This is a genomic window from Candidatus Limnocylindrales bacterium (assembly GCA_035626395.1).
GTDB lineage: Bacteria > Desulfobacterota > Binatia > UBA1149 > CAITLU01 > DASPNH01.
Map to the genome: position 1 here is coordinate 285,571 of DASPNR010000030.1, position 57,671 is coordinate 343,241.

Sequence of the window (57,671 nt, forward strand, 5' to 3'; positions counted from 1 at the left end):
CCGTGACGCCCGCCGCGTCTTGAGCAGCGTCACCAGCGCGACGAAAGCTGCGATCAGCGCGAACCCTGCAACGTTCAGCGCCAGGCTCGGCGGAAAGATCAGGACGTAGCTGGCGTCCTTGACCAGGGCCGAGAAGCTGGAGACGCAGAAGGGCATCAGGAACAGCCGCAGGATCTGCCAACGGTCCAGCTTCATGGTGCCCGTGCTCGAAGTGCGTGTGCTGATGACGAGAGCGGCGCCGATGATCGCGCTCAGGCCGAGCGAGGTCAGCCACAGGCGCGGCCTGGCATCGAAATGATACGCGACGTTGACGACGTACCAGATGACGTAGCACCACAGGATGGTGCGGCCCGTCGTCAGCGAAGCCAGGTAGGCCGACATGTCGTCGCCAACTGGCAGCAAAACCTCCGGCGTGGCAAGTCGCGCCGGTGCCGGAACCCACAGTCGATCTAAGACAGCTGACCAGGTCGGGCGCACGTAGCGCTGGAAGAAAAAGGGCGGCCGATCGCTCGGCCGCCCTTCTTCCAGCAAGGCAGGTTGGACGCGCGCGTCAGTTGCGCTCGGGACAGTTCAGGTCGACCGGAAGACCGATGGCCTGACGCAGCACTCGCAGTGCATCGTTCGCCAGCACCGTTCCGCTGTCGTCGGTGTCGCACAGCCACAACGGACAGTCGGCGCCCGATCCGAGGGCGGCCTCCAGGACTCGCAGCGAGTCCGTTGCGGTGACCGAGCCGCTGCGGTTGGCGTCGCCGCACTGGAGCTGCACGCCCGTTCCCGCACAGTTGATCTCGCTGGCGAAGAGCTCCGGCTTCGGCTTGGCCGGAACTTCCTGCGCATCCGTCGCATTGGTGACGATGGCGTCGAAGTCACCCAGCTCGGGGTCGTCGCCCAACGGCAGGAACCGGCAGCGTACGATGTCGGCCGGCGTGCTGATGCCGACGCCGTGGATCATTGCACCGCGCAGCTTGGTGACGTCCTCGTCGTCGTTGTAGCTGGCCAGCGCGCCCGCCGGCAGCAGGTTGTCGCACTCGACGGTGTTGCCGGAGCCGGCGAAATCGCCGCCGGCGCCAGCGTAGCCGATCTGATAATCGAGCGAGGCGATCGAGCCGCCTTCGCCGAGGCGGAACGTCACTTCGCACACTCGTTGTTCGAGCGTCGTGGTGGTCGTGGATGTTTCGATGTCGCACTCGACGGCCGAGCTCACCGACGGGAGCGTCTCGAGCTGGACGCCGTCGACGTCGGTCGCCTCGACGACGACCACGTTGAAGTCGTCCTCGGAGACGGCGCCCGCCGGATCCTCGAGCGTGCACAGCGCGAGCTGATGCGGGCCTTCGAAGCCGGCCACGCTCGCGAAGCTGGCGTCCAGCCGCGAAGCCCCCGCATCTGCGCCGAAGGCTGCGATCGTGTTGTCGAGCGAATTTGCGCACGGCGGATCCTGGAACGTGCCGGCCAGATGGCCGACGGCGAGCTGGAGCGACCCGAGCTCGACCGCGTCGTCCAGGTACAGGTTCAGATGGCAGAGGCGCGCGTGCGCATCGCCGCCAAGAGCAAGGACGGCCAGTGCAGCCAGGCCAGTGGCTGCCCCCCAACGATGGAATTTCACGGGTATTCTCTCTCCTCCCTCTCCGACACGTGTGAGTCGACGAGGCTCGCGAACCCCGGCAGTATGCGCCGCACCAGGGCTGAAGTCACCTTCGTTTCTTCATGCAAAGAGGCAGTTCTGGCGCTGAAAAAGGGAACGTGACCTCACGGTGCGACGGGTGTGCGAGAGGTCGGGTGGGCCGCATCCACCGCTCGCGCTCCTTCCTTCACGACGGATCTGCCGCCGTCGTGTGCGCAATTGCTCGGTGGGAGGCGCAGTCCCCGCGATCGGGCTCAGCTGGCGAGGCCGCTCTTTCGGATGAGCGCCCGGATGTTCCTCGTCACCGCCTCGTCCATGCTTCCGCCGAACACTCCCACCGCCAGCTCGCTGCGCGCCGACACGCGCAGCTGCTCCTGTCCGGTCTCCGCATCGACGGCCGTCAGCACCGAGTCGACGTAGCCGGCGCCGGCTCCGCCGCCCACCAGATAGCGCGCTGCGCGGCTGCCGTACTGGATGTGAATGTCGACGGCGACGACAAGGGTTCGGCTGGCGCGGCCCTGGCGCGGCTCGATCAGCTCGAAGCGCCGGCTGAGCTCGCGATGCAGGAGGCGGCCGGCCATTCGCGCGAATTTTTCATTCAGCTCGTGCGCTCGCCGATGCCGCTCCACCGACTCGACGTGGACCGCCTCGATGGCGGCGCGGTCGTAGTACCCTTCTTCGTAAAGCGGCAGCTCGACGCGCACGTGCGGCACGCCGCACGCCGACAGCACCACCGCACAAAGGGCGGCCACTGCGAAACGACGAATCCGATAGGCGTTCACGTTCATCGCAAGCCTCTCCTGGCGCTACTTCTTCCTGCGCGCCTCTGCCAGCAGGTCGCCGAGCGTACCCATCGCGCCCGGCTGCTTGAGTGACGCCATCACGCGCTCCTCCTCGGCGCGGTCCTCGGCCTGCTGCGCTTCCTGCTTCTTCCTGGCCGTCTCCACCATCGACAGGCTCAGGCGTCGCTGCTCCGGATCGACCGACAGCACCGTCACCTCCACGCTCTGTCCCACCTCCAGCGCCTGGCGCGCGTGATTGAGGCGCCGCTCGGTGCTGATCTTCGAGATGTGCACGAGGCCTTCGATGCCTGGCTCGATCTCGACGAAGGCGCCGAACGTCTCGAGCCTGCGCACCGTGCCATGCACCGTCGCGCCGACCGGATAGCGGTCGGCCAGCGTGGTCCATGGATCGGCGGCCAGCGCCTTCAGCGACAGACCGATCTGTCGCCGGCCGCGATTGTCGGTGGTCTCGCCGACCTTGATGACCTGCACCTCCACGGTCTGACCGACCGAGAGCAGATCGCTGGCCCGCTCGACGCGCGCGTGGCTCATCTCGCTGATGTGGATCATCCCCTCCACGCCGCCGAGATCGACGAACGCGCCGAAGTCGCGCACCGAGGTGACGGTGCCCGTCAGGACCGCACCCACGCGAAGGCGCTCCCACGTTCTGGCCGCCGCTGCCGCAGCTTCCTCCTCGAGCAGATCGCGCCGCGAGACGACGACGTTGCGTCCACCCTGCTCGATCTTGGTGACACGGAAGGGGAAGCGGCGGCCGATGTACTGCGAGCCCGGCACGCGTTCGCCGCGTCCGGGCCGGTCGATCTGGGAGCCAGGGCAGAACGCGCGCGTCGAGCCGATCTGCACCTCGAAGCCGCCCTTGACCTCGCCCGTGACCAGACCTTCGATCGGCACCTGATGCTCGAAGGCCTGCTCGAGCTCGAAAGCCACGTTGGCACCGCCGCGTCCCATCACCCGCCGCAGCACCGGGGCGCCGGAGCGGCTGCCGTCATCGACGACCGTGGCTTCGATGACGTCGCCGACCTTGATCAGGATCTCGCCGGTGCTGCTGTCGCGGAACTCCGCTGCGTCGATGGTCGCCTCGGCCTTGTTGCCGATGGCGACGAAGACGTTGTCCTGGCTGATGGCGATGACCTTGCCGCGGACCTTGTCGCCGATGCCGATCCTGGCGGCCGTGGCCTTGCTCTCGCTGGCGGCGAACAGGGTGGCGAAATCTTCTTCCTCACCGGTCTGTGGGGATCTGTCGGAGGGATCGTTCGGAGCCATTGTCAGCCAAATTGCCTCTTATCCCAGCTTTCGCAATCCGCTCATCAGCGCGCGCAGGCGCGACAGGTCGGCAATCGCGTCGCGCGCCGTCTCCGACAGGAACGCGCCACCCATGTTGGCGATGATGAAGTGATTGCAGCCGGCCCGCGCCAGCGGCGCCGCCTGCTCGAGAATCTCGTCGGGGCTGCCCATGAAGAAGAGCCGCTCGAGAATGGCTGGGTTGAGCTGCGCCACCGCGCGATCGATCTGCTCGGGCGTGACGCGCGAGGGAACGAGGTCGAGAAAACCCATGAAGCCTTCACCCATCGGGTGCTCGATGCCGCACTCGCGCCAGATCTCCGGCGGCAGCCCGCACGCCATATAGGCGACGTACTTGTTGCGCAGCGCCTTCTGCAGCACGTGACTGCGGCTCCTGGCCATGGCGATGAGAAGGGTCTGGCCGGCGGTGAAACCTTCCATCGAGCGTCCGGCGGCTTTGGCGCCGTCGCGAATCAGCCCGAGGCGCCGCGCGTATTCGGCGCCGTCGATGCGCTGGCCGGGCAGCCAGCCGTCGCAGTAGCGCCCGCACATCCGAAGCATGCGCGGAAAGTGCGCGCCCATGAACAGGCGCGGCGGGCGGTCCTTGTAGAGCGGCAGGTCGAACACCGCGTCGCGAAGCTGCCAGTACTTGCCGTCGAACGTGACGGGTGCGCCGCGGCTGTTCCACAGCAGGTGGATGATCTTCAGCGCTTCCTCCAGCCGGGAGACGCGCTCGTCGCAGGGCAGGCCGTAGGGCTCCGTGTTCTCGCGCAGCCCGTTGCCGATGCCGAGAACGGCGCGGCCCCTGGAGATGTGGTCGAGGGTGACGAACGTCTGCGCCAGCGACATCGGATGGCGGCGGATGGGCTCGGTCACCGACGTGCCGATGAGCGGCTTGCGAAACTTCGTGGCCACCCAGGTCATGATCGGCACCGGATCGAAGAGCGCGTCCATCGAGTGCACGGTGCGGGCGGCCGGAACGACGTCGGGCTTCCACATCCACTTCGGCGCAAAGCCCATGAAGTGGTCCGGCACCCAGATCGCGCTGGCGCCGAGCGCACGGGCAACGGATACGCCGGCCTTGGTGATCCACAGCGGATACAGGCAGCCGTCCTGATAGCCGACAGTGACTTCTCCCATGCGCGGCAGCAGAGCGGAAAAAAGAGGCGGGTACAACGTTTGTTCGACGACGGCGGCGCTCGCTGGACACGGCCGCGCGCAACGGCCAAGCAGCGGCCATGGATGCACGACACATCGCAGACCGCCTCGAGATCCAGGACGTCCTCGTGCGCTACTGCAACGCCATCGATACCGGCAACTATGCGATGCTGGATGAGGTGTTCACGCCCGACGGAATCGCCGACTACACCGCCGCCGGCGGAATTCGCGGCACGCTGGCGGAGATCAAGGAGTGGCTGGACAAGGCGCTGGCGCCGTTCCCGGTGCGCCAGCATCTGGTGACGAACTTCCAGATCGAGATCGACGGCGACCGCGCCAGCACGCACTGCTACCTTTTCAATCCGCTCGGCTTCCCGCAGGGCGGAAGTCTGGAGATGCTGTTCTGCGGCGGCGGCTACCGCGATACGTTCGTGCGCACCGGCACGGGCTGGCGCATCGCCGAGCGCGTCATCTCGACCGCCTATCTCCACGGCAAGCTGCCGGGATAGACGGCCGAGCCGGCGTCGCTGCGGTCGGCACGCGCCATGCGCCGCCGGGCGGGAGACCTTCGTTTCCGTTTTTCATCGAGCGTTCTCCGGCGACGCGGCGGCTACGTCCTGCTCGGCCACGTCGTGACCGGCCATGCCCGCGCGCAGCGTGAAAAGAAACGTTGCCCCGTGGTCGGGCTCGCTTTCCGCCCAGATCCTGCCGCCGTGGCGCCGAACGATGCGATCGGCGATCGCCAAGCCCATCCCCTCGCCCTCGAACTCGGCCGGATGATGCAGCCGCTCGAAGGCGTGGAAGAGCCGGCGCGCGTACTGCATGTCGAAGCCCGGGCCATTGTCCTTGACGAAGAATGCGCCGTCGCGCTGACCGACCTCGATCACGCCGACGTCCCGGCCGCGTGTGAACTTCCAGGCATTGGCCAGCAGCTGCTGCAGCAGCGTGCGCGTCAGGCCTCCGTCGCAGTGCTCGCTCAAGCCTTCCGCGATACGCAGCTCGACCCGGCGCTCGGGCTCGCCGGCCTGCAGCTCCTCGCAGAGCTCGCGCGCGCAGCGCGACAGATCGAAGTTCGTGCGCTGCAGCGGCCGCCCCGATACGCGCGACAGCTCGAGCAGCGCATCGACCATGCGGTCCATCCGCAGCGTGGCCATGCGCACGCGGTCCAGGTGCTCGCGGTGGCCGGCGGAGAACGTGTCGCCGAACTCTTCTTCGAACATGCGCGTGAAGCCGTGGATGTGGCGAAGCGGCTGGCGCAGGTCGTGAGAGATTGCGCGCGTCACCGCCCGCTGATCCGTCAGGGCGCCCTCGAGCTCGGCCGTGCGCGCGCGCACCTTGGCTTCGAGCTCCTCGTTCAGTGCCCGGTTGCGCGCTTCCGCGGCGCGCAGGTGAAGGTTCTCGCGTACCGCCTGATCGAAGGAGCTGCGCGTATGGTAGGCGACGAAGAGCGACAGGAGCGAGGCCGCGAACGCATTGACGAGCGTTGGCACCGCCGGATCGCCCGGCACCGGAGCTCCGATCGTGGTCACGGACACGGCCAGCAGCGCGCCGCAGATCGCGACGATCAGCGCCTGTGCAGCCACGCCCCACGGCAGCACGGCCGCCGTCATCAGCACCAGGATGATGTGCAGCGACACGGTGACGCCGATGTCGCCGCGCAGCGTTCCGCCGATGGTGCCGAGCACGGCGATCCCGCTGCCGAGCAGGATCCCCCACACCAGCTGATGCCGTACGAAGCCGCGCCTGTGAGTGCCGGCGATGAACGCGGCCACGAACGCCACGGCCGTCCATCGAAGGATCGCGTAGCGGCCGGCCATCTCCAGGCTCGCCTTCGGGCGCATCACGATGAAGAGCAGGGCGATCCCCAGCGTGACCCACGCCAGAACGCGAAAACGGTTGGTCAGCGTGCGCCGGCGCTCGGCGGCGACGCTCTCTTCGATGTCCGTGATCGCTTCGGCCATGTGCTGCATCAGGTCAGCGTGAAGGGGTGGCTGCTCAGGGCAACGCCGACGCCGGAGACCGTGCCGATAGCACACAGGGCCGCCGACACGAGCCGCCACGAGCGGTCGTCGATGGCGGCGGCGGTCATCGCATGCGCGACGTAAAGGGCCGGCATCACGCGGCCGACGGCAGAGACGGCATGCCAGACGTGCGCGTCCAGGCACAGCACGACCGCCGTCAGGAACGTCAGCATCGCCAGCGGCAGGTCGTCTCGCTGCGGCAGGCCCGGCGTGCGCCAGGCACGAAATTGCGCTGCCGCCACCGGTCCGAGGAAACCGATCAGGAAGACGGCGGAAGAGACCACGTAGACGTCGACGTCGGCGAGCCTGGGCACGAGCGAAAGGGCGCCGGACAAGGGCAGGCTGATCATGCCGCTGCCGACTGAGAACGGCTGGTCGTCGAGACGGACGAACAGGAAGAGCTGCCACAGCGCCCAGGGCAGGAGGCTGGCCAGCGCGAGCCGCGCCTGACGCCACCGACCGTGCCACGCCAGCCAGGCGCACAGAGGAAGCACGAGCAGCACCGTGGTCTCGCGAGCCAGGGCAGCCAGCGCCAGCACTGCCGTCTGAGCCACGGTCAGGCGGCGTCCCTGGTGGTGCCAGAGCGTGAAGAAGGCGGTCGTCAGCGCCAGCGTCAGCGGCTCCGTGCACGCGTACAGCAGCCCGATCAGCGCGGCGGGATTGAGAACGACGGTGGCGGCGTGCACGCCGGGGCCCACGGCCAGCATGGCCAGCGACAGCGCGACCAGAAGGCAGGTCAGGTTGATGGCGAGGATCGCCTGCGGGAAGCGGCGCTCGTCGCCGGCACTGACGAGCCAGGTCAGGACCGGAAGCAGCATGCGCTGGCCGCGATAGGCGCGGTCCCCGCGCGGCCGTCCGCGCGGCGGCGTGATGTCGTCGCCACGCAGCAGCGCCGGGAGGTCTCGCGCCAGCTGGTAGTAGAGCATGCCGTCGTAGCCGCCGTCGCGGTAGAGCACGATGCCGGGCGGCAGGTCGTACTGCCGGCCGTACTCCTCGTGCATGTGCAGCAGGGCGCTCGGGTTGCCGCCGTAGGGACGCAGCGCCAGCGCGACCACAGCGATCAGGAACAGCGCCGTGCCCGCAAGAAGAATGGCGGCGCGGCGGCCGGACATGCGCCGTCGTTACACGAGAACCGAAACCGGGTCAGGCAACACTGCGCGACCGCGTTCCGGCATGTTGCCCCTTTTTCGCCACCCCTCTTGCTGCTGACACTCAGGTAAGCCTAGCTTTTGTCTCGGTACCCGTCTCCACGGGCGCCGAGCCTGCCGAACATCCCGGTCGGGCTGCGCGTGGAGCGGCCCAATCTTTCCGTCGCTTCGCCGGCTGGCCGGCGGCGAGGACCGAGGCCTTCGATGAAAACTGCTGCTTTTCCCATGGCGATCCTGCTGCTGGCCGCCGCTCCGCAAGCGTACGCCGGCGACCAGCTCGTGCCCGGACAGAAGCTGTCCATGCGATCGTCGGATACCGGCCACCAGCGCCTGGTCTGGATCGGCCGCGGCGGCCAGGTGACTCCGCCACCGGGCGCGGACGACCCGACCCTCGGCGGCGCCAGCCTCGGCATCGTCACCAGCAGCGGCGAGTCCGCCACCCTGGAGCTGCCGGCGGCGGGCTGGCGCCGCACGCGCACCGGCGGCTACAGCTATCGCGGCGCCGCACCCTCGGCGGTGCAAACGGCGCGAATCCGCGACGGCCGCCTGTCCCTGCGCGCAACCTCCACCGGAATCACGCTCGGCGAGCCGTCTCAGCAGTGGGTCGGCACGATCCTGACCGTCGGCGCGACGCGTTACTGCTCGCTCTTCGACAGCGGCATTCGTGCCGACGTTCCAGGCCGGTTCGACGCGCTGGACGCGCCGGCACCTCCGGCCTGTCCCATCGGCGGCACCGGCAGCGTGACTTGGCTGATCGAGGATGGCCCCGACGAGCAGTCGCAGACGCTGGCCGCGTTCTTCGCGGCCGCCGCCGGCGACACGATCGAATTCGGCGAGGGGGCCTTCGAATTCAGCACCACGCTCATCATGGCGCACAAGGAAGGCATCACCATTCGCGGCCAGGGCAGCGACAAGACCGTGCTCGATTTCATGACGAGCAACTCACCGGAAGGCATCTCGCTGTCGCACATGACGGGGATCACGATCGAGGATCTGACGATCATCGACACTCCCGGCTTCTCGCTGAAGGTCTCCGACTCCGACTACGTGGTGTTGCGCAACCTGCGCGCCATGTGGTCGAGCTCGGACTCCGACCCCAACGACGAGGTAGACGATCGTGGCGGCATGGATCCGAAGATGCCGTCCACCCTGGACGTCACCTGCGTCCACGAGCTGTCGTTTCCGACCAGCACCGGCACCTACACCGACAAGGACGGCGTGGTGCGCAACTACGTCACCGACAGCGGCAACGGCGGGTACGCGATCTACCCGGTGCTCTCGAACGACATCGTCCTCGACAATGTGGTGGCCCTTGGCGCCTCCGATGCAGGCATCTACGTCGGCCAGTCCAACGATGTCATCGTCAAGAACAGCGAGGCGCTGTTCAACGTGGCCGGTTACGAGATCGAGAATACCGATGATGCCGACATGTTCGACAACGTCGCCCACTGCAACACCGGCGGCTTCCTCGTCTTCGACCTGCCGGGCCTGAACCAGTACGGCGATCGGACGCGCGTCTTCAACAACTACTCCGGCTACAACAACACCGTCAATTTCGCGCCCGGCGGCGTGGTCACCGGCGTGCCGCAGGGCGTGGGCATGCTGCAGCTCGGCTACGACCGCGTCGAGATCTTCAACAACACCGTCGAGTTCAACCGCACCGTCGGCTTCGTGGCCGCCAGCCACGAGCTGCTCGACGGCAACATCAACAACGCCGACAAGCGCATGGATCTGTATCCGGAAGGGATCCACATCCACGACAACGTCTTCACCACCAACGGCACCAACCCGCAGCCGCCCGAGGAAGGCGTCATCATCTGCCAGCCCGGAACCGGCGGCGACACCGGCGTCCCGTGCGTGCCGACCGGCGTCAACGACGGCCACGATTCGCTCCTCAACGCGCTGATCCAGATCAAGGGCACGCTGGCCGCCGACGGCTACGGCCCCACCGGCGCGCACGTGGTCTGGGACGGCATGTACGACGAGGAGGCGTACGCGTGCGATCTGGCGCCGGAATTCGCATCGCTGGTCGACGAGCGCGGCAAGCCTCAGTACACCGGCGCGCACGTGCCGTCGTGCCGCTTCAACAAGTACAAGTTCGACGATCCCTCGCAGGCCTCCACACGGCGCCATCCCGAGTACTGGATGTGCGTGACCGACAGCGGCGACCCCGGCGGCAACACGTTCTCGCCCGACAGCCGCAAGTTCATGAACTTCGAGAACACGGATCCTACCGATCCGCCCATCGTCGACATCAACACGCACGACTGCCCGACGCTGTTCGGCGAGCAGCTCGCTCCGCTGTCGGCGGCCGTCGTCGAGGAGTACGTGCCCGGCGCGACCGGCGAGGATCCTCCGACGCAGGCGGAGATCGCCGCGATCTGCGCCGCCTACAGCGGCAACGAGATCAACCGCGAGGCGATCCAGCACAACTGCCAGTGGCTGTCGCAGTACAACCTGTTCGCCGATCCGACCGATCCGCGCAGCAATCCGAACGAGGGCGGCGTCCTCTTCGACCTGACCACGCCGCTCTTCTCGGACTATGCGGTCAAGTACCGCTTCGTCTTCCTGCCGCCGGGCCAGGCGGCGCAGTGGAACGAGGGAAGCGGGTCGGCTCCCAACGCGACGCTGGGCTTCCCGGTGGGAACGGTGATCGCCAAGACGTTCGCGTTCCGTGACGGCGCCGACGAGGAGGTCGTCGAGACACGCCTGCTCATGCATCGCAGCGGCCGCAACGGCACGTCGTTCTGGGAAGGCATGGCCTTCATCTGGGAGAAGGACGAGGCGGGCAATCGCACCGACGCGCGCCTGGCGGTGGGCGGCGGCACTGCATCGGTGTCGTGGAACTTCGAGGATCCGGATCCGGACGTGAGTGCGACGTACGTCGGCAGCACCAGCGGCTACTCCATCCCGCACGCCAACCAGTGCGGAAGCTGCCACATCAACGACGACCTGGAGCCGGGCGACGCACCGATCGGCCCGAAGGTGCGGCTGCTGAACCGGCCGATGAACTACGGCGCTGGCAACGTGAACCAGCTCCAGCACTGGAAGGACCTGGGGCTGCTGGCCGGCGCGCCGGAGCTGACCGTCGACGGCGACGGGATCGCGACCAACGTGCTTCGCGCTCCGCGCTTCAACGTGCCCGGGGATGCGTTCCTCATCCCGCCCAGCGAGCAGTCGCGGCTGGATCAGATGACGGCGCAGGAGATCGACAAGGAGATGCGAGCGCGCGCCTGGCTCGAGTCCAACTGCGCGCACTGCCACAACCGCGACGGCCTGGCGCAGAGCACCGGCGTGTTCCTCGACGTCTTCCGCAAGGTCGACCTCAACTTCGGAATCTGCAAGCGGCCAACCACGGCCGGCAGCTCCTCGGGCGGCAACCAGTTCGACATCGTTCCGGGAAGCGCGGCCACATCGATTCTGTCCTACCGTGCGCACTCGGTGATCCCCGGAACGCAGATGCCTCCGATCGCGCGCAGCGTGGCGCACGATGAGGCCCTCGCCGTGGTGGACGACTGGATCAACACCGTGATCGACGGTAGATACAGTGGATCAGGCTGTGAGCAGTAAAGCCTAGGCGTCCGCGCGATCGTCGTCGCTGCAGCGCGCGTGCGCGTCCGGTATTGCGGCGACGATCGCTCGTGGCCTATGCGCAGTGCCTGCATCCAAACCTGCTTCGGCCTTCTCTGCGCCGTTTTTCTCGCCTGCGCACCGGCGGCGGATCTCCAAGAGGCCGAAGATCTCCACGCGGCCGCGGCGCCCGAGCTGAGGACGGCGCGCGGCGACCTTTCGACGCACCAGTCCCGGCGCATTCTCGAGTCACTGGCGCGCCAGGCCGGCGTCAGCCAGATGCTTCTGCATCACGTCGCCGTCGAAGAGGCGTACACGGCAAGCCCGCTGGTGACGGGGAACAAGGTCACGCTCCTGCGCGACGGTGCCGCCACCTATCGCTCGATGGACGAGGCGATTCGCCAGGCGCGCCATCACATCAACCTGGAAGTCTACACGTTTGCCGACGACCAGGTCGGCCGCGAAGTGGCCGAGGCGCTGGTGGCGCGAATGCAGGCGGGCGTGCAGGTCAACATCATCTACGACAGCGTCGGCTGCCTCGCCACCAACCCCGAGTTCTTCGAGTATCTACGCAGGTGGGGAGCCAGGCTGGTGGAATTCAATCCCGTCTCGCCGGCGTCCGTGCGCAAGGAGTGGAAGGTCGACCACCGCGATCACCGAAAGCTGCTCATCGTCGACAATCGCATCGCCTTCACGGGCGGCCTCAACTTCGCCCGCGAGTACTCGGGCGGCTCCTTTCGCTCATCCGGCGGCTCGGGCGGCTCGGGCGGAGGCAGTTCCGCAAGCGGCGGGGCATCCAGCGGCGGCTCGCGCGGCGATGCGTGGCGCGACACGCACGTGCGCATCGAAGGGCCGGTCGTGGCCGAGTTCCAGAAGCTGTTTCGCGAGACGTGGGAGAAGCAGCACGGCCAGGCGATCGACTGGGGGCCGTATTTCGTCGAGGCGCCGCCGGCAGGCGACCAGATCGTGCGCGCGATCGGCTCGACGCCCGACCATGGCATCAGCGTCATCCACGCCACGTTCGTCTCCGCGATCCAGCGTGCAGAGAAGTCGGTGTACCTGACGCAGATGTACTTCGTGCCCGACAGCGAGCTGGTGCAGGAGGTGGTGGAGGCGGCTCGGCGCGGCGTCGACGTGCAGATCATCCTTCCCGCCGAAGGCTTCTGGATGACGCGGTATGCCGGCCGCTCGCACTACCGCGCCCTGCTCGAGGCGGGGGTCAAGATCCACGAGCGCGAGGGTCCGCTGCTGCACGCCAAAACGGCCGTCATTGACGGCGTCTGGTCCACCGTCGGCTCGACCAATCTCGACTATCGCAGCCTGGCCAAGAACGACGAGGTCAACGCCGTCATCCTCGGCGAGGACTTTGCGGCGCAGCTCGAAGCGATGTTTCGCGACGACGTGGCGGCATCGCGCCCCATCACGCTTGGTGACTGGAAGCGGCGCGGCCCGGCAACCAGGTTCAAGGAAGGAGCTGCCCGGATCTGGGAGCGTCTCCTGTAGAGCATGCCAAACGACCTAGTCGGCGGTGGCGTAGGCGTCGAACGGAAGCAGGCGTCCCGGATCGGCAAGCTCGTATCGTAGCTGCGTCCACATCGGCCCGGGACGGCTCTCGATCTGCTTCATGCCGAGGCGGTCGAGCACCTTCTGCGAAGCCACGTTGGGTTCATCGGTTGCCGCCCACACCTTGGGAGCGCGCGTGGTTCGCACGAGGTAGAGCAGGGCGGCCCGCGCAGCCTCGTACGCCAGGCCGCGGCCCCAGTATGGGCGAGCCAGACCGTAGAGGAGCTCAGGCTCTGCGCCATCTTCCCACGGACGGAAGCCGCAAAACCCGATGATGCCGTCGCCGCCCTGCGCGAGCGTCAGCGACCACTGCCCATACCGGTGCGCCGAGACGTCGGCAATGCTCGCCGCCACCGCCTGCTCGGCCGTCTCTCGTGGAATGACGATGTCGTCCCACAGGTAGCGGCGGACATCGGGCGCCGTCCACAAGGCATGAAGGCCGTCAATGTCCTCGCGGCTGTATGGACGCATCAGCAGCCTGCTCGTCTGCAGCGTGGCCAGCATCGCGGTCGTAGGTGAGCACGGTCGCGAGCGTGTGGTCAAGAGTCAAGACGGCATCTTCGGGGACGGCCGCCCGCCGACGGCCTCGGCACCGCGAATCCGGTCGATCATGCGCGCGGCGATGATCGCGTTGCCGTTGGGGCTGACGTGGGCGTCGTCGATGTAGATGTAATCCTGGCCGTCGAAAGCTCGCGTCAGGTCGGTCACATAATCCAGGCGACGCTCGGCGAGGATCGCCTGAATGAGTGGGTACACGGCCCGGAACTGCTCGGCGCCGACGATGCGATCCAGTCGAAGGTGGTCGATGCGCGGGCGGCCCAGGTAGGCATTGGGCTGGAGGAAGACGTACAGCCGCCCGCCGCGCGCCTCCACGACGTCGCGTGCAATGCGCCAGGTCTCGACGAGTGTTTCCGCTACCTGCCGGGCGCGAACGGGATCGTCGTGACAGCAGAAGTCGTCGCGGATGAACTTCTTCTCTCCGATGATGCGGCGCACGAACTCCACCGGCGGCGCGATGATGTCGGAGTAGACGAAGCCGAGGGCGGGCGTCTCGGTCAGCGCACGCCGCAGCTTGTTCTCCGCCATGTGCCCGTTGAGGCTGGTGGTCACGCCGTAGTTGCAGTGCGTCCAGACGTGGTTGAAGCCGTCGTAGAAGACGACGACCTGCGGCATCTGCCCCGTGTTGACCAGGCTCAGCAGCTGGTCGAGCTGCTGGCGCGAGGTGTGCCCGCTCTCGCCGTAGTTGGTGACGACGAACTCGTCGGTCTTCTGATCGAAAATGGCCGGGATCGTGCCGTCGTCGGGCGCGCCCTGTCCCCACATCGTCGACCCGCCGAAGAAGCCGATCGTGCGCGAGTCGGGCCTGTTGTTCTCCGGGCCGCGGCGGTGGACGCGATAGCCGCGCTCGTCGACCGTGACGCTGCCAGTCTGCATGGGCAGGCGCCGCCATTCGACGAAGGGCACGTAGTCCTCGACGGTGCGGCGGATGTCGGCGAACATCGCCCGTGCCGCTTCCTTGTCCGAGTAGTTGGGCAGCTCGGCGCGCTCGTCGGAAAGCGGGAAGCGGTGCTTGTAGAGATTGACGAGGTCGCCGGCGACCGCAGTCAGCAGGAGCAGGGCCATCCATGTGCCCGCCACGAGCACGGCCTGGACGAGGAGACGGCGCAGGAATCGCGAAGGCTGCATGCAACGGTCCGCTGCGCCGTCAGAGCAGCCAGCGCGGAACGCGCTGGCAGTAGCGCTCGTACGCCGGGCCGAAGCTCTTGCGCAGCGCCGGCTCTTCGTACAGCACGATGAAGCTCTGGAACGCGGCAGCGACGACCGTGCCATAGAGCGCCAGCCAGGGCGACCGCAGGAGCAGCGCTTCGCCTGCCAACACCGCAAGGACGCTGACGTACATCGGATTGCGCGTGAATCGGTACAGTCCCGTTGCCACCAGCTCCTTGGGCGGATCGATCGGTGCCGGCGTTCCGCGGCCGCGCTGGGTGAAATCGTACGCGCACCATAGATAGCCTGCGATTCCGGCGGCGATGACCGCGATGCCGGCAATGCGGCCGGAGCCGGCCGCTGGCGCAGCCTCGGCGCCGGCCAGCCAGAGCAACGAGAATGGCGCGTAGATGGTGACGGTGCCGGGAACCAGCACCGTGAACAGGATCGTCTTCAGCGCTGCGGCTGTCGTCTCGCGCACGCCGCAGAAGACGCTGCCGGCTCGCGCGATGCAACCGGTACAGCCGTGCACGTCGATTGGTCGCCGCTCGGCCGGCCGGCCAGCCCATCGTCAGTTCCTGTTCTGCCGCGGCGGCGGCGATGAGCCTTTTGCTTGGCGGGCAAGGGCGGTTATCGTCCGGCAGCCGCGCCTCTCGCGCTTTGCGCGCGAGGTGCCGGCGAGGAGATTCGCATGAGCGAGCCCGCTTTCGACCTCGACGCCATCGACGTGTTCAGCCCTGCCCACTACGTCGCGCACGGCTATCCGCATGCCGAGTGGAAGTACCTGCGAAAGCACTCGCCCGTGCACTGGTACGAGGTGCGCGCCGACGTCGATCCGTACTGGGTCATCACCAAGCACGCCGACATCGTCGAGCTTTCCAAGCAGCCCGAGATCTTCCAGATCGCGCCGCGCCTGGCCATGTTCCCGCGCCGCACCGATCCGCCCACGCGGCCGCGCTCGCTGCTGAACATGGACCCGCCCGAGCACGGCGACTATCGCCGCGTCTCGGCCCGGCAGTTCACGCCGCGCACGGTCACGCAGCTGGCGCCGCACGTCGACGACATGACGCGCGAAGTGCTCGATGCCGCCGCGCGAAAGGAGTCCGGCGATTTCGTCGCCGACATTTCGGCCCCCATCACCATCGGCGTCATCGCCGACATGCTGGGCGTGCCGGCGGCCGATCGCGAGAAACTGTTCCACTGGACCAACGAGGTCATCGCGCCGGAGGACCCCGAGTTCGCCACCGGCAACGCCGGCGAGACGTTCGAGAAGGCACGCATCGAGCTATTCACCTACTTCAAGGCGCTGTCGGACGAGCGCCGCAGGAATCCGGCCACCGACATCGTCAGCACCGTTGCCAACGGCACCGTGCACGGGCAGCCGCTGCCGGACTTCGAGCTGCTGTCCTACTACATGCTGCTGGTGGCGGCGGGCAACGAGACGACGCGCAACGCCATGACCGGCGGCATGATCGCGTTCCTGGAGAACCCGGGCGAATGGGAGAAGCTGCGGAGGAACCCGCAGCTTCTGGACCTGGCGATCGAGGAGATCGTGCGCTGGACCACGCCGGTCATCCAGTTCGCACGCACGCCGACGCAGGATTACGTGCTGCGCGGCAAGACCATCAAGGCGGGGCAGCCGTGCTGCCTGGTCTACCCGTCGGGCAACCGCGACGAGGACGTCTTTCCCGACGGCGACGTCTTCCGCATCGACCGCGATCCCAATGACCACATCGGCTTCGGCCGCGGCGAGCATGTCTGCCTCGGCGCCCACCTTGCGCGCCTCGAGCTGAAGACCGCCTTTCGGCATCTGCTCGAGCGCCTCGAGCACGCCGAGCTGGCCGGGCCGGTCGAGCGGGCCCGGTCCTCGTTCGTCGGCGGCATCAAGCGCGCGCCGATGCGGTGGTCGATCCGGGCCTGACGCCGGCGCCGGACGCGCCGCGCCTCTACGCCATCGCCCGAGCCTTGCCGGTGGCCGGCTCCTCGGCCGCCGTCAGCGAGTGCTCGATGCGCATGCCGTAGAAGCTGCGGTGGACGAAGAACATCGAGATTGCCACGAAGACCGCCGACAGGACCAACGTCAGTGCCGCGTTGGTGTGCGAGAGCTCGACGGCCAGCTCAACGGCCAGCAGGCCGAAGAGCGTGGTGAACTTGATGACCGGGTTCATGGCCACCGAGGAGGTGTCCTTGTAGGGATCGCCGACGGTGTCGCCGACCACGCACGCTTCGTGCAGCGGCGTGCCCTTCATCTTCAGGTCGACTTCGACGACCTTCTTGGCGTTGTCCCAGGCGCCGCCGGCGTTGGCCATGAAGATTGCCTGGTAGAGGCCGAAGACCGCGATCGAGACCAGGTAGCCGATGAAGAAGAAGGGCTCCAGGCAGGCAAAGCCGAGCGTTCCGAAGAATATCGCCAGGAAGATGTTGAACATGCCCTTCTGGGCGTATTGCGTGCAGATCTGCACCACCTTGCGGCTGTCGGCGACCGACGCCTTGTCGGAGCCTTCGAGCTTGATGTTGTTCTTGATGAACTCGACGGCGCGATACGCGCCGACGGACACCGCCTGCATCGAGGCGCCCGAGAACCAGTAGATCATCGCGCCGCCGGTGACGAGGCCGAGCAGGAAGGGCGCGTGCAGGATCGATATCTTCTCGACCTGCTCGGTCAGGCCCGCCGTCAGCATGAACAGGATCGAGAAGATCATCGTGGTGGCGCCCACGACCGCGGTGCCGATCAGCACCGGTTTGGCCGTGGCCTTGAACGTGTTGCCGGCGCCGTCGTTCTCCTCGAGGAACAGCTTGCCCTTCTCGAAGTCGGGCGTGAAGCCGAAGTCCCTCTGGATCTCCTTGTCGATGCCGGGGATGTTCTCGATCAGCGAAAGCTCATACACGGACTGCGCGTTGTCGGTGACGGGGCCGTAGGAGTCGACGGCGATGGTCACCGGCCCCATGCCGAGGAAGCCGAAGGCCACCAGGCCGAATGCGAAGATCGGCGAGGGGTCCAGGGTGCTGCCGGGAACCGGGAACAGCGCGCCCATGCCCATCGTGCTGACGCCGTAGGCTAGGCCCATCAGGGCGACGATGAGCATCCCGAGCCAGTAGGCGCTGAAGTTGCCGGCGACCAGGCCGCCGATGATGTTGAGCGACGCGCCGCCTTCGCGAGATCCCTGCACCACCTCGCGAACGTGCCCCGAGTTGGTGGAGGTGAAGATCTTGACGAACTCGGGGATGAGCGCGCCGGCCAGCGTGCCGCACGAGATGACGGTGGAAAGCTTCCACCACATCGAGGTGTCGGTCTGGCCGCCGATGACGATGTCGCCGATGAGGAAGTAGGAGACGGCGTAGGTCAGCACGACCGAGACCAGCGAGGTCAGCCACACCAGGAAGGTCAGCGGCTTCTCGAAGTCCATGTGCGAGGCGTTCTCGTAGTTGCTCTTCTGGATGGCGTTGTTGGCCATGTAGGAGGCCCAGCTGGCGCCCACCATCATGATGCGCATGGCGAAGATCCAGACCAGGAGCTGCACCTGGATGCGCGGCGCCTCGTCGGCCAGGCCGAGCGTGGCCAGCAGGATGAACGTGATGAGCGCGACGCCGGTGACGCCGTAGGTCTCGAATCCGTCGGCGCTGGGCCCGACCGAGTCGCCGGCGTTGTCGCCGGTGCAGTCGGCGATGACGCCGGGGTTGCGGGCATCGTCCTCCTTGATGCCCAGTACGATCTTCATGAGGTCGGAACCGATGTCGGCGATCTTGGTGAAGATGCCGCCGGCGATGCGAAGGGCCGAGGCGCCGAGCGATTCGCCGATGGCGAAGCCGATGAAGCAGGGGCCGGCAAAGTCCCCCGGGATGAACAGGAGGATGGCCAGCATGATGATCAGCTCGACCGAGATCAGCACCAGGCCGATGCTCATGCCTGCGGTCAGCGGGATGTCGTAGGTGGGATACGGCTTGCCGCGCAGGCTGGCGAAGGCCGTGCGCGAGTTGGCGAAGGTGTTCACGCGGATGCCGAACCACGCAACGCCGTAGCTGCCTGCGATGCCGATCAGGCTGAAGAGCAGGATGACGACCACGCGGAAAGCCGTCATGTTCTCGTTCGTCGTCAGAACGCCGAAGTACAGGACGATGACCGCGCCGATGAAGACCTCGAGGATCAGGATGAACTTGCCCTGGGTGATCAGGTACTCCTTGCACGTCTCGTAGATGAGCTCGGAGATTTCGAGCATCGAGCGGTGCACCGGCATGTTCTTGAGGGAGCGGTACTGGTAGAGGCCGAAGACCATGCCGAGGGCGGAGACGATGATGCCCAGGAAGAGGATGGTGGAGCCGGTGACGCTGCCGCCGAAGAAGAGGGGCTGGTCGAAGCTGGGAAGCACGAGGTCGGCTTCGCTGGCCAGCGCGGGCATGGCGGTCAGGCCGGTGAGCAGGCAGGCGACGGCGGCGAGCAAGGCCGTGCGGAGAACTACGGCGCGGCCTTTTACGGCGCGTACGGTTACGTCCATTGGTCTGGTCCTCTTTGACTAAAAAACGGGAGTAGAAAGCCGGGGCTTATAGCAAGGTAACGCGACGAGTCGAGCCCCGGCGGCGGGAGCGGCCCATCTGCGGCCTTGAGGGGGTCACCGGTCGCTGAGGCAAGCCGCCGGCCAGCCTCGCTCCTGTTCGCCCGGCCCTTTCGTCCGGGCCGCTCTCGCGGCCCCGGGCCCGGCGCACCCGGCCGTCAGCGGCCCGGGCCGTTCTCCATCGTCACTGTGCGGATGTCGGCCAGGACGGTGTCGGCGTGGAGGTAGGAGGAGGTGTAGATGTTGCGGATGGTGCCGGCGGCGTCGATGAGGAAGACGCGCAGGATGTGGGAGATGGTGCCGAGCGGGCGGCCCTCGGCGTCGGTATCGTGACGGACGCTCTGCCCGTAGGCGTCCAGGATCGGTTCGAGCCGGTCGGCCGAAGGCGTGGTCAGGAACAGCCATCGCAGCGGCGGGCGGCCAAGGGCTCTGGCCATCTCGGCCATGTGCTGCGGCGTGTCGCGGTGGGGGTCGAGGCTGAGCGAGAGCAACTGTGTGCGCGGATGCAGCGCCGGATCGGCGTTGAGGGCATCGCGCACGCGCGACATGACGAAGTTGGCCAGAGGGCAGCCGTTGGGATCGGGGCAGGAGCGGTAGACGAAGGCCAGGACGGTGATGCGGCCGTGCAGGAGCTCGGCGAGCGATCTTTGGTTTCCCTCGCTGTCCAGAACCTTCCCGTCAGCCGCCTTCCCGAGCGGCGGCAGCTGGTAGGTGCCGGGGACAGGTGCCGGAAAGCTCAGCTCTTCGTATCCGGGCGCGGCTATCGGATCGTTGGTGCGCACTGCGGGCGCAGGCTGTGGCGACGCTCGTACCTGCGATGCCGACGCGGACGCGACCGGCGCCGCTACCGAAATGATCGCGCCCAGCACGGCCATGGCCAGCAGCGTCACGGGCGCGCCCCGCACGGCCTCGAGCAGCAGTGCCCTGAGCGCGCTCCACGCAACGTTCGCAGCAACGGGGCGGAGCGCGCCCGCAGGGAGCCTAGGCGTGCGATGCAAGAACGTCAGTTCGCGGCTGCCGCCGCGTCGCGCGCGGTCTTGGCCGGGCTGGCGTAGAGGGCGCGCGAGCCGAAGCGCATCTGATGCGGCGCGCCCAGCCCGTCCTTGATGAAATCGAGCGCGAACTTCTCCTTCAGCTCCGTCCCGTCCCACTCGTAGGCCTTGAAGAACTGCAGCGGGCTGCCGTCGTCGCTCGTCTTCTTGTCCCAATTCGCCAGCAGCGAGGATGTGAAGTAGAGCCGCTTTCCGTCCCAGCTCTCCGAGACCATGTTCACCTGCGGCCCGATCTTCTTCTCGTAGATCTGCCTGGCCTGCCTCGGGTTGGAGACGTCGAACAGCCGCGTCATGCCGTCGTTCCACGTGTTGACCCACAGCAGGCGGTCATCGGAGCTGATCGAGATGTCCACGGGCAGCGGGACCTTGGTGGCATCGCCGATGTCGCCGACCGCTTCGGCGGTCCAGTTGCCCTGCGCGTCCGCCGCGATGAGCCAGATCTTCGAGGTCAGCGCGGTCGTCGTGAAGCAGTAGTCGTTGTTGGCGCCCCAGGCGCAGCGGATCTCCAGGGGAGCGCCGGGCACGTCCAGGACGACCTTCGGCGTGCGCTGGTGCAGGTTCCAGACCACCACCGTGTTGCCGAACTTCTTCATCGCCTCCGCATCGGCCATCAGCGACGTCAGGTCGCGCATGTAATTGGCGTGACCCGTGAAGGAGGACGTGATCAGGGCGTTGCGCCGCGGCAGCGCGCGCGAATCGTAGCCGTAGCCGTCGGCGAACTGGCCGGTTTTCTTCGCGCCGAGCAGATCGGCATCGGTGGGCATCCAGTGCGTGGTGATGTACTTGCCGTCGTTGGTGTACTCGACCATGCCGGTGCGCCCGCTCCGGTCGGCGGCGTTGGAAAGACCGGTCACCAGCATGCGGCCGGGAAGCGCGTACAGCGTGTGCGGGCCCATGACGCCGCCGCTCTTGGGCGTGAAGTCCTGGATCGTCTGCACGACCTTGGGCTTGGAGGGGTTGGTGTGGACGTCGAAGATGAAGATGCGGCCCGAGTCCAGGCCCGCCGCCCACAGGTGGCGCCGATCATCGGTGAAGCCGGAATGGTGCGCCTCGTTGCGGCTGCCCACCGAGGCCGACGCAATGACCTTGCCGTAGCTCTTCGATGACGGATGGACGTCGATCGTGACGAGCTTGTCCTGCTCGTCGCCGACTCCAGGCATGCCGAGCGTCCAGACATAGACATAGTCTTCCTGGCCTACGATCTTGGCCATGTACGGCGACATGCACGTTTCGTCGGCATGCGCGGTGCTCGCGGACAGGAAGATGACGGCGAAGAGCGACAGGATCGATTTCATCGCGGACCCTCCGTCGCCGAGATAGGCGTAACCGTTCGTGAGGTCGAGCGCGCTCAGGCCGCGGCGGCTTGCGTGGCACGGGCCGGCGCCGGCTGCTGCAGCGCCGAGCGTTTGGTCAATTTGTAGTCGGCCAGATCGGCGTGGCGCGTGTGCCACCAGTACGTCGTCGTCGTGCCCGACCAGTTGTTGGTGATGTGGCCGGCGGCGTCCTTGTACCAGCTCTTGTCGACAGCGGCCCATGCCGTGCGCGCGAGGTTCTGCTGCAGCTTGCGGTTGTAGGCTTCCATCACCTCGCTTCGCAGATCGACCGTGCCCACATCCTGCGCGCGCATCTTGCGGATGAGATCCATGATGTAGGCAGTCTGGCATTCGATCATGAAGATGATCGAGTTGTGGCCGAGGTTCGTATTGGGCCCGTACATCATGAAGAAGTTGGGGAAGCCCGAAACCGTCATGCCGTAATAGGCGCGCGCGCCTTCCTTCCACGCCTCGTGCAGGTTGCGACCGCCGGTGCCTTCGATCTGCATCGGCACCAGAAACTCGGTGGTGCGGAAGCCGGTAGCCAGGATCAGCGTGTCGATCGGTACCTCGCGGCCCGAGCGCGTGACGATCGAATTCTCGGTCAGTCGCGCCACGCCGTCGCGGATGAGCTCAACGTTGGGCAGCGTCAGCGACTGGTAGTAATCGTCGGAGATCAGGATTCGCTTGGCGCCGATCGGATAGTCCGGCATCAGGGCCTGACGAAGCTGCGGATCCTGGATGATGCTCTCCATGTACTGGACCGCTCCGCGTTCCCACTGCACCGACAGGTAGCCGTTGCGGCGGAAGACGGGGAACCACAGCTCGTGCGCGAACCAGATCCACCACCGGTACGCCTTGGCCATCCACGGGTGGCGCCGGAAACGTTCCTTCTCGGCGGGCGTGTAGGCGCGGTCGCCACGCGGCACCATCCAGTTGGCGCTGCGCTGGAATATGCTGAGCCTGGCCACCTTGCGCGCGATGTGCGGGATGAACTGGATCGCGCTGGCGGCATTGCCGACCACCGCGACGTGCCTGCCGGTCAGGTCGTACTCATGGTCCCAGCGCGCGGAATGGAAGACCTTGCCCTGGAACCTGTCCAGGCCCTCGATGTCGGGGATGTTGGGCCGGTGCAGCTGTCCGACGCAGCTCACCACGATGTCGGCCTCGATGATGTCGCCGCCGGCCGTTCGCACGTGCCAGACGCCCGCCTGCTCATCGAAGGTTGCGCCCGCGATCTCGGCGCCGAAGCGGATGTGCTCGTCCAGCCCGTACTTGCGGACGCAATGCTCCATGTAGTCCAGGATTTCGCCCTGCGGCGACCACTTGCGCGACCAGTCGGTCTTCTGTTCGAACGAGAAGCAGTAGGCGAACGAGGCAACGTCGCAGGCGCAGCCGGGGTACGTATTCTCGCGCCATGTGCCGCCGACGCGGTGCGCCTTCTCGAAGATCCGGAACGACTGGATGCCGTCCTTGCGCAGGTGAATGCCGAGGCTCAGGCCCGAGAATCCCGAGCCGATGATCGCCACTCGGGGAGCCCCTGCCTGAAAAGGAATCGATAGATCCAACTGGTCGCGCGCCGCTGCCATGGCGCGACAGTAGTCCGGTCGCTGGAAATTGTGAACGGCGGCTGCCGAAGCCGCCCGTGTCGAAAGAAAGGAAGCATGGACGCCCCGGCGCCAGCAGCAACCGAGCACGCCCGTGCGGCGCGAGCCGGCCGCGGGCGGCTGCAGACCAATGCCGCCCGCGGCTGCTCGTCCGATCGCCGCCGATCGGAGGTCAGGCCATCTTTCGCCGCAGGGTCGTCTGCTCGCCCTGCGGGCGCAGACGCGCGGGCATCAGGTTCGAGACCAGGTGGATCGCATTCTTGACCATGCCTTCCTCGGCCACCTGCGGTTTGAGCGAGACGAACGCGACGCCGATGTCGTGCGCTTCCTCGTGGGTGAAGAGGTTCTGTGCAATCGGGAAGATCTGCGTCTCTTCCTCCTCGATGTGATGATTGACCGCGTCATGCAGTTTGCGCGCGGCCGTCTCCCATTCCACGCCGACCATCGACATGGCCATGAGGCTCCGCAGCAGCGTCTCGGCTTCCATGTGCTCCTTGAAGCCGTGCATGACCTTGTCGTTGCCGGCATCGAGGTCGCGGATCGAGTTGTAGAACACTTCTTCCTCGGCCCGCGAGTGCGGCACCAGCAGATTGCGGATGCTCGTCAAAAGGTGCGTGGTATCTTCGTTGATCTCGGTGGCGTCCACCAGATCGGCCAGTAACTGCTTCAGCTCTTCATGGTCACGGTGGAGAGCGTTGTAGATGTCCATCTCTTTTGGCTCCTGCATATCCTGTTGATCCGCATGGGCGACACCCGCTGCGGTGCCGCCGCTGTTTGATGCTTCGACGGACGCGGTGCGCGATTGTTTCGGCTTCGTCGGTCAAATGGCGCAGGCGGCCCGCGCTCCACCCGTGCGCCAGGCCGACTCCCATCGGCGCGCTGCGCGCGATGGTCGCGAGAGGGCGCGCCGACCCGCCGCGTGCGGCGCTCGGCAAACCCGTTCGGGCCGGTTATCATGCTGGCGCGGAGCGGCGGAGGTGATGGCACGAAACGTGAACACCGCCCGCCATACGGCCCTGGTGGCCGCCGGCATCTTCCTCAGTCGCATCGCCGGCCTGGTTCGCCAGCGCGTGTTTGCGCACTATTTCGGACAGTCCGATCCGGGCGACGCCTTCAACGCCGCTTTCAAGATTCCCAACCTTCTGCAGAACCTTTTCGGCGAGGGCGTTCTGTCGGCGTCCTTCATCCCGGTCTATTCGAGCCTGCTGGCACGCGGAATGGAGACGGAGGCGCGCCGTGTGGCCGGAGTCGTCGCCTCGCTCCTGGCGCTGGTGACGACGGTGGTGGTGGCGGCCGGGGTGTTCGCCACGCCCTATCTCGTCGACTGGATCGCGCCGGGCTTCGAGGCCGAAAAGCGCGCGCTTACGATCGTACTGGTGCGGATCATCTTTCCCGGCACCGGGCTTCTGGTGCTGTCGGCATGGTGCCTGGGGATTCTCAACAGCCACCGGCGCTTCTTCCTGTCCTATACCGCGCCCGTGCTGTGGAGCGCGGTGATGATCGCCGCGATGGCATGGTACGGCGCAAGCGTCGAGCTGCCGCAGCTCGCGGTGGTGCTGGCGTGGGCGTCGGTGGCGGGCTCGGCGATGCAGCTCGCCATCCAGCTGCCGTTCGTGTGGCGGCACACTCGCGGCATGCGCCCGTCGCTGTCCATGGATTCTCCCGACGCGGCCTCGGTGGTTCGCAACTTCGTGCCGGTGTTCGTCGGCCGCGGCGTCGTGCAGATCAGCAGCTACATCGACTCGATCCTTGCCAGCTTCCTTCCCACCGGAGCGGTCACCGCGCTGGCGAACGCGCAGACTCTCTACACGCTTCCGGTCAGCCTCTTCGGCATGGCCGTCTCGGCGGCCGAGCTGCCGGCCATGTCGAGCATGGTGGGCGAGAAGCACGAGGTCGCGCAGTATCTGCGCGGCCGGTTGTCGACCGGCCTCGTTCGGATCGCATTCTTCATCATTCCCTCGGCGGTCGCGTTCGCCGCCTTCGGCGATCTCATCGCGGCGGCGTTCTATCAGACCGGACGCTTCGGGCGCGGCGATGCGCTATGGGTATGGGGGACGCTGGCGGGCTCCTCGGTCGGGCTGCTGGCGGTCACCTTCGCGCGACTGTACGCGTCGGCGTTCTACGCGCTGCGCGACACCCGCACGCCGCTTCGTTACGCAATCGTGCACGTCGTCGTGGCCACGGCGCTCGGCTACGCTTTCGCGCTGCCGCTGCCGGCTGCGCTCGGTCTGGACGCGAGATGGGGCACGGCCGGGCTGACGCTGAGTGCGGGACTGGCAGGATGGGCCGAGCTGGTGCTGCTGCGAAGGGCACTGGCCGCGCGCATCGGCGAGACCGGGCTGGCAACGCCGGTGGCGCTGCGGCTGTGGTGGGCGGCACTCGTCGGCACCGCTCTGGGGTCGGCCACGCGCGTGCTGCTGCCGGACGGGCTGCATCCGGCGCTGGCGGCGCTGATCGTCCTTGCGCCATACGCAGCCGGCTATCTTGCCGTCACCTGGGCCAGCGGTGTCGCCGAGGCGCGCACGCTCATCACGACGTTGCTACGGCGCGCCCGCCTGGCGCGCCCTGCCTGAATTTTGGAGGACCACGCATGATCACCCTCGAGCCCATCGGCCACGTGCGAAGCCGCCGAAACGATCTGAGCGACGACGATTGGGGAGACGTCGTCGCAACGATCGAGCTTGCCGAGACCTTTCCCGAGGAGGCGCTCCAGGGCCTGGAGGAATTCTCTCACGCCGAAGTCCTGTTTCACTTCGACCGCGCGGCCGAAGAGAGAATCGAGCGCGGCGCGCGTCATCCGCGCGGCAATGAGAACTGGCCGCGCGTGGGCATCTTCGCGCAGCGCGGAAAGGACCGGCCCAATCGGCTCGGATCGACGATCGTGGAAGTTCGCTCGCGCACGGGACGGGTGCTGGAGGTCGTGGGGCTGGACGCGATCGACGGCACGCCCGTGGTGGATATCAAGCCCGTGATGAAGGAGTTCCTGCCGCGATCGCCGGTGCGTCAGCCGCAATGGGCAACCGATCTCATGCGCGACTACTGGAAGGCGCGCTGACCGCGCCGGCCTCCATCGCGGCTCCGATGGTCGTCACCGCTGTGACTGCGCCCAGGCGACGATGGCATCCGCGCTCATTGCGCCCGACTGGCGCGCGACTTCACGCCCGTCCCTGAACAGGGCCAACGTGGGAATGCTGCGGATCGCGTAGCTGGCGCTGATCTGCTGCGCCTCCTCCGTGTTGAGCTTGGCCAGGCGGAAGCGCGGCTCCAGGCGCTGCGCCGCCTGCTCGAAGTGCGGAGCCATGGCTTTGCACGGGCCACACCACGGAGCCCAGAAGTCGACCAGCACCGGAATCCCGTTGTTCGTGATGTGGCGCTGGAAGTTGACGCTGTTCAGCTCGAGCGGATGCCCCTGGAACAGCGCGCGCTTGCAGCGACCGCACGTCGGATGATCTGCGAGCTTGGCAGCGGGCAGGCGATTGATTGCGTCACAGCCAGGGCACACGACGTGAAGCGAATCGGCCATTTTTGCGCCTCCTGCTCGCGGCCGTGCCGCGCTTACTTTCATGATGAAGATAGGAGCTCCGGCCGAAGTGGCAATGCACGGAATTCGCCGCCGCCGGTCTGGCCAAACCTCCTGCTGGCTGCTAGTTGCTGATGTTGCGACGGGGTGGGCCGCGCAACAACAGTCCGTTCGGAGGGTAACCAATGAAATTCCGTACCATGCGAGGGCACGCTGCCGTGCTCTCGATGCTGGGCGTCATCGCGCTTGGAACCGACGCTTTGGCAAGCACTCTGACCCAGAACGTTTCCTGGACCATCAACCGTGCTGACAGCTCGGTAAAATACCGCGTCGTCGCCTACGGCGATTCGATCTATGCCGGCTACAACGGTTCCATCTCCTCGGTTGCCCTGTATTCGGGCGCCCACGTCCAGGGCGACTATGCGCAGACCAAATGGCGCACGGACGTCGAGGTCATCCGCCGCACCAAGTCAGGCGCCAAGGCTGACGACATCTACAACAACAAGATCGTCGCCGAGCGTTCGTACATGCAGGCGAGCAACACGCGCATCGTCACCTTCGAGATGTGCGGCAATGACGGCCTGCAGGCGCGCAGCAACTTCGCGGGCCAGAGCGGCACCTGCAACTACGGCCCCCTCAACACCGCGCTGGCCAACTGCACGACGTACCTGGAGCGGGCGATGCAGTTCATCAACGCCAACGCTTCGCCCAATGTGAAGCTCAAGCACGTCGCCAACCTGTACTACCCGGGGTACGACGCCGACAACGCGCTGGCCAGCTGCACCGATTCGGCGACCGGACAGCGTCCCAACAAGCAGCAGGTCTTCCTGCCGTACCTGGCGCGCATGAACTGGCGCGCGTGCAACTTCGCCAACACCTACGGCTTCAAGTGCAGCGACAGCTTCGCCGAGTTCATGGGCCGCGATTACGACTGGAACGGCGACGGCCAGGTCGACGCGGCGGCGCTGCGCTACGTCCAGGGTGAGTCCGAGTCGGCGTACGTCAACCGGATCGTCAACACGCTTCGCTCGACGATCCGCGACGCCAACTTCAAGGGAGTCAGCTCCACGACGACCTACGACTACATTCAGTCGGATAACACGCATCCGACCTATGCGGGCGGCACGGTCTATGTGGGCTTGTTCGGCGGCACCGGCTCGGGCTCTGGGGCTCCCGACTTTTCCGACAGCCAATACGTCGGCGGCAAGAACCCCATCTGGAACCGCTATGGTCACGAGCGCATGGGCTGGGCCAACTCGGTGTTCAACCCGCTGGCGCCGTAATCGCGCCAGGACGTGACGCGAACGCCGCGTCTGCTTCCAGGGCCGTCGCATCCTCGACAGCGAGATGCGACGGCCTTTTTTTTGCCGGCGCCGGCATGGCTGCCGGGATTGCCAGGCCGGGGGCCGCAATCTAACGTGCGAAGCCGTCGATGAACGAGATGCCCGACAGGAAGCCCGGCGCCGAGGATGATGGCGTGCGGATCGTCGCCAACCAGCGGCGGCATGTGAGCCCCATCGAGATACTGGCGGGCATCGCGATCCTGGCCGGGGTCGTGCTGATCGTGGCGCCGCTGGCATCGGGGCTCTGGCAGACCTCGCCCGAATCGGCCGCCGCCGAAGTCGCGCAAGTCGATGACGAAGACGGGGCTTCGCCGCGGCGGCGCAAGGCTCCGCCGCCGCCGGCTGCGGCGTCCTCTGCGCCGGCGCCCGCGGCGGGACCATCGGCGGCGGCGCAGGCGCGTCGCAAGGTGATCGTGCCGCACACCGGGCTGGAGCATCACGAGAACCGCGACGTTTCGGGCCGCGACGAGGGCAAGCCCGGGCGAGCGCAGAACAAGAAAGATCAGCCCGAGATCGACGCCAAGGATTACATCGAGGCGCTGCGCGCGGCCGGGGAGACCGAAGGCATCGCCGCCTTCCCGCCGCCGGGCACCGATCCGCCCAAGTCGGGCCTGATCGTGCCCGAAGACTACGAGCTGCCCGAAGGCTACGTCCGGCACTATCAGACGACCGATGACGGCGAGCAGCTCGCGGCAATCCTGATGTTCTCGCCCGACTACGAGTTCTACGATCAGAACGGCAACCCGCTTCCCGTTCCCGATGACCGGATCGTGCCGCCGGAGATGGCGCCGCCCGACCTGCCCTTGCGAACGTTGGACGTGCCGGAGAGGAAGCGCCGCTAGGCGCGGCGTCGCATGAGGAGCTTTTGATGGGAACGTTCGTGCGCGCCTCGAGCCTCGTTGCAGCGATGGTGCTGACGGCCGGCGTCTCCACCGCCGGCGCCGTCCACGACGGTCGATGCGACAGCGACAAGTTCCGGGCGGCGGCGCGTTCGGCGCAGAAGCGCGTGATCTGCTACGCGCGTGCCCGCGGGACCGGCAGCGACCTGAGCGATCAGTGCACGGACAAGGCCACGGCGATCCTGCAGCGCGGATTCTCGATCGCGCAGGAGATCGGCGCGTGCAGTGTCGACGGTGACGATACAGGGCTCCAGAATCTCGCCGCTGCCTTTGCCGCCGATGCCGATGCGCTCTTCGCTTCGAGTCCTGCTCCGAACCGGTGCGCGGCCGACAAGCTGCGCCGCATCAGCCGCGCCGTCGCCGATCATCTCGCCTGTCATGCCGCCGCCGCCGCCGAGCAGGTCGCGGTCGACGAGGCGTGCGTGGAGGCGGCCGCGCAAAAGCTGGTCGATGATTTCCAGAACATTGCGGTGCGCAGGACCTGCGCCGGTGAGGCTGGGGATGCGCAATCGCTGATCGAGTCGCTGTCGGCCGATTCCGCGGCCGAGATCCTTGGCGCGATCGCAGGGTCGCCACCGACCGGTCTTGTCGGCACCGTCGACGGTGGCATCATCGAGCTGTCCTGGACGCATCCGGACCCGGATAACGGCCTCAGCCACGCCAAGGTCCTGCGGCGGCTGAACGCTGCGCCCGATGGTCCCGACGACGGTCAGGCGACCGAGGTGTTCTTCGGCGTCGGCGAACAGGCTGCCGACGATCTGACGTTGCTGCTGCCCGATACCGCCGAAACGCCCCGCACCTATCACTACGCCGTCTACGCCTGCACGAGCGCGGAGCAGTGCGAGGTGAACGGCAGCCACGATGCCGTTACGCCGACCATCGTGCAGGCGCTGCGTGCAGGCGGCTACGTCATTCATTGGCGTCACGCTTCCGCTGACGTCTGCAGCGACCGCACCGACCTCGGCAAGGCCGACAGCACGTCGGTGCCGAATTGGTGGCGCACCTGCGACAGCAACTGCGCCACGACCACCGCTCGTCAGCTCAACGACACCGGCCGCGCCGAGGCCGTCGCGATCGGCGACGCCTTCGCCACGCGCGGAATTCCCGTGGGCCGCGTGATCAGCAGCGAGTTCTGCCGCAACTTCGAAACGGCGGCGCTGATGGATTTCGGGCCGGTGGTCGAGGAAACCCCGCTGATCACCTACTTCGTCTACGACGAAGGCAATCGCTGCGCGCATTCGTACGATCTGCTGGCGCAGACGCCGGCTGCAGGAACGAACACGGCGCTGATCGGTCACGCAGGCTTTTCGTGTCCGGTGCTCGCCGCGCTGGCCTGGTCAGAAGCGGCAATCTTCAAGCCCGACGGTGCAGGTTCATCCACGTTCATCGCGCGGGTGCTGGACGATGGGTGGCTGGGGCTGCCGTAGAAGGAAAGTGGACAGCCGCAGAAGTTCTGGCAACTAAGCGGAGCAACAACAGCTTCGGACGCCGTCGAGTCCGCAGGCTCATCTGTCAGCGAAACGGTTAACGCTTGCCTCGTGCATCGTAGAGACAGTGCGATTCGATCCCCTGGCCGCAGCCGAGCACCGGTCTGCGGCCAAACTGCGCGTTGGCCGATGGGGCGGGAGACGTCGGCGTCTCCCGCCTTGCCGATCTAGCCCGGAATCATTGGCCGCGGACGGCACGAACGCGAGCGGTAAAGCTCTTTCCCGTGTGCCAGGTCAGACCGGGCGCGAAGTCCACCAGCCAAGCGGAGCTTGGATTGCCGGCGTAGGAGGTGGAGGACCAGTAGTTGTTGACCGACCCCGTGCAGCTACAGGTGTCAACCGTACACGCGGACGAGCATCCAGTCTCCAGGACGCTTACATCAGTGGCCGGCGTGGTCCGACCAAGATTGACCAGGCTGTCCACCTCGAACCTGTTCGGCAGCCGCCAATCGTTGTGACCGGCGTAGTTGGCGGCGTTCATGTTTGCCACTTTGGTGAACGCGTCTGTCCAGTTGTACGTGGTGTCGATGCTGTGACTAGCCGGGCAGGATCCACCCGTGCACAAGATTTCCCACTCCAGTCCGGTCACGTTGTCGAGAAGCGTTCGCTCGCCGGCGACCGTCGTGTCGAAGGAGTAGCTGCGCGCAGCGCCGGCCCGCGTGTCTCCGTCCTGCACATTGGCCGGCACTCCAGGGCAGGCAACCATGGAGCCGCCGCTGGCGCACAGCGTCTGCCCCGTTTCCGGCAAGATCGGATCGACTCCCGGCATCACGCCGCCCGGACCGCACAGCAAACCCGGGCGTCCGTCGTCGACCGCGCCATCGATCGCCGTTTCGATTGCATCCAAGGCATTGCACGCATCGGCCACGGCTGTGTCGGTGCATGATGCACACGTCGTCCCGCACGTCTCATCCAGCGCCAGAATCCCCGGTCGGACTGCATCCAGCCATTCGAGCAGCCGCGGAACCCGCGTCGCCACCGCCTGCTGAGCGCCACACGTCCCGGCCGCCGTGAGGCAAGATACCCATTCGTCGAGGTCGTCGATCGCGCCGTCACTGCCGAAATTGGAGCACCAGGAATCGAGATTCATCGCTTCGATCTGCTCTGCGAGCATCCCGGTGCCGATGATGTCTTCCTCTGCGTGCAGCACTTTGTCGGGATCCACTGCGGGATCGCATGCCGCATTGATCTTGGCCGCCATTCGGCCCGCAATGGTCTTTAGTGGATCCGCCGAGTTCTCCAGCTTCAAAAGAGCCTTCATACACGTTGCCGCTGCGTCCTCGGGAGATCCCGGGGGCACAGCGGACTGCTCTGCGATCACTGCCTTGCTCATGGCGTCTGCGCAGGAACTCACGGCCTTGACGTACTGCTGCGTGTACTTGAGCAACTCGCTGCCGGCGGTCCGCTGACACCCATGAAGCGTAGCCTCAGGTTGCGCGAATGCGGCCGATGCTGTGACGGCAAGCACTAAGGTACACGTGATCCATCTGAAAACCATCATCTATCTCTCCTCAATAATTGGCGTGTTTACGCGTTGCTCGTGCGTGCCGAATTGGCAGCCATAGATCCCGCGCATCCGACAGATAGGTGGCTGGCAGAGTACGTGCAAGGATGTTCTTGCCCTGCCTTTGGCGGCAGCGTATTGCTGATTCGGTTCCAGCTCCGATACGGCTGTCAGCGCTCATCGGTAAAGCGCGCTCCGTTACGTTGCGGGTAGCAAGCCGACCAGATCGTCGCCCTCGCGCAGTCTGACGATCGCGCTCGCGTTGGAGGCCCAACGCACGGTGATGCGTTGTCCTAGGCGACCCGAGCGCCACGATTAGGTCAAGATCACACCGGGGCGATGCCGCAGCAGACAGGCGTGCGGCGAACTCAGCGAAGAAAGTGCTGCCCAGGGCCGGAATTGAACCTGAGCCGCGAGCTGGCGAGCGGCGAACTCGACGTGGTCTCGAAGCGTTGGCGCAACGAAAGTGGTGCCCAGGGCCGGAATTGAACCAGCGACACGGAGATTTTCAGTCTCCTGCTCTACCAACTGAGCTACCTGGGCACGAGGGAGGAGAGAGGGTGCGGCGCCTACCGGCGCGGCGGCTTCCCGTGTACAGGCGCGATGTTTTCCGGTCAAGTTCGCGCCCGGACGGCGTTTCCTGAGCTGGCACGACCTCAGCGCTGCAGCCCCGCGCACTTCCTCTCGACGAACTCGATCACGTCCGCTTCCAGCCGCACGCCGCCGAGCCGGTTGGCTTCCTGCACGCCGGTTGGGCTGGTGACGTTGACCTCGCTCAGGTAGTCGCCGATCACGTCGAGGCCGGCGAAGTAGATGCCGAGCGCGTCCAGCGACGGCGCCAGGCGGTCGCAGATCCTTCTCTCGCGCTCGCCGATCTCGGTTGGCACCACCGTTCCACCGACGTGAATGTTGCCGCGCAGGTCCGTCTCGCGCGGCACGCGGCGGATCGCGCCGAGCGGCTTGCCGTTCAAGTACAGCAGGCGAACGTCGCCCGCGCGGGACTCGGGCAGGAACCGCTGCGCCATCACCGGCCGCATGCCGTGGCGCGTGGAGGTCTCCAGGATCGAGTAGGTGTTCAAATCGCCCGGCGCGATGCGGAAGATGCCAAGCCCGCCGCAGCCGTCGAGCGGCTTGACGACGATGTCCCCGCCGACCTTGTCGCGGAAGGCCAGGATCGCGTCCGGGCAGGCCGAAACCATGGTTTCGGCGATGAGATCCGGAAAGCGCAGGATGAACAGCTTTTCGGTGGCCTCGCGCAGCCCGGCGGCGTTGTTGAAGACGAACGTGCGCGCGGGGTCGATCAGCGACAGCAGGTGCGTCGAGAAGAAGAAGTCGGTGTCGAAAGGCGGATCCTTGCGCATGAAGACGCAATGGAAATCATCGGCGGGGCGCCACCGGTACTCGCCGATCTCCGCGTGGCTTCCCTGCACCGGCGCGACCTTGAGCGTGGCGGTGCGCGCCAGCACGCGTCCGTCCTCGAACGCGAGGTCGGCGATGCCGCAGATATGGTTTTCGTGCCCGCGATCCTGCGCCTCGCGGATGAAGACGAACGAGGTGTCCTTGGTGATGTCGATCCGCTCGATCGGATCCATCACGTGCAGGAGCTTCACGATCGTTGCCCTCCTGTGGGCAGTCTAACTCGGCTCGGGACGCTTTGGCGGGCGGCGGCCGAGATCGCCCCAGAGGTGCTGGCAGACGGCGGCGGCCACGATGGCCGCGGTCTCGCTGCGCAGCACGCGCGGGCCCAGACCTACGTCGACCCAGCCGTGCTTGCGAGCGAGATCGATCTCCTCTCGCGAAAAGCCGCCTTCGGGACCGACCACGGCGATGACCTTGTAGGTGTCGGGATAGCGCTGGCGCAGAGTGGCAGGCGGCTCGGGATCGGCACCGACGGTGAAGAGCAGGCCCAACGCATCGGCAGGTTTGGAGGCGATCAGCTCCTGGAACGTTCGCAGGCGCTCGACCACCGGCATCATCGTGCGGCCGCTCTGCTCGGCCGCCGCCTTGGCGATGCGGCGCCAGCGCTCGACGCGATCCATGGCCTGCTCGGCATCCAGGCGCCCGACGCTGCGCTCGGAGTGGATCACGCAAATCCGATCCGCGCCGAGCTCGACGACCTTCTCGACGATCAGGTCGGTCTTCTTGCCCTTGGCCAGGCAGGGCGCGATCGTCATGTCGAGCGAGGACTCGGTGCTGGTGCCGGTGTCGCCGAGAATGCGCACCACCGCGCTCTCGCCCTGGTACATCTCGAGCACGCCGATGCACTCGCGGCCTGCGCCGTCGAATACGATCAGCTCGTCGCCGGGCTTGAAGCGAAGAACATTACGGAGGTGATGCAAGCCGGCGCCCGCAACGATGGCGCGGTCGGTGTTGAGGCGCTCCGGCTCCACGTACAGCCGGGTCTTGGGAAGCGCATGCGTGGCAACAGCCGTCAGCATCTCGACTCTGCGTATAAGCTCTCACGTTCGCGGCGCAAGAGGCTCGCGGTGCAGGACCACCGTCACCCACTCCCCACGCTCGAGAGTGGAGACCTCGTTCCAACCGGGACGGACGAAGGCTTCCTTGACCATCGCCAAGCGGCTCGACTCGATGCCCGAAAGCACCAGCACGCCTCGCTCGGCAACATTCGCCGTCAGCCGGCCCTGCATCTCGACCAGCGTTTCGGCCAAAATATTCGCTACGACGAGGTCATAGGCGCCGCCGTCTGCCTCGGATGCGATGTTCGTGCCAACGGATGTCTCTGTGTTCTCGCGGGCAAGGCGCGCCCGGACGATGTCGCCGACGCCGTTGCGCTCGATGTTTTCCTCGGCCGCCTCGACGGCGATCGGGTCATTGTCGATGGCGACGACCTCACGCGCCCCGAGACGCGCTGCGGCGATGGCGAGGATGGCCGAGCCGCAGCCGAGGTCGAGAACGCGGTCGCCGGCCTTGACGTTCGCGATGAGCGCCTCGATGCAGCCGGCGGTCGTCTCGTGCAGGCCGGTGCCAAACGCCATGCCCGGATTGATGACGATCGAGATCACGCCGGCCACTGGCGGCGACGGCTCCTCCCACGGCGGCAGAATCTCGATACGGCCGCCGATCGTGTGACGGGCAAAGTGCCGGCGCCAGTTCTGCGTCCACACCCGCGGGTCGAGCTCGCGCACGACGACGTTCGGCGACGGGCAGCCGGCAAGGAAAGGCATGTCGGCGAGCGCCGACGCCGCTCCCTGCGCGACGCCGGTTGCGTCGCGCAGCGAAGGCGCCTGCGTAAAAACGACGATGCTGGCGCCCCCGCCGTGCTCTCGCAGCTCGCAGCCGCTGAACCCCCGGGCTGCCAGAGAGGCGGCCGCCGCTTCACTGTGCTGCAGCGGCACTTCGAGAACGATCTCGTACCACGCATCTTCCATTGGACCGCGCACCCTAATCCAGCCAGCTTGTCGGATCATGCCCGCGCCTCTTGCCATCGGTCATCGTGGCGCCGCCGGGATCATGCCCGAGAACACGCTGCCATCCTTCGAGAAGGCGCTCGAGCTGGGCGCCGAGGCGCTGGAGTTCGACGTGACGCTGACGCGCGACGGCGAGCCCATCATCATTCATGACGACACTCTCGACCGCACCACCAACGGCCGCGGCGCCGTCGACAGCTTTTCGCTCGAGCAGCTGCGCGAGCTGGATGCCGGATCGTGGAAGGGCGTGCCGGCGCGGCTTCCGACGCTCGATGAGGTGCTGGGTGCGTTCGCGCATCGCGCGCTGCTCAATCTCGAGGTCAAGCGCAGCCGGCGTCGCGCCGAGCTTGTCGATGCCTGCGCCGCCGCCGTCGCCGAGCGAGGGCTTCTCGACCGCGTCGTTTTCTCGTCGTTCGACCACGATGCGCTGCGCCTGGTTCGGCAGCTGCTTCCGCAGGCGCGCATCGGCGTGTTGTGCGAGCTGACGCGGCTGGAGGCCGCCTACCGCTGCGCCGACGAGATCGGCGCGGAGAACCTGCATCCGCCGGCGCTGCTGGTCACGGCGGGTCTGGTGCGGCGTGCGCATGAGCGCGGACTGGCGGTGTGGACGTGGACGGTCAACGATCCGCGCCGCATGGCGCGCCTTTGCGCACTCGGCGTCGACGGCATCTTCTCCGACTTTCCCGACCGCGTCCTTGCCGCCCGCGGGCACTGATCGCCGCCAGCGGCTGCTGCATCGCAGGGAGCGTCAGCGCCCTCCGGCCGCCGCCGTCTTCGCCGGCGGCGGGCCGACGATCGCCTCGGTCCGGGCGTCGAGGTTGATGAAACGCTCGGCCACGCGCTGCACGTCGCCGGTGTCGACGGCGCGGATCTTGTCGGCGTATCGGCGGCCTTCGAGGTAGCCCAGGCCGTAGAGCTCGTTGAACGTCATGTTCTCGGCGATGGCGCTGTTGGTCTGCAGGGCGATCTCGTAGTTGCCGATCAGATAGCGGTGCGCGCGCTCGAGCTCCTCGCGCTTGACCGGCTGCGTGCGCACCTTTTCCAGCTCGACCATGAGGCCGTCCAGGGCGCGCTGCTCGTTGGCCGGATCCGTGGCGATGTAGGCGCCGAAGAGGCCGGGTGCGTAGCCTTCGCTCGAGAAGGACGTCACCGAGTAGCACAGCGCCTGCTTGTCGCGCAGCTCGTAGAAGAGACGTCCGCCCTGCCGCGACAGCACGGTGTCGAGCACCGAAAGCGGATGCTTGTCGGGATCGGTCACGGCAACGCCGGGGAACGCCACCACCACGTGCGACTGCTTGCGCACGCTGTCCATGCGCGCGCGCTGCGGAGCCGCCGGTACCGCCGCCGGCGGCGGTGCCTGGAACGGCTCACCGTCGCCTTGCAGCGATCCGAGCGCCTGCTGCAGGCGAGCGACGACTTCGCCCTCGTCGATGTCGCCGACCACGGTGACGACGAGGCTCTGCGGATCGAGCACATCGCGGTAGTAGCGGCGCAGATCGTCGGCCGTCAGCTTGCCGACGCTGTCGGCCTCACCGAGGACCGTCATGCCGTAGGGATGGGTGGGGTAGACGGTGTGATAGGCCAGGTCGAAGGCGCGCTGCGCGCTCTCGTCGTTGCGGTTCTTGATCGCCAGCAGCAGCTCGCGGCGCGTCTTCTCGACTTCGTCGGCCGGGAATGCCGGCTTCAGCAGCACCTCCAGCGTCAGGTCCAGTCCCTGCGCCAGGTGCTCGGACAGGAACGTGCCGGAGACGCCGAAGGAGCTGCGCCCCGAGAAGCCGCTGACGTCGCCCGCCAGCGATTCGACTTCGCTGGCCAGCCGCTCGCGCGAGTAGCTGGCGGTGCCGCGCGTGAGCATCTCGGCGACGAAGTTGGAGATGCCGTTGTTTCTGGGCGTCTCCGCCAGAAGGCCGCCGAGCACCGCCGCCCGGATCGAGAACAGCGGCACCGCGTGATGCTCCTGCACGATCACGCGCACGCCGTTGGGCAGCTTGTGCAGCTTGGGCTCGGTATCCTTGACCTGTCCGAGCGCGCGCGGGGTGGCCGGCGGCGCTTCGCGTCCTGCATCGGCGTCGGCAGCGACCTTGGGCGCCGTGGTATTCAGCGCTCCGGCGACGCGCTCGAGCTTGGCCAGCGTCAGGCGCTCGGGCTCGCCCTTGGGCCGCAGGCTGACGGCGGTCAGGTTCTCGTCGACCAGGTATCTGCGCGCGACGCGCTGCAGGTCGGCGGCACCGACGGCGCGGATCATCTCGATGTATCGATCGGGATAGTCCGGATCGTTGTGCACGACGATCGAGTAACCGAGCTCGCGCGCCTGGCCCTGCACCGTCTGACGGCGATAGACGAAGTCGCTTTCGAGGTTGGCGCGGGCGCGCGCGATCTCGTCGGCGCTGGCCGGATAGTCGCGCACCCGCGCGATCTCCTCGATCAGCGCGCGCAGCACCTTCTCCTCGTCATCGGCTTCGAAGGCCGCCGTGGTCAGGAACAGTCCCGGATCGGGCGGCGTGTAGGCGAAGGCGCTGGCGCTGGTGGCGATGCCGGTGGTGGCCACGAGGCGGCGGTACAGCCGCGAGCTCTCGCCGCCGCCCAATACGTGCGCGAGCATGTCCAGTGCCGGCGTATCGGGATGGTTGGCGTCGGGAATGTGGAAGCCGAGCGCGAGCTGGGCCTCCTGGATGTCCATGGTGACGCTGGCCATGCGCGTCTCGTTCTGCGGCGGTTCGGGCGTGCGCTGCGGGCGCGGCACGGGCTTGTCGCGGAACTCGCCGAACCGGCGCTCGATCTCGCGCCGCATGCTCTTGGAGTCGAAGTCGCCGACGACCACCAGCGTCATGTTGCTCGGCGTGTAGTAGCGCCGGTAGAAGTCCAGGATCATGTCGCGCGTCAGGCCCTTGATCGACGCCTCGGTGCCGATGACGGAGCGCTTGTAGGGATGGCTCTTGTAGGCGGTCTCGAAGAGCGTGTCGTAGATGCGATTGCTCGGCGAATCCTGGCCGCGTTTGTACTCCTCCATCACCACGTCGAGCTCCTTGGCCAGCTCGGTAGGGTCGAAGGAGGAAAACTGGACGGCGTCGGCCAGGATGTCGATGCCTTCGTTGGCGAAACGCGAGGCCAGGACGAGGTGATAGACGGTCTGGTCCCACGACGTCCACGCGTTGATGCTGCCGCCCGAGGATTCGACGGCACCGGCGATCTCACCGACGCCGCGCCGTTTGGTGCCCTTGAACAGCATGTGCTCGTGCACGTGGGCGATGCCGGCCTCGATATCGACCTCGTCGGCTCCGCCTGCCTTGACCCACACCTGTTCGGCCACCACCGGCGCGAAATGGTCCTCGCGCAGGACCACCTGCAGGCCGTTGTCGAGCTTGTAGATTTCGGTCTTGGGCTTCTTGGCGATGTCGTTGGAGGAAGGGGAATCGTTCATGGTTCCGCACCCGCTGATCAGCAGCAGCGCAAGCGACAGGACCGCGGCCGGCGCAGTGGCCGCCAAGCGCCGCGGTCGTGGGCAAAAAATCGTTGTCGAAAAGGATGACCGTGCATCGGCGCACGGCCGGCGGCCGGGTCGGGGACAGAGCACAGGCTCGCTACGGGTTCTGCTCATGTTCTCGCTCGTCGGGGAAGTCGGACCAGCCTGACACGACGGCCGCTGACGTCAATCTCACTCGGGCCGTCGTTACGTTGACTCGTGCTGCCTATGCCCGGATCATGCGTGCGTGCCATCGTGGCGATGGCGCGAATGCGCAGTGAGCACGGTCGATATCATCCTGGCTCTGGCTCTCCTGTTCGCCATCGTGCGCGGTTACGGTCGCGGCCTCTTCGGTGTGCTGGCAGGACTGGCCGCTCCCGTGCTCGCGTTCATGGTTGCCGCCGATTGGTCGGATCCGGTCGCCGACTACCTGGAGCAGTCGCTGCCGGTTCCCGACTTCCTGCTCGACTTTCTGGCACAGGCGATCATCTTCGTCGGGATCATCGTGCTCGTGCGCATCCTCGCCGGTTTCCTGGCGCGAATCTTCGGCTTCGGCCTGTCCCTGCCGAGCCGCGTCGTGGCGGCGGGCTTCAGCGGCGTCATCGCCGCGCTGGTGCTCGGCTTCACGATCGTTTTGATTCGCTCGCTGATCCCGTCGCATACTGCCGGCCGCGACGAAGCGGAAGCGCTCGTGGCGGCGCCGGTGGCCGATCTGCTGACCCGCGTCGACGCGCGCGTCAGCGAATCGGTGCTCGGCCCGCGCCTGGCGGCGCTGGCGAGCATGGCACTGAGCGAGGCGATGCCCTATGTTCCCGCGCAGCTGCCGGTGTCGGTGCCGGTGGCGCCAGGCGGCGAGGAGCAGCCCGCGCACACCGGCGACCGCGACGATTCCGCTTCGACCGCGCCGGCGGAAACGAGTGATAGCTGACGAGAAGATCGCCGAAATCCGGCAAGTCGCCCGCATCTCCGAGTTCGTCTCGCCCTACGTCACGCTCAAGCGCACCGGCCGCAATCTCTCGGGCCTGTGCCCGTTCCACGCCGAAAAGACCCCGTCGTTCTCCGTCAGCGATGACGGCGGCTTCTATCACTGCTTCGGTTGCGGGGCCGGCGGCAACGTCTTCAAGTTCGTCATGCAGATGGAGAACCTGACCTTTCCCGAGGCGGTCCGGAAGGTCGCGGCGCATTACGGCATCGAGGTGCCCGAGGCCGCCGGCAGCGGGCCCGCTTCCGAGCGCGACCGCATGCTGGCCATCCTGGCTGCGGCCACGCGCTACTTCAGCGCCGCGCTGGCAAGGAGCGGCGTCGGTGACGCGATGGCAAGCTACCTTCGCGAGCGTGGTGTCGACGCCGCCGCCATCGAGCGGTTCTCGCTCGGTGCCACGCCGGCCTCCGGCGATGGCCTGGCGCAGTACCTGCGGCGGGAGGGGCACGACCTCGGCATCGCGGAGAAGCTGGGACTGGTCGGAATGCGCGGCGGCTCGACCTACGACCGCTTTCGCGAGCGCCTCATGTTTCCGATTCGCGATCCGCAGGGACGCACCGTCGGCTTCGGCGCTCGCCGCCTCGGGGAAGGCGACGGTCCCAAATACCTGAACTCGAGCGACTCGCCGGTCTACCACAAGAGCCGCGTGCTCTACGGCCTGTTCGAAGCACGCGAAGCCGCCCGCACGCTTCCGCCGCAGGAGCGGCCTTCCGAGCTCATTCTGGTCGAGGGCTATCTGGACGTCATCGCGATGTCGCAAAGCGGCATCACCAACGTCGTCGCAACCTGCGGCACCGCGCTCACTCCGGATCAGGCCCGCGTGATGCGACGTCACGGCGAGGAGGTGGTGGCGTTGTTCGACGGCGACGACGCCGGCCGCCGCGCCGCTGCGCGCAGCTTTCCCGTCTTCCTGGAGGCAGGGCTGTGGGCGCGCGGGGTCTTTCTGCCTCAAGGAGAAGACCCGGACACATACGTCCGCAGCCACGGCGCCGACGCGATGCGGCATCTGCTGAAGGCGGCGGTGCCGCTGGTGGATGCGTACGTCCGTCACATCTCCAGCGGCGCCGCCGGCGCATCGGCGGCCGCGCGCGTGGGGGCCGAGATGGCCGGGGTCCTGCGGAAGGTCGAGAACCCTTTCGAGTACGACGTCCTCGTCAAAAAGGCCGCGCATTGGACCGGCATCTCCGAAGAGGTCCTGCGGCAGCAGGCACGTGCGACGCAGAAGGCACCTGCGCCGACTGCCCCGGGCTCGAGGCCGGTGTTGCTTAGAAGCGGGCCTCCCGGCGCGGAGGAACTGCTGGTGGCCCTCATGCTCGCCGATGTCCATGCCGTTGAACGCGTCGCGAGCCGGGATATCGTAGGGAGGATGCGGGAAGAGCCATGGTCGCGCATCGCGCGCACGATCATCGAACATCATGGCTCCACCCAGGGAGTGGATCGCGGGGAGCTGCTGGCCACGATCGAAGAGCCCGCGCGAACGCGCCTGACGGCGCGCCTGCTCGACGACCCGACCTTTGCCGACGAAGCGACCCGGCAGCGAGTGTTGAACGACTGCCTGGAGCGCCTTTGCGCGGCCGGACAGATGCAGGAGCGGCGAAGAATGCTCTCGCAGCTCCGTCAGTTGGAAGAAATGGGCGACGAGGCCGGCGCCAGTGCGCTGCTGGCCCAATGGAACGCGCGTAGGAACACCGATGAAGAATAAGAAGCCGCGCGACGAGAATGCCCAGGGGCTCGAGCCCGAAGCCGAAGGCGAGGAGGAAGTCGCCGGCGTACGCGAGCTGCTCGAGCTCGGCAAGAGCAAAGGCTTCGTCACCCTGGACGAGGTCAACGACGTTCTCGATCCCGAGGTCGTCGATCAGGAAGACATCGAAAGCGTCCTGTCGGCTCTCAAGGAAGGCCACGTCGAAGTGCGCGCAGACGCCGACGTGCTGCCCAAGGTGGAGCCTTCGGTGGCCTCGCCGGCCGAAGAACGCGAGGTCGTCGAAGCCGACCACGTCGCCGACTACGTGCGCATGTACATGCGCGACATGGGCGTGGTTCCGCTGCTGTCGCGTGAGGGCGAGGTCGTCATCGCCAAGCGCATCGAGGAGGCCGAGCTGCGGGTGTTCGGGCTGGTCTTCCGGTCCGCTTTCGGCCGCCGCCACATCCGCTGGATGAAGAAGGCGCTCGAGGACGGCGACATCCGCGTTCGCGCGGTGCTCAAGGAGACCGAGCCCGAGCCAACCGGCGACGGCGACTTCGTCGAAGGAGCCGAAGAGTCCGAGGAAGCCATCGACCTGGAAGCGCAGCAGCAGAAGACGGCCGAGGACGAGATGGCCGTCTTCAAGCGCGTCCTCAAGCAGCTCGAGAAGGCCTGCAAGCTGTCCGATGACATCGAGGCTGCGCACGCCGCCGGCGACGAGGCCACGGCAGCCAAGCTCGATCGCAAGCTCATCGATCTGCTGCTGGAGATTCCGCTCAACCCCGAGCAGATCGCGGCCGCCGTCGAGCGCATCGACGAGTGCCACCGCTTCGTGCGCCAGCGCCTCGAAGTCCTGCGCCAGGCCGAAGACCGCAGCGGGCGCCGCGCCGATCAGATCGTCGAGTATGCCAGCCGTCTCGGCGTGGATCGCACGGCCGATCAGAGGATCTGCGGAACGCTGCGCATGAACGCGGAAACCATCGTCAGCACCGCCGAGAAGATCAAGGTGGCATCGCGCGAGGTCGAGGAGATGCTGTCGGGGCTGGCGCTGTCGGCTCAGCAGCTCGAGCAGCTCGTGCGCGAGATCACGATCGGCCAGCAGGAAGTCGTCGAAGCCAAGAAGGCGCTGATCGAGGCCAACCTGCGCCTGGTCGTCTCGATCGCCAAGCGTTACAACAACCGCGGCCTGCAGTTCCTGGACCTCATCCAGGAAGGCAACATCGGCCTCATGAAGGCCGTCGACAAGTTCGAGTACAGGCGCGGCTACAAGTTCTCGACCTATGCGACGTGGTGGATCCGGCAGTCCATCACGCGCGCCATCGCCGATCAGGCCCGCACCATCCGCATTCCGGTGCACATGATCGAGTCGATCAACAAGCTGATCCGCGCCACACGCCAGTTCGTGCAGGAGAACGGGCGTGAGCCGACCACGCCCGAGCTGTCGGCGCTGGTGGACATGCCGCCGGACCGCGTGCGCAAGGTGCTGAAGATCGCGCGCGAGCCGATCAGCCTGGAAACGCCGATCGGCGACGAGGAAGACAGCCATCTCGGCGATTTCATCGAAGACCAGAAAGCGATCTCGCCGGCCGATGCGGTCGTCAACAGCAACCTGCAGTCGCGCACGCGGCAGGTGCTGGCGTCACTGACGCCGCGTGAGGAACAAGTGCTGCGCCTGCGGTTTGGCATTGGGGAGAAAACCGACCATACGTTGGAAGAAGTCGGTGGCCGTTTCTCCGTGACGCGCGAACGCATTCGTCAGATCGAGGCCAAGGCGCTGCGCAAGCTGCGGCTCCCGGCGCGAAGCAAGAAGCTCAAGGGTTTCATCTCGTGACAACCTGCGGGGCCCATAGCTCAGTCGGTCAGAGCGGGGGACTCATAATCCCTTGGTCCCAGGTTCGAATCCTGGTGGGCCCATGCCGGATGCGTCCGCACGGCGGATGCGGGGAGATGCGGGAGCCTTGACGAGTCAGCTCGAGTCCCTGTTTCGACTGCAAGCGATCGACACACGGCTGCTCGAGAAGCAGCGGACCGTCGAGAAGTACGAAGCCGAGCTGGCCGAGCGCCGCAAGGCGATGGATGCGGTGCAGGCCCGCATCGACGGCCTGTCCGCCACACGCAAGGACCTGGTTTCCCAGCGCGCGCTTGCCGAACGCAAGGTCGCCGATCTTCAAGAGAGCCTCAAGCAGCGCCGCCAGCGCCTTCAGAAGGTGCGCAACGAACGCGAGCTGCGCGCCGGTCAGGACGAGATCACCTCGATTCAGGAAGAGATTCGCGAAGCCGAGACGCGCCAGCTCGACCTGATGCAGAAGGTCGAGGATCTCGAGGCGAGCATCGAAACCGCCAAAGCCGAGTTCGCCGACCTCGAGAGCGCCGACCACCGGCACATCGGGGACGCGGCCGAGCGCATCGACGGCCTGCGCCGCGAGCTCGAAGGCGAGCGGGCGGCGCGCAACCAGATGGCCGACGGCATCGAGGCCGGCCTGCGCAAGAAGTACGAGATGATCCTGTCGCGACGCTACGGCCTGGCCGTGGTCGAGGTTGACGCCGCCGGCTGTTGCGTCGGCTGCCACGTGCAGATCCCGCCGCAGACGCTGATCGAGGTGCGAAAAACCAGCGCCGTGCGCGTGTGCCCGATGTGCCAGCGCATCCTCTTCCTTGGCGGCGACGGTTCGGCGCCAGTCGAACCGGCATAGCGCCGGCAACGCCTACGTACCCATGCAGGGCATCGCCCCTGCGATCATGCGCAGATTTTGCCGGCCGCCCGTCGCATCCGCGCTTCTTCGTGGATAGTTTGACCGCGAGCTCGAGCTGGCTGGGCGGTCGCCGGCATCGCATCAGGCGGTGCGGGAGGAAAGTCCGGACTCCACAGGGCAGGGTGGCCGCTAACGGCGGCCCGCCGCGAGGCGGGGACAGTGCCACAGAAAGCAGACCGCCATGCACGTCATGGTAAGGGTGAAACGGTGAGGTAAGAGCTCACCAGGTCCGCCGGTAACGGCGGATGCTCGGTAAACCCCACCCGGAGCAAGACCGAATAGGGAGGCGGGCGGCCCGTCCGATGCCTCCGGGTTACGGTCGCTCGAGCCGCCGGGCAACCGGCGGCCTAGAGGAATGATCGCCGGGTCGTCCACGGACGGCCTCACAAAATCCGGCTTACAGGCCGGCTCGAGCTCTTTCTTTCAGGCATCTCCGCTTCACAGCGTGATTGTGAAGGCGCCGGCGCCATTGCTAAGGTCGAACGGTGAATCGCGTGATGAAGGCGGCATTCGCGCCGCCGATGCTCCCCGGCGCGACCTCGCGATCGACGCCATGACGACGCCCACCTCCGGGCCCGACACCACGACCGCCACCGGTTCCATGGAGTGGAACGAGGCGATCGCACGGCTGGCCGCCATCGTCGAGTCCTCCAGCGATGCGATCCTGAGCAAGACTCTCGACGGCACCATCACCTCCTGGAACCCCGCCGCCGAGAGAATGTTCGGCTATAGGGCCGACGAGGTGATCGGCCGCAGCATCCGCATCATCGTTCCGGCCGAGTGCCAGGCCGAAGAGGACGGCGTCCTGGCGCGGCTCCGGCAAGGGGAGCGCATCGAGCACTACGAGACGGTTCGACTGCGCAAGGACGGCCGCCGCATCGACGTGTCGCTGAGCATCTCGCCCGTGCGCGGCGGCAGCGGGGAGTTCGTCGGTGCCGCCACGATCGTTCGCGATGTCACCGACCGCAAGCGGATGGAGCGCGAGCGCGGCGTGCTGCTGGCTGAGGCGCAGGCCGCCAACCGTTCGAAGGACGAGTTCCTTGCCATGCTCGGGCACGAGCTGCGCAATCCGCTGGCCGCCATCGCCAACGCCACACAGGCGCTCGCGCTCGCGCCCGACGCGAGCGAGACGCAGCGGCCGCGCGAGGTGATCGAGCGGCAGCTGGAGCGGCTTTCCAGGCTGGTCGACGATCTTCTGGACGCGGCGCAGGTGCAGGCGGGCAAGGTCCATCTGCAGCTCGAGCGAATGCGGCTCGGGGACGTCGTGCGACAGACCATTGCCGCCCTCGGCGCGACCGAACATGCCATCGAGCTCAACATCGACGACCGGGTCGAGATCAGCGGCGATCCCGGGCGGCTGCGCCAGGTGCTCCACAATCTGATGGCCAACGCCGTGCAGTACACCCCGCGCGGCAAGGCCATCCGCATACGCTGCTACGGCGAGCGTGACGATGCGGTCGTGCAGATCACCGACGAAGGCATCGGCATCGCCGCCGACATCCTGCCGCGCATCTTCGACCTGTTCGTGCAGGGCCACCGCGCCTCCGATCGCATCCAGGGCGGCCTCGGCATCGGGCTGACGCTGGCGCGAAAGCTCGTCGAGCTGCACGGCGGCAGTCTTGCCGCTTCCAGCGCCGGGCCGGGGCTCGGCAGCGTCTTTACGGTGCGCATACCGCGCCTTCCCGCCGAAGCCGGCTCTTCTCGCGACACGGAGGCGGTCACCGGACCGCGCAGGGTCCTCGTCGTCGAGGACAACGAAGACACCCGCGAGATGTTCAAGATGGTGCTGCAGCTCAAGGGTCACGACGTGCTCGAGGCCGCCGACGGCGCCGAGGCCGTCGAGGTGGCGCTGCGCGAGCGGCCCGAGATCGCGTTCGTCGACATCGGCCTTCCCGTCATGGACGGCTACGAAGTGGCGCGCGAGCTGCGGCGCAAGATGGGCAGCGAGATCCTGCTGATCGCCGTGACCGGCTACGGCCAGCCCGAGGACGAAGCGTGCGCTTTGCGCGCCGGCTTCGACGAGCACGCGGTCAAGCCGCTGGCGCCGCCGCGGCTGGCCGACATCCTGCGGCGACGCCTGTAGCGCGACGTCATCGGCCGAGCGTGTGAAGCCGGGCCCCGACTCCTGTAGGAGCGGCGGTTTCCGGTGAGCACGATGCCCGCTTCCTCCTCCACACGAGCGCTGGTGCGCTCGCTCTTGCGCATTGCCGGGCCGGTCGCGCTGGCGCGGCTCGGAGTCATGGCCATGGGTGTCACCGACACCATCGTGGTCGGGCAGCTGGCATCGGCCGAATTGCCGTATCTCGCGCTGGGCTGGGCACCCACCGGCGTGCTGATCGTCACGGGCATGGGCGCGCTGATGGGCGTGCAGGTGCTGGCAGCGCGCGTCATCGGCGAGGGGCGGCCGCAAGCGGCCGGTGCGGTGTGGCGGCGAGGAGTGGTGCTGGCGATGGCGGCGGGGACGATCGCGTCGCTTGCGCTGTTCGCCGTCGCAGAATGGCTTTTCTTCGCCATCGGCATAGCGCCCGACCTGTCGCGCGAGTCGGCGGCGGTGTCGCGGATCCTGGCAATCGGGCTTCCGCTGCACTTCATCTACACCGCCAGCAGCTTCTTCCTCGAAGCCATTCGCCGACCGCTGGTGGGCACGCTCATCATCTGGATCGCCAACGTGCTGAACGTGGTGGTGAACGTGCTGCTGGTCCCGCAGCTGGGCGCGGAAGGCTCGGCGTGGGCGACCGTGGCAGCGCGCGCTTTCATGGCGGCCACCGTTGTCGCGTACATTCTGTGGGGACCGTTCGGACGCCAGTTTGCCGTGCGCGACACGAGCATCGAGGCGCCGGGATATCGCATGCTCTACGGCGTCGGTCTGGCCGCGGGCATCAGCCAGGCGGCCGAAGCCGGTGCGTTCTCAGCGATGACGATGATTGCCGGGCGCATCGGCGAGAACGCCGTGGCCGCCTACCAGATTCTGCTCAACGTGCTCGCGGTCGTCTTCATGGTGGCGCTGGGTCTTGCGGCGGCCACCTCGGTTGCCGTCGCGCATGCATGGGGCGGCCGCGACGTGCGCGCCGCTCGCCATGCTGCATGGACGGGGCTGTGGCTGAACACGCTGGCCATGGCTGCTTCTGCCGTCGTGCTGCTGGCAGCGCCTTTCGCCATAGCGCGAGGTTTCACCGCCGATGCGGCGCTGGCCGCCCTGATCGCGTCGCTGCTGCCGATCGCCGCGCTCATTCTTGCGCCCGACGGCGGACAGGTGGTCATCGCCAGCGCGCTGCGTGCGCGCGGTGACAACTGGTTCCCCACCGCCAGCCATATCGTGGCCTACGTGGTGGTGATGCCGCCGGCCGGCTACCTGCTCGGCGAGCGGCTGGGCCGCGGCGTTGCCGGATTGATGGAAGCGATCCTGGCAGCGAGCGTCCTATCGGTCGCCGTGCTGCTGCTGCGCCAGTCCTCGTTGACGCGCACCGATCGGTAACCGCGCCGCACCTTCACTGTTTCTTCGTCTTCCACGGAGCTGGAATGCGCCGGCGCGCGCAGTTGCGCGTACCTCCACGCTCTCTGCACGACGCGGGCGCCGGTGCGCCACATGTGCGCGAAACGCGCAGGCGCACGCGTAATCTGCTTGACCGGCGTGGGGGCGTTGGGTTACACGATGGGGGCCGGTGGGTAGCAGTGGGGTGCGGTGTAATCCTGTCCTATTGCGAGTCGGTCGGGGTACCGGCTCCCGCTCGTGGGAGCGGGGGCATGTGATGGTGGATGTGGCTACCCGCCGGTTTTTTTCGCGACCGTCATCGAAAGCTCCATGTTTCGCGGCACCTTCTTTCACACCCTGGACGACAAAGGCCGCGTGGCCATCCCGCGAAAGTTTCGAGACCTCCTGCCTGCCGCAGAAGGCGAAGCTCGCGTGGTCGTCACGAAGTCGGCCGGTCCTGCGCCGCGAACTCTCGACGTCTATCCTATGGAAGAGTGGAAGGCCCTGGAAGATCGCATCCGGCAGATGCCGCAGTTCCAGGAGCGCACGCGCAAGTTCAAGAGGCTCTACCTGCATCCGGCCCAGGAGCTCACGCTCGACTCCCAGGGCCGCATCCTGCTGCCTCACGATCTTCGCAGCCACATCGACCTCGGAAAGGACGCGGTCTTCACCGGAGACCTGGAGAAGTTTCTGATCTGGTCGCGCAGCGATTGGGAAGCCCAGCAGAACGCCGATCAGGCCGCTGCGGCCGACGGCGACTCGCTGGACGATCTGGGGCTGTGAGGAGCGGCGCAGGCGCCATCGCGGCGGGCGCGAGCCTCGCGCGGGTGTGTGGGAGCGGTGGGCGGACGACGTAGAGTCCGCGCGACGGAAGGAAGGGTGCCCGAAAACCCGGTTCCGGGATAAGGAAGGCGAGTGAGCGAGGAGAAGAAGTCGCGCCTCGCTCACTCGCCGACCGATTCGGGCGGGGACAGAGACAGGCTTGGCCGCCACCTGCCGGTGATGGCGGACGAGATCGTGTCGGCGATCGCAGCTGGGCCGGGAGGTCGCTACGTGGACGCGACCGTCGGTGAGGGCGGTATGAGTGAACGGCTGCTGGAGGCCTCATCGCCCGATGGAATGGTGGTGGCGGTGGATTGGGACGAGGACGCGCTGGCGCTCTCGCGCGCCCGCCTCGCCCGCTTCGGTGACCGCGTCCGCTTCGTCCGCGATTCCTTCGCCAATCTGCGCGACATTCTTCCTTCGGTGGGCTGGAACGGCGGCGCCGACGGCATCATCGTCGACCTCGGCGTCTCCACGCTGCAACTGGGCAAGGACGTTCGCGGCTTCTCGTTCCAGGTCGACGACGCGCCGCTGGACATGCGCATGGACCAGCGCGGACCCGTCACCGCCGCCGATCTCGTCAACGAACTCGAAGAAACCGAGCTGGCCGACACCATCTATCGCTACGGCGAGGAGCACGCCTCGCGCCGTATCGCGCGCACCATCGTGGCGCGGCGACGAAACGGCCCGCTGCGAACTACCGGCGACCTGCGCGCGGCCGTGCGCGCCGCCGGCGTCAAGAGCCGGCCGGGACACGATCCGGCCACGCGAACCTTTCAAGCGCTGCGAATCGCGGTCAACCGCGAGCTCGAGCAGCTCGAGTCGCTGCTCGACCGCGGCTGGGAGCTGCTCTCGCCGGGCGGTCGCCTCGCGTTTCTGACCTACCACTCGCTGGAGGACCGGATCGTCAAGCAGGCTTTCGCCAAATGGTCGTCGAGCTGTCTGTGCCCGCCGCGCCAGCCCATGTGCAACTGCGGATGGACGGCCAGGGGCCGCATGGTCACTCGCGGCAAGCAGAAGCCGAGCGAAGAGGAGGTTGCACACAACCCGCGCGCGCGAAGCGCGGGCCTCCGTGTCATAGAGAGGCTCGCGCCAACGGCGCAGCCGCAGCCGGACATGCACGTGAAGGACGCCGACCGATGAATGCCGCGCGCAACAGCGCCGTGGCCGTCTCTTCGACCCGTCACGGAACCGCCGACTTTCTCGAGCTCGTCACCCGCACGGCAACTCTGGACCCGGAAGAGCGCGGGCTGCGGCGCCGACTGGTTCTCCTTCTGTGCCTGTCGGCCGTGCTGCTGGCCGGGCACGTGTGGGTGAGGATGCAGGCGCATGCGCTCGGGTATCAGTCGGATGCGCTGGGCCGCATCGTCAATCGCCTCGACCAGGAGCGCATGGAGCTGGAGATGGCGGCTGCGCGCGAGTCCAGCCCTGCGCTGCTGGCGGTGCGTGCGCGCGAGCTCGGCATGCAGAAGGCAGGCCTCGGCCAGCTGCGCCGCCTCGAGCCCGATGCGAAGCCGTGAGCGCCGGCGCCCCGTGATCGACCGCCACGACCTCCAGCCCCGCCGCCATCGCGATGCGAAGCCGTAACCGTTTCAGCCTCAAGCTGCGGGTGGTCGCCGGCATCTGTCTGCTCGGCGGCGCCAGCATCGTCGGGCGCATGTACGACCTGACCGTCCGGCGCGGCGAGGAGCTGCGTGCGACCGGCGAGCAGGAGAAGTGCCAGGACAAGGTCCGCATGGCCTATCGCGGGCCGGTCGTCGACCGCAACGGGGTCGTGCTCGCCACCACGGTGGCAGCCTCGATGGTCTCGCGCGAAAGCCGCTACGTCTACGACCCTTCGCACGCGCCCCTGATGGCGCCGCTGCTCGGCCAGGACGTCAAGGCGCTCGACAAGCTCCTTCGCGAGGGAAGAGGCTTCAAATGGATCTCCAAGGGAGTCGACGAGGACACGGCCACCGCCATCCGCAACCTCAACATCAAGGGCATCGGCATCCAGGCCAGCCAGGAGCGCAGTTATCCGCAGGGCGCCACCGCCGCCCACATCATCGGCTTTGCTGGTCGTGACTCGGTAGGCCTCGAGGGCATCGAGAAGCTCTTCGACACCGAGATCCGCGGCGAACCGATCACCGCCCACGTGTGCATGGACATCCATGGCGGCGTCTTCCTCAACACGAGCGAAGACACCGGCATGAATCGCGGCGCCACGGTGCACCTGACGCTGGATGCCACGCTGCAGAGCATCGCCGAGGCCGAGCTCAACAAGCAGGTGGCCGAGCATCACGCCACAGCCGGCGCGGTGGTGATGCTGGATCCGAAGACGGGCGAGATCCTGGCGCTGGCCAACGCGCCCACGTTCGATCCGAACGACGTCGATGCCAGCCCGGTCTCGGCGCGCCGCAACCGCATCGTCACCGACCTGTTCGAGCCGGGGTCGACGATGAAGCCGTTCGTGGTCGCGGCGGCAATGGACGCGGGCATCATCCAGTTCGAAGACAAATTCTTCTGCGAGAACGGCCGCTTCAAGGTCGAAGGCTGGCACAAGCCGATCCGCGATCATCACGCCTACGGCTGGCTCAGCACCACCGACGTCATCCGCGTCTCCAGCAACATCTGCTCGGCCAAGATCGGCATGATGCTGGGCCCGCGCCGCCTCTACGATTACCTGGTCGCCTTCGGCTTCGATCGTCCAACCGGCATCGAGATGCCCGGCGAGCGCAAGGGCCTGGTGCTGCCGCCCGAGAAGTGGCGCGCCATCCACACCACCACCATCAGCTTCGGCCAGGGCATCAGCGTCACCGCGCTGCAGCTGGCGACCGCCTACGCGGCCATCGCCAACGACGGCGTGCGCATGCAGCCGCGCATCGTGCGCAAGGTCACCGATCAGTACGGATCGGTCATGAAGTACTTTCCGCTCCAGGAGGAGCGGCGGGTGGTCAGCGCCGAGGTCGCGCGGCAGATGCGCACGATGATGTCGACGGTGGTCAGCGCCCAGGGCACGGCGGCGCGCGCCCAGATCGAAGGCGTCTCGGCTGCGGGCAAGACCGGTACTGCGCAGAAGGCCGAGCGCGGCGGCTACAGCGCTGACCGGTGGCTCGCCTCGTTCGCGGGGTTCTTGCCCGTCGAAGAACCTCGTGCCGTGATCGTCGTGATGATCGACGAACCAAAAGGGACCGTCCACTACGGCGGATTGATCGCCGCTCCCGTCTTCAAGGCCATCGCCGAGTCGAGCCTCGACTACCTGGGAATCGAGCGCGAGCTGCCCGCTCCCACCGACGAGCTCGACAAGCTGTTCGAGAGCGGCGACGAGCAGATCTTCGAAGCGTCTTCGGCGCCAACCTCCACGATTCCTCAGGGCAGCGGCCGCATGCCCGATGTGCGCGGCATGCCGCTGCGCTCGGCAATGCGCGCGCTTGCCGACTGCAACTGCGAGGTGCGCGTGGAAGGCCACGGCTTCGTCGTCGCCAGCGAGCCGGCCGCCGGCGACGCGCTTCCGCCCGCAACACCCGTGTCGTTGAAGCTTTCCGGAACGCTATGAGCGCCGCCGTCATGGCCCTGGGCCATCTGGTCGAGCGCGCTAGGCAGCGCGGCCTCGCGGCAGAAGCTCGTGGCGGCGCCTGCGCCGGCGTCGTGGTCGAAGGGATCAGCAACGATTCGCGCAAGGTCGGACCGGGGCACGTCTTCGTGGCGATGGCCGGCACGCGCGAGGACGGCGGCAAGTACATCGACGCCGCGCTCGCCGCCGGCGCCGTTGCCGTCGTCTGCACCGCGCAAAACGCCCGCCGGGATGCCCTCTGCATCGTCGTCGACGATCCCCACTGGGCGGCAGGCGTGCTGGCTTCCGCGTTCTACGGCGATCCCTCCGAGGCGATGGACGTGGTGGCCGTCACCGGCACCAACGGCAAGACCAGCTGCACCTATCTTCTCGAGAGCGTCTGGAAGACGGCCGGGCGTTCGCCGGGCGTCATCGGCACGATCGTGCAGCGCTGCTCCTCGTTCGAACGAGTGGCGGACATGACCACGCCCAGTGCCATCGATCTGCAGAAGACGCTTGCCGACATGCTCGCGGCCGGCTGCGACGCGGTGGCGATGGAAGCGTCGTCGCACGCCCTGGACCAGCGGCGCATCGCCGGCTGCCGCATCCGCACCGGCGTCTTCACGAACCTGACGCGCGACCATCTCGACTATCATCAGACCGAGGAGAGCTACTTCGCAGCCAAGGCCTCGCTGTTCCGCCGCCATCTGCAGCAGGGCTCGGCGGCGGTGCTCAACGTCGAGGACGCCAGGGTAGCCTCGCTGGCGCAGGAGCTGACGGAGCAGCGGCCCGACATCGACGTGTGGACCTATTCGACCGAGCGCGGCGCCGCCAGCCGCGCGCGCGTGCTGGAGGCCGAATGCACGCTGGTCGGAATTCGCGCACGGCTGGAAGTGGACGGCGAGACCGTCGTCGTCCGTTCGCCGCTGGTTGGCGCGGCCAATCTGTCGAACATCGTGGCCGTGGCCGCGGCCGGCTGCGCGCTCGGCATCGATGCCGAAGTGGTGGGACAGGGCCTGAGCGCATGCCCGCCGGTGCCTGGCCGCATGCAGCGCATCTCGCCGCGGCCGCCGGCCGTGCTCGTCGACTATGCGCACACGCCCGACGCGCTCGAGCGCAGCATCCGGGCGCTGCTTCCGGAGACGAGCGGTCGCCTGATCGTGGTGTTCGGCTGCGGCGGCGACCGCGACCGTGGCAAGCGTCCCATCATGGGTGGCATCGCCGGCGAGCTCGCCGACGTTGCCGTGCTGACCTCGGACAACCCGCGCACCGAGCGCCCCGAAGACATCCTTGCCGACATCGAGAGCGGGGTGGGCACGCGCCTTGCGCGCACGACGGCAAGCGAGCTGGCGGAGCCGGACGCACGCGGCTATGTCGTCGAAGCCGACCGCCGCACGGCCATCGAGGCGGCGATCGCGCTGGCCGCAGACGAGGATGTCGTGCTGGTGGCCGGCAAGGGACACGAGGACTATCAGGAAGTGCACGGCGTCAAGCGGCACTTCGACGATCGCGAGGTGGCGAGCGCCGCGCTTGCCCGCCGCAGCGGGAATTGAGCACCGACGGCCGCCGACAGCCGCGCCGGAGCGTCCATTGAAGACCGACAACGATTCCGCACCCGAAGCGCCGGGCGAGTACTTTCCGCTGAGCGTGGCGGCACGCGCCATCTCCGGCCGGCTGCGCGCCGGCGAACCTGACGCCCTCATCCAGTACATCGGCACCGACACGCGCACCGCGCGCGCGGGCGAGCTGTTCTTCTGCCTGCGCGGCGAGAACTTCGACGGGCACGACTTCATGGACGCGGCCATCGCCGCCGGCGTCCTCGGCATCGTGTGCGAGTACGGGCGCGTGCCTGCCTCGGCCGCGGGCGTCGCGTTCATCGAGGTCGCCGACACACAGCGCGCGCTCGGAGATCTGGCCGCGCATCACCGCCGCCGCTTCGCGATCCCGGTCGTCGGCGTCACCGGCTCCAACGGCAAGACGACCACCAAGGAGATGCTGCGCGCGATCCTGCTCGCGCACTGCGGCGATGGCAGCGTCCTGGCCACGCGCGGCAACCTCAACAATCTCATCGGCGTGCCGCTGACGCTGTTCGGGCTGCGCTCGTGCCACAAGGCGGCCGTGGTGGAGATGGGCATGAACGCGCCCGGCGAGATCGCTCGCCTCGCCGAGATCACGGCGCCCACCATCGGCCTGATCACGTGCGTGGCCGAGGCGCATCTGGAAGGCCTCGGCTCCATCGCCGGGGTGGCACGCGCCAAAGGCGAGCTGTTCGAGGGCCTGCCCTCGGATGCCTGCGCGATCGTCAACGCCGACGACGCCAACGTCATGGCGCAGGCGCCGCGGTTCTCCGGACGCCGCCTGACCTTCGGCGACGCCGGCGCCGTCACCGCACGCAACATCGTCTGCGACCGCGTCGATGCCACCGGCTTCGACCTGTGTTTCCAGGGTGCGTGCGCGCACGTGGAGCTGCCGCTGGGCGGACGGCACAACGTGCAGAACGCGCTCGGCGCCGCGGCCGCGGCCTTTGCCGCCGGCGTGTCGGTGGAGACCGCGGCGGCCGGGCTGACGCGCATGCAGGCGCCGCCGATGCGCCTTGCGGCCGAGCGCCTCGAAAACGGCATCACGCTCATCAACGACGTCTACAACGCCAATCCGGGATCGCTTCGCGCCGCCATTCAGACGCTGGGGTCGGTGGCGGCGCGGCGCATCGTGGTGCTCGGCGACATGCTCGAGCTCGGCCCGCGCTCGCAGGAGCTTCACCGCCAGGCGGGGCGCGATGCCGCCGCCATCGAGCCGACTCTTCTTTGCGCCTTCGGCCGTTTCGCTGCCGACATCGTCGATGGCGCACGCAGCGCCGGGCTTGCTGACGAGCGCGCCTGCGTGTGCGCTCGTCACGAGGACGCTGCGGCCGCGGTTGCCGAAGCGTGGCGAACCGGCGATGCCGTACTCGTCAAAGGGTCTCGCGGCGCGGCGATGGAGAAGGTCGTCGAGGCGCTGCGGACGCTGGCGGCCAAGCAATGATCTACAACATTCTGGTCCCGCTCGCCGCGCAGTACAGCCAGCTCAACGTCCTGCGCTACATCACGTTTCGCGCGCTGGTGGCGTCGGTGCTGGCCCTGCTGCTCTCGCTCGTGCTCGGCCCCAGCCTGATCCGGCGTCTGCGCACGGGTCAGTTCGGCCAGCCCGTCAGCGCGTACGCGCCCGAAGGCCATGCCGCCAAGAAGGGCACGCCCACGATGGGCGGCCTTCTCATCGTCACCTCGCTGGGCCTGTCGACGCTGCTGCTGGCGGACCTGACGAACGTCTACGTCCTGATCACGCTGTTCGTCACGCTCGGCTTTTCGGCAGTCGGCTTCGTCGACGACTGGCAGAAGGTGCGCCAGCGCCGCAACGACGGCATGAGCGCGCGCGAGAAGCTGCTGTGGCAGTTCGTCATCGCCTGCATCGGCATGGCGGTGCTGTGGTCGCGCCCGGAGTTCGACGCGCATCTGGCCATTCCGTTCTTCAAGGACGTGCGGCCCGATCTCGGCTGGATGTACATTCCTTTCGGAGCGATCGTGATCGTGGGCGCCTCCAACGCGGTCAACCTCACCGACGGCCTCGACGGTCTGGCCATCGGTCCGGTCATGACGACGGCCGCTACCCTGGCCATCCTCACCTACTGCGCCGGACACGCCGTCATCGCCGAATACCTTCTGATCACGCACGTCCCCGGCGCCGGCGAGCTTGCCATCCTGTGCGGCGCCACGGCGATGGCCGGCCTCGGCTTCCTGTGGTTCAACGCGCACCCGGCCCAGATGTTCATGGGCGACGTGGGCTCGCTCGCGCTCGGCGCGGTGCTCGGCATGGTGGCCGTGATCTCCAAGAACGAGCTGGTGCTGCTGGTGGCCGGCGGCGTCTTCGTGGTCGAGGCGCTCTCGGTCATCATCCAGATCGGCTCGATCAAGCTGCGCGGCAAGCGCGTCTTCCTGATGGCTCCCATCCATCACCACTTCGAGAAGGCCGGGTGGCCCGAGACGCAGGTGGTGATCCGCTGCTGGATCATCTCGTTGATGTGCGCGCTGGTCAGCCTGGCCACGCTCAAGCTGCGCTGACGAAGAAGCGGCCAGCAGGTGGACGCGAAACCCTCCTCACGATCGGTTCTCGTTCTCGGCCTTGCTCGCAGCGGCATCGCTGCAGCGAACCTCGCCGAGCGCCTCGGATGGCGCGTCACGCTCACCGACGACCGCGACGCGGCCATCGAGGGCGCGCCCGCCTCCTCGACGCGCGTTGCGGCGCCCGAGGCGCTGGCAATGCTCGACGAGATCGACGTCATCGTTCCGAGCCCCGGCGTGCCGGCAGCGCATCCGATCCTGGATGCGGCGCGGCTGCGTGGGATCCGCATCCTGCCCGAGATCGAGCTGGCCGCCGATCATCTCGGCAACACCACGCTTCTGGCCGTCACCGGCACCAACGGCAAGAGCACCACGGTGACGCTGCTCGGCGCCATCCTGACCGCGGCCGGCTACAGGACGTTCACCGGCGGCAACCTCGGCAGCCCCCTGAGCAACGCGGCGCTCGGCCAGTACGACTTCGCGGTGGCCGAAGTCTCCAGCTTTCAGCTCGAGTGGGCCACCACGTTCCACCCTCACGTCGCCTCGCTGCTCAATCTCACCGCCGATCACCTCGACCGTCACGGCGACATGGTCTCCTACCTCGGCGCCAAGCTGCGCCTGTTCGCGAACATGGACGACAGCGATTTCGCCGTCTTCGCGCGTGGCGCCGACTGGACCGAGACCGCGTCGCTGTCGACGCGGGCGCAGGTCTCCACGTTCGGCTGGGAAGGCGAGGGCGGCGTCACCATCGAACGCGCCTCGCGCGAGCTTCACGCCGACGGCTTCACCGTGCGGCTGCCCGAGCGATGGCCGCGCCTTCCGCACGATCTGGAGAATGCCGCCGCGGCGGCGGAGATGGTGCGCGTGCTCGGTATCGGCGCCGAGCACGTCGAGCGGGCGCTTGCCGAGTTCCAGCCGCTCCGCCACCGGCTGGCGCTGGTGGCGGAGGCCGGCGGCATCCAGTGGTGGAACGACTCGAAGGCCACCAACGTCGGCGCGACGCTGAGCAGCCTGCGCGCGTTCGACGGCAACGTGATCCTGCTGGCCGGCGGCGTCTCCAAAGGCTGCGACTTCGCTCCACTGGTCGCCGAAGCAGGGCGCATGAAGATGGTCATAGCCTACGGCGCTTGCGCCGCCGAGGTCGAGTCCGCCCTTGCCGGCCACGCTGCCGTCGTGGTAGAGCCCGGCCTGGAGCGGGCAGTGAAGCGCGCGGCGGCCGAGGCCGCTTGCGGCGACGTGGTCCTGCTCGCACCGGCCTGCGCCAGCTTCGATGAGTTCCGCGACTACGTGGATCGCG

At 67.3% G+C, this 57,671-nt stretch carries 45 protein-coding genes, 2 tRNA genes and 1 other RNA gene (2 of these 48 only partly in view); 26 read left to right on the forward strand and 22 right to left on the reverse strand.

Translation table 11 applies throughout. The features are described 5' to 3' along the window. The 5 genes from VEC57_10690 to VEC57_10710 form a co-directional block, all read right to left on the reverse strand. A protein-coding gene (locus VEC57_10690; protein HYB99585.1) for a hypothetical protein crosses the window boundary here: on the reverse strand, nucleotides 1-381 show its 5' portion. Its footprint begins 21 nt before the window's first position; 381 of the gene's 402 nt are visible here — the first part of the coding sequence; the start codon lies at nucleotides 379-381; the stop codon falls past the left edge of the window. Between the two features lie 169 nt (nucleotides 382-550). Continuing rightward, complete coding sequence (locus VEC57_10695) at nucleotides 551-1,603, reverse strand: hypothetical protein (protein ID HYB99586.1); 1,053 nt, start codon at nucleotides 1,601-1,603, stop codon at nucleotides 551-553. 272 nt (nucleotides 1,604-1,875) lie between these two features. Beyond that, on the reverse strand, nucleotides 1,876-2,409 hold the full coding sequence (locus tag VEC57_10700) for a hypothetical protein (GenBank protein HYB99587.1): 534 nt from the start codon (nucleotides 2,407-2,409) through the stop codon (nucleotides 1,876-1,878). 18 nt (nucleotides 2,410-2,427) lie between these two features. Then, nucleotides 2,428-3,687, reverse strand: coding sequence for a S1 RNA-binding domain-containing protein (locus tag VEC57_10705; GenBank protein ID HYB99588.1), 1,260 nt, complete (start codon nucleotides 3,685-3,687; stop codon nucleotides 2,428-2,430). 18 nt (nucleotides 3,688-3,705) lie between these two features. Then, on the reverse strand, nucleotides 3,706-4,845 hold the full coding sequence (locus VEC57_10710) for an LLM class flavin-dependent oxidoreductase (GenBank protein HYB99589.1): 1,140 nt from the start codon (nucleotides 4,843-4,845) through the stop codon (nucleotides 3,706-3,708). A 98-nt stretch (nucleotides 4,846-4,943) separates the two neighbouring features. Here VEC57_10710 and VEC57_10715 point away from each other — a divergent pair, with 98 nt between their 5' ends. Then, on the forward strand, nucleotides 4,944-5,372 hold the full coding sequence (locus tag VEC57_10715; protein HYB99590.1) for a nuclear transport factor 2 family protein: 429 nt from the start codon (nucleotides 4,944-4,946) through the stop codon (nucleotides 5,370-5,372). A gap of 72 nt (nucleotides 5,373-5,444) precedes the next feature. Here the strand turns inward: VEC57_10715 and VEC57_10720 are convergent, their stop codons facing one another. Next, entirely contained in the window at nucleotides 5,445-6,833 is a 1,389-nt protein-coding gene (locus VEC57_10720) for an ATP-binding protein (GenBank protein ID HYB99591.1), read from the reverse strand. Further along, nucleotides 6,833-7,996, reverse strand: coding sequence for a hypothetical protein (locus VEC57_10725; GenBank protein ID HYB99592.1), 1,164 nt, complete (start codon nucleotides 7,994-7,996; stop codon nucleotides 6,833-6,835). Before VEC57_10725 ends, VEC57_10720 begins: the two co-directional genes overlap by 1 nt. 240 nt (nucleotides 7,997-8,236) lie before the next feature. On the opposite strand from VEC57_10725, the gene VEC57_10730 reads away from it, so the two are divergent. Both VEC57_10730 and VEC57_10735 read left to right on the forward strand, forming a co-directional pair. Then, nucleotides 8,237-11,602, forward strand: a complete 3,366-nt coding sequence (locus VEC57_10730; protein ID HYB99593.1) for a parallel beta-helix domain-containing protein — start codon at nucleotides 8,237-8,239, stop codon at nucleotides 11,600-11,602. Nucleotides 11,603-11,680: 78 nt separating this feature from the next. Then, entirely contained in the window at nucleotides 11,681-13,105 is a 1,425-nt protein-coding gene (locus VEC57_10735; GenBank protein ID HYB99594.1) for a phospholipase D-like domain-containing protein, read from the forward strand. Nucleotides 13,106-13,120: 15 nt separating this feature from the next. On the opposite strand, the gene VEC57_10740 is transcribed toward VEC57_10735, so the two are convergent. The 3 genes from VEC57_10740 to VEC57_10750 are packed head-to-tail and all read right to left on the reverse strand — an operon-like array spanning nucleotide 13,121 to nucleotide 15,353. After that, nucleotides 13,121-13,669, reverse strand: coding sequence for a GNAT family N-acetyltransferase (locus VEC57_10740; GenBank protein HYB99595.1), 549 nt, complete (start codon nucleotides 13,667-13,669; stop codon nucleotides 13,121-13,123). 42 nt (nucleotides 13,670-13,711) lie between these two features. Then, nucleotides 13,712-14,851, reverse strand: coding sequence for a hypothetical protein (locus VEC57_10745; protein HYB99596.1), 1,140 nt, complete (start codon nucleotides 14,849-14,851; stop codon nucleotides 13,712-13,714). A gap of 19 nt (nucleotides 14,852-14,870) precedes the next feature. Next, nucleotides 14,871-15,353, reverse strand: coding sequence for an isoprenylcysteine carboxylmethyltransferase family protein (locus tag VEC57_10750; GenBank protein ID HYB99597.1), 483 nt, complete (start codon nucleotides 15,351-15,353; stop codon nucleotides 14,871-14,873). A 210-nt stretch (nucleotides 15,354-15,563) separates the two neighbouring features. Here VEC57_10750 and VEC57_10755 point away from each other — a divergent pair, with 210 nt between their 5' ends. After that, nucleotides 15,564-16,793 (forward strand): cytochrome P450, encoded by a 1,230-nt coding sequence (locus tag VEC57_10755; protein HYB99598.1) that lies wholly within the window; start codon nucleotides 15,564-15,566, stop codon nucleotides 16,791-16,793. Nucleotides 16,794-16,818: 25 nt separating this feature from the next. Here VEC57_10755 and VEC57_10760 read toward each other — a convergent pair whose 3' ends face one another. From VEC57_10760 to VEC57_10780, 5 genes are all read right to left on the reverse strand, one after another. Further along, complete coding sequence (locus tag VEC57_10760; GenBank protein HYB99599.1) at nucleotides 16,819-19,311, reverse strand: sodium-translocating pyrophosphatase; 2,493 nt, start codon at nucleotides 19,309-19,311, stop codon at nucleotides 16,819-16,821. Nucleotides 19,312-19,580: 269 nt separating this feature from the next. Further along, nucleotides 19,581-20,312, reverse strand: a complete 732-nt coding sequence (locus tag VEC57_10765; protein ID HYB99600.1) for an SCO family protein — start codon at nucleotides 20,310-20,312, stop codon at nucleotides 19,581-19,583. A 113-nt stretch (nucleotides 20,313-20,425) separates the two neighbouring features. Beyond that, nucleotides 20,426-21,769 carry a selenium-binding protein SBP56-related protein gene (locus tag VEC57_10770; protein ID HYB99601.1) on the reverse strand — a complete coding sequence of 448 codons (1,344 nt, stop codon included), beginning with the start codon at nucleotides 21,767-21,769 and terminating at the stop codon, nucleotides 20,426-20,428. 53 nt (nucleotides 21,770-21,822) lie between these two features. After that, nucleotides 21,823-23,316 carry an NAD(P)/FAD-dependent oxidoreductase gene (locus VEC57_10775; protein HYB99602.1) on the reverse strand — a complete coding sequence of 498 codons (1,494 nt, stop codon included), beginning with the start codon at nucleotides 23,314-23,316 and terminating at the stop codon, nucleotides 21,823-21,825. 250 nt (nucleotides 23,317-23,566) lie between these two features. Then, a complete protein-coding gene (locus VEC57_10780) occupies nucleotides 23,567-24,121 on the reverse strand; it encodes a hemerythrin domain-containing protein (GenBank protein ID HYB99603.1) in 555 nt (184 codons plus the stop codon). 253 nt (nucleotides 24,122-24,374) lie between these two features. Here VEC57_10780 and murJ point away from each other — a divergent pair, with 253 nt between their 5' ends. After that, nucleotides 24,375-25,967, forward strand: a complete 1,593-nt coding sequence (murJ, locus tag VEC57_10785) for a murein biosynthesis integral membrane protein MurJ (protein ID HYB99604.1) — start codon at nucleotides 24,375-24,377, stop codon at nucleotides 25,965-25,967. Nucleotides 25,968-25,984: 17 nt separating this feature from the next. After that, nucleotides 25,985-26,449, forward strand: coding sequence for a tRNA (N6-threonylcarbamoyladenosine(37)-N6)-methyltransferase TrmO (gene tsaA / locus VEC57_10790; protein ID HYB99605.1), 465 nt, complete (start codon nucleotides 25,985-25,987; stop codon nucleotides 26,447-26,449). A 33-nt stretch (nucleotides 26,450-26,482) separates the two neighbouring features. Here the strand turns inward: tsaA and trxC are convergent, their stop codons facing one another. After that, nucleotides 26,483-26,917, reverse strand: a complete 435-nt coding sequence (trxC, locus tag VEC57_10795) for a thioredoxin TrxC (GenBank protein ID HYB99606.1) — start codon at nucleotides 26,915-26,917, stop codon at nucleotides 26,483-26,485. Nucleotides 26,918-27,099: 182 nt separating this feature from the next. Between trxC and VEC57_10800 the strand changes: the two genes are divergently transcribed. From VEC57_10800 to VEC57_10810, 3 genes are all read left to right on the forward strand, one after another. Further along, nucleotides 27,100-28,197, forward strand: a complete 1,098-nt coding sequence (locus VEC57_10800; GenBank protein ID HYB99607.1) for a hypothetical protein — start codon at nucleotides 27,100-27,102, stop codon at nucleotides 28,195-28,197. Between the two features lie 149 nt (nucleotides 28,198-28,346). Beyond that, nucleotides 28,347-29,099 carry a hypothetical protein gene (locus tag VEC57_10805; GenBank protein ID HYB99608.1) on the forward strand — a complete coding sequence of 251 codons (753 nt, stop codon included), beginning with the start codon at nucleotides 28,347-28,349 and terminating at the stop codon, nucleotides 29,097-29,099. 26 nt (nucleotides 29,100-29,125) lie between these two features. Continuing rightward, nucleotides 29,126-30,583 (forward strand): hypothetical protein, encoded by a 1,458-nt coding sequence (locus VEC57_10810; GenBank protein ID HYB99609.1) that lies wholly within the window; start codon nucleotides 29,126-29,128, stop codon nucleotides 30,581-30,583. A 238-nt stretch (nucleotides 30,584-30,821) separates the two neighbouring features. Here the strand turns inward: VEC57_10810 and VEC57_10815 are convergent, their stop codons facing one another. The 5 genes from VEC57_10815 to VEC57_10835 all read right to left on the reverse strand — a co-directional run bounded on the left by VEC57_10815 (nucleotide 30,822) and on the right by VEC57_10835 (nucleotide 35,575). Beyond that, nucleotides 30,822-32,144 (reverse strand): DUF1566 domain-containing protein, encoded by a 1,323-nt coding sequence (locus VEC57_10815; GenBank protein HYB99610.1) that lies wholly within the window; start codon nucleotides 32,142-32,144, stop codon nucleotides 30,822-30,824. A gap of 470 nt (nucleotides 32,145-32,614) precedes the next feature. Next, nucleotides 32,615-32,690, reverse strand: a tRNA-Phe gene (locus VEC57_10820). A 113-nt stretch (nucleotides 32,691-32,803) separates the two neighbouring features. Further along, on the reverse strand, nucleotides 32,804-33,757 hold the full coding sequence (gshB, locus tag VEC57_10825) for a glutathione synthase (GenBank protein HYB99611.1): 954 nt from the start codon (nucleotides 33,755-33,757) through the stop codon (nucleotides 32,804-32,806). Nucleotides 33,758-33,781: 24 nt separating this feature from the next. After that, nucleotides 33,782-34,585: a 16S rRNA (uracil(1498)-N(3))-methyltransferase gene (locus VEC57_10830; GenBank protein ID HYB99612.1), complete on the reverse strand. Its 804-nt coding sequence runs from the start codon at nucleotides 34,583-34,585 to the stop codon at nucleotides 33,782-33,784. Nucleotides 34,586-34,606: 21 nt separating this feature from the next. Beyond that, nucleotides 34,607-35,575, reverse strand: a complete 969-nt coding sequence (locus VEC57_10835) for a 50S ribosomal protein L11 methyltransferase (GenBank protein HYB99613.1) — start codon at nucleotides 35,573-35,575, stop codon at nucleotides 34,607-34,609. Here VEC57_10835 and VEC57_10840 point away from each other — a divergent pair. Then, on the forward strand, nucleotides 35,574-36,290 hold the full coding sequence (locus VEC57_10840; GenBank protein ID HYB99614.1) for a glycerophosphodiester phosphodiesterase family protein: 717 nt from the start codon (nucleotides 35,574-35,576) through the stop codon (nucleotides 36,288-36,290). The two genes, VEC57_10835 and VEC57_10840, sit on opposite strands and share 2 nt — an antisense overlap. 33 nt (nucleotides 36,291-36,323) lie before the next feature. Here VEC57_10840 and VEC57_10845 read toward each other — a convergent pair whose 3' ends face one another. Continuing rightward, nucleotides 36,324-39,062 (reverse strand): pitrilysin family protein, encoded by a 2,739-nt coding sequence (locus VEC57_10845; protein ID HYB99615.1) that lies wholly within the window; start codon nucleotides 39,060-39,062, stop codon nucleotides 36,324-36,326. A gap of 253 nt (nucleotides 39,063-39,315) precedes the next feature. Between VEC57_10845 and VEC57_10850 the strand changes: the two genes are divergently transcribed. The 16 genes from VEC57_10850 to murD form a co-directional block, all read left to right on the forward strand. Beyond that, a complete protein-coding gene (locus VEC57_10850) occupies nucleotides 39,316-39,966 on the forward strand; it encodes a CvpA family protein (protein ID HYB99616.1) in 651 nt (216 codons plus the stop codon). Then, nucleotides 39,956-41,722 (forward strand): DNA primase, encoded by a 1,767-nt coding sequence (dnaG, locus tag VEC57_10855; GenBank protein ID HYB99617.1) that lies wholly within the window; start codon nucleotides 39,956-39,958, stop codon nucleotides 41,720-41,722. Before VEC57_10850 ends, dnaG begins: the two co-directional genes overlap by 11 nt. Further along, on the forward strand, nucleotides 41,712-43,532 hold the full coding sequence (gene rpoD / locus VEC57_10860; GenBank protein HYB99618.1) for an RNA polymerase sigma factor RpoD: 1,821 nt from the start codon (nucleotides 41,712-41,714) through the stop codon (nucleotides 43,530-43,532). Before dnaG ends, rpoD begins: the two co-directional genes overlap by 11 nt. 9 nt (nucleotides 43,533-43,541) lie before the next feature. Then, nucleotides 43,542-43,615 (forward strand) — tRNA-Ile (locus tag VEC57_10865). Nucleotides 43,616-43,659: 44 nt separating this feature from the next. After that, on the forward strand, nucleotides 43,660-44,394 hold the full coding sequence (locus VEC57_10870; protein ID HYB99619.1) for a C4-type zinc ribbon domain-containing protein: 735 nt from the start codon (nucleotides 43,660-43,662) through the stop codon (nucleotides 44,392-44,394). A 111-nt stretch (nucleotides 44,395-44,505) separates the two neighbouring features. Next, an RNA gene (gene rnpB / locus VEC57_10875) (RNase P RNA component class A) lies at nucleotides 44,506-44,870 on the forward strand. A gap of 137 nt (nucleotides 44,871-45,007) precedes the next feature. Beyond that, nucleotides 45,008-46,537 (forward strand): PAS domain S-box protein, encoded by a 1,530-nt coding sequence (locus VEC57_10880; GenBank protein ID HYB99620.1) that lies wholly within the window; start codon nucleotides 45,008-45,010, stop codon nucleotides 46,535-46,537. 72 nt (nucleotides 46,538-46,609) lie between these two features. Next, on the forward strand, nucleotides 46,610-47,929 hold the full coding sequence (locus VEC57_10885; GenBank protein HYB99621.1) for an MATE family efflux transporter: 1,320 nt from the start codon (nucleotides 46,610-46,612) through the stop codon (nucleotides 47,927-47,929). A gap of 327 nt (nucleotides 47,930-48,256) precedes the next feature. Beyond that, nucleotides 48,257-48,709 carry a division/cell wall cluster transcriptional repressor MraZ gene (gene mraZ, locus VEC57_10890; protein ID HYB99622.1) on the forward strand — a complete coding sequence of 151 codons (453 nt, stop codon included), beginning with the start codon at nucleotides 48,257-48,259 and terminating at the stop codon, nucleotides 48,707-48,709. A 132-nt stretch (nucleotides 48,710-48,841) separates the two neighbouring features. Beyond that, entirely contained in the window at nucleotides 48,842-49,891 is a 1,050-nt protein-coding gene (gene rsmH / locus VEC57_10895) for a 16S rRNA (cytosine(1402)-N(4))-methyltransferase RsmH (protein ID HYB99623.1), read from the forward strand. Beyond that, nucleotides 49,888-50,268: a hypothetical protein gene (locus VEC57_10900; protein HYB99624.1), complete on the forward strand. Its 381-nt coding sequence runs from the start codon at nucleotides 49,888-49,890 to the stop codon at nucleotides 50,266-50,268. Before rsmH ends, VEC57_10900 begins: the two co-directional genes overlap by 4 nt. 53 nt (nucleotides 50,269-50,321) lie before the next feature. Continuing rightward, nucleotides 50,322-52,283 (forward strand): penicillin-binding protein, encoded by a 1,962-nt coding sequence (locus VEC57_10905; protein HYB99625.1) that lies wholly within the window; start codon nucleotides 50,322-50,324, stop codon nucleotides 52,281-52,283. Then, entirely contained in the window at nucleotides 52,280-53,833 is a 1,554-nt protein-coding gene (locus VEC57_10910; protein ID HYB99626.1) for a UDP-N-acetylmuramoyl-L-alanyl-D-glutamate--2,6-diaminopimelate ligase, read from the forward strand. The genes VEC57_10905 and VEC57_10910 overlap by 4 nt, the downstream gene beginning before the upstream one ends. A gap of 37 nt (nucleotides 53,834-53,870) precedes the next feature. Continuing rightward, nucleotides 53,871-55,301: a UDP-N-acetylmuramoyl-tripeptide--D-alanyl-D-alanine ligase gene (murF, locus tag VEC57_10915; protein HYB99627.1), complete on the forward strand. Its 1,431-nt coding sequence runs from the start codon at nucleotides 53,871-53,873 to the stop codon at nucleotides 55,299-55,301. Continuing rightward, entirely contained in the window at nucleotides 55,298-56,374 is a 1,077-nt protein-coding gene (gene mraY, locus VEC57_10920; GenBank protein ID HYB99628.1) for a phospho-N-acetylmuramoyl-pentapeptide-transferase, read from the forward strand. The genes murF and mraY overlap by 4 nt, the downstream gene beginning before the upstream one ends. Before the next feature lie 18 nt (nucleotides 56,375-56,392). Next, on the forward strand, nucleotides 56,393-57,671 hold the 5' portion of the coding sequence (gene murD, locus VEC57_10925; protein HYB99629.1) for a UDP-N-acetylmuramoyl-L-alanine--D-glutamate ligase. 50 nt of this gene lie beyond the right edge of the window; only the first 1,279 of its 1,329 coding nucleotides appear in the window; its start codon is at nucleotides 56,393-56,395; the stop codon falls past the right edge of the window.

Coding starts and splice junctions, on each gene's coding strand:
- trxC (HYB99606.1), bottom strand. CDS start 26,917: ATGGCCGATTCGCTTCACGTCGTGTGCCCTGGCTGTGACGCAATCAAT.
- VEC57_10735 (HYB99594.1), top strand. CDS start 11,681: ATGCGCAGTGCCTGCATCCAAACCTGCTTCGGCCTTCTCTGCGCCGTT.
- VEC57_10880 (HYB99620.1), top strand. CDS start 45,008: ATGACGACGCCCACCTCCGGGCCCGACACCACGACCGCCACCGGTTCC.
- VEC57_10700 (HYB99587.1), bottom strand. CDS start 2,409: ATGAACGTGAACGCCTATCGGATTCGTCGTTTCGCAGTGGCCGCCCTT.
- murJ (HYB99604.1), top strand. CDS start 24,375: ATGGCACGAAACGTGAACACCGCCCGCCATACGGCCCTGGTGGCCGCC.
- VEC57_10740 (HYB99595.1), bottom strand. CDS start 13,669: ATGCTGGCCACGCTGCAGACGAGCAGGCTGCTGATGCGTCCATACAGC.
- mraZ (HYB99622.1), top strand. CDS start 48,257: ATGTTTCGCGGCACCTTCTTTCACACCCTGGACGACAAAGGCCGCGTG.
- VEC57_10910 (HYB99626.1), top strand. CDS start 52,280: ATGAGCGCCGCCGTCATGGCCCTGGGCCATCTGGTCGAGCGCGCTAGG.
- VEC57_10835 (HYB99613.1), bottom strand. CDS start 35,575: ATGATCCGACAAGCTGGCTGGATTAGGGTGCGCGGTCCAATGGAAGAT.
- VEC57_10755 (HYB99598.1), top strand. CDS start 15,564: ATGAGCGAGCCCGCTTTCGACCTCGACGCCATCGACGTGTTCAGCCCT.
- rpoD (HYB99618.1), top strand. CDS start 41,712: ATGAAGAATAAGAAGCCGCGCGACGAGAATGCCCAGGGGCTCGAGCCC.
- VEC57_10720 (HYB99591.1), bottom strand. CDS start 6,833: ATGCAGCACATGGCCGAAGCGATCACGGACATCGAAGAGAGCGTCGCC.
- VEC57_10745 (HYB99596.1), bottom strand. CDS start 14,851: ATGCAGCCTTCGCGATTCCTGCGCCGTCTCCTCGTCCAGGCCGTGCTC.
- VEC57_10840 (HYB99614.1), top strand. CDS start 35,574: ATGCCCGCGCCTCTTGCCATCGGTCATCGTGGCGCCGCCGGGATCATG.
- VEC57_10780 (HYB99603.1), bottom strand. CDS start 24,121: ATGCAGGAGCCAAAAGAGATGGACATCTACAACGCTCTCCACCGTGAC.
- VEC57_10715 (HYB99590.1), top strand. CDS start 4,944: ATGGATGCACGACACATCGCAGACCGCCTCGAGATCCAGGACGTCCTC.
- VEC57_10900 (HYB99624.1), top strand. CDS start 49,888: ATGAATGCCGCGCGCAACAGCGCCGTGGCCGTCTCTTCGACCCGTCAC.
- VEC57_10885 (HYB99621.1), top strand. CDS start 46,610: ATGCCCGCTTCCTCCTCCACACGAGCGCTGGTGCGCTCGCTCTTGCGC.
- VEC57_10705 (HYB99588.1), bottom strand. CDS start 3,687: ATGGCTCCGAACGATCCCTCCGACAGATCCCCACAGACCGGTGAGGAA.
- tsaA (HYB99605.1), top strand. CDS start 25,985: ATGATCACCCTCGAGCCCATCGGCCACGTGCGAAGCCGCCGAAACGAT.
- VEC57_10725 (HYB99592.1), bottom strand. CDS start 7,996: ATGTCCGGCCGCCGCGCCGCCATTCTTCTTGCGGGCACGGCGCTGTTC.
- VEC57_10810 (HYB99609.1), top strand. CDS start 29,126: ATGGGAACGTTCGTGCGCGCCTCGAGCCTCGTTGCAGCGATGGTGCTG.
- VEC57_10815 (HYB99610.1), bottom strand. CDS start 32,144: ATGATGGTTTTCAGATGGATCACGTGTACCTTAGTGCTTGCCGTCACA.
- VEC57_10830 (HYB99612.1), bottom strand. CDS start 34,585: ATGCTGACGGCTGTTGCCACGCATGCGCTTCCCAAGACCCGGCTGTAC.
- VEC57_10805 (HYB99608.1), top strand. CDS start 28,347: ATGAACGAGATGCCCGACAGGAAGCCCGGCGCCGAGGATGATGGCGTG.
- VEC57_10905 (HYB99625.1), top strand. CDS start 50,322: ATGCGAAGCCGTAACCGTTTCAGCCTCAAGCTGCGGGTGGTCGCCGGC.
- VEC57_10730 (HYB99593.1), top strand. CDS start 8,237: ATGAAAACTGCTGCTTTTCCCATGGCGATCCTGCTGCTGGCCGCCGCT.
- mraY (HYB99628.1), top strand. CDS start 55,298: ATGATCTACAACATTCTGGTCCCGCTCGCCGCGCAGTACAGCCAGCTC.
- VEC57_10710 (HYB99589.1), bottom strand. CDS start 4,845: ATGGGAGAAGTCACTGTCGGCTATCAGGACGGCTGCCTGTATCCGCTG.
- VEC57_10770 (HYB99601.1), bottom strand. CDS start 21,769: ATGAAATCGATCCTGTCGCTCTTCGCCGTCATCTTCCTGTCCGCGAGC.
- VEC57_10800 (HYB99607.1), top strand. CDS start 27,100: ATGAAATTCCGTACCATGCGAGGGCACGCTGCCGTGCTCTCGATGCTG.